This window comes from Tardiphaga sp. 839_C3_N1_4 (assembly GCF_051811045.1).
Taxonomy (GTDB): domain Bacteria; phylum Pseudomonadota; class Alphaproteobacteria; order Rhizobiales; family Xanthobacteraceae; genus Tardiphaga.
Map to the genome: position 1 here is coordinate 495471 of NZ_JBPWQD010000001.1, position 55985 is coordinate 551455.

Here is a 55985-nt window from a genome sequence, read left to right on the forward strand (position 1 = left end):
CCCGACGTTCCGCATACGGTGTTTTTTCAGCCTGCTTGCACTTTGCCTTGGCGAACGGTCCGATCACCAAAATGATGGTCCCACGGCGGAGGGACAGGGAGCCTCAAGCGAGTAAGCCGGACGCGTTTTGACTTGGTCGTCCGTCACACTGTCCAGAGAGTCTTTCCATCCCAAGGCCAGCCGTCTCCTTGCCAGTGGCAGTGCTGGCGCAGATCCGTCCTGCCCGAAGACAGACGTCATCCATGAACCGCGTAACGCCGCATCTCCGGCGTCCACCGCATCCCACCCCGCGAACGTGACGATCGCGATCGCCCCTCTCGGTGGGGCAGGACGATGGGGAATATAAACCTTGTAGGGATGATGTCAATGAGATATAGGAAAAAATGTTTGGGTGCTACCCCGCCCCATACTCGTCATTCCGGGGCGCGGGCGCGTCTTCGCGCACGTGAACCCGGAATCCCGACATGTTTTGCGCTGAACATTCCGGGATTCCGGGTTCGCGCTCTGCCGGCTTCGCCGGCGACGCACGCCCCGGAATGACGGGTGTGGATCGGCAAGCGCTAGTCGCGCGCCGGAATGACGAGCGGGACGCGATGCGCTCATCACACGCGTGCTCATCGAAGTGCTGTCGTCGCGGTTCTGCGACCTCGAACTATCGCTCGACAAGATGCGCGCGCGAGACTGCAGGTTCAAACCGATCGGCGAAATACTGCGTTTCGTTGGCCACCCGTCCTTCGCGGAACTCCATGATGCTCACCGCGTAGGATGGTATACCGTCATAGGTCAGGATGAATTCGGTGACCCATAATTCGCCGCTGCCGATAATCCGCCGAACCGTAAAACGTTTCTCGTTTGGCTGGACAAGCCGGCTCATCTGAATGTTGTGCCGACCGCGGATGCGCTCCCCCGATTGAGGGTAATAAAGTATCGCATCCTCATGGTAGATGTCATGTTCGATATTGAAATCGTTCGCGTCCGATGCAGTCCAATGACGCTCCAGGGCGGCCCGTACATCGTCCATCTCAACCTCCTGCGATAGGCCTCAGGTTGGCGGCTTGGCTTGGTGCAGAGGGGAAGGGAGCCGAACCTCTCCACAATTGCAGTCAGTGGCCTTCCCGGAAAACTAGCACGGAAAAAGGCCCCGAAGATTTTCTCGCTCGCTGTATCATCGCAATCGATGGGGCTTCCGAATAATAATCCTCGAAGAATTCTCACGCCGACGGTCTACAGATCGGCCCAGGGACAAGGACACGCCCATGCTCACGCTTCATCATCTCAACGACTCCCGCTCGCAGCGGATCATCTGGCTGCTGGAAGAGCTCGGCGCGCCCTACGATCTGAAGACCTATCAGCGCGATGCGCAGACGCGGCTGGCGCCGCCGGAACTGGAGGGGGTGCATCCGCTCGGCAAGTCGCCTGTGATCGTCGATGGCGATGTGACCATCGCGGAATCCGCAGCGGTCGTCGATTACATCATCCGCCGCTACGGCAAGGGCGCGATGAGGCCGGTTGAGGGCACTCCGGAGTATGAGGCCTATCTCGAATGGCTGCATTACGCCGAAGGCTCGGCGATGCTGCCGCTGATGCTCAATCTCTACGTGTCCCGCCTGAAGGAGGCCGGGGCGCCGCTGCAGCCGCGGATCGACAGCGAGATGGTCCGGCATCTCGGTTATGCCGACCGGGCGCTGAAGGGCCGCGCGTTCTTCGTCGGCGACAACCTGACCGGCGCGGATATCCAGATGAGCTTCGTGGCCGAGGTCGCCGGCAGCTTCGACCGGCTCAAGGCCTATCCCGATCTGGCCGCCTGGATCGGCCGGATGCATGCCCGCCCGGCGTTCCAGCGCAGCGTCGAGAAAGGCGGGGCATACCGGCTGGCGAAATAGGGCCATCTGACCCTGCAAGGCCCGATCAGCTTGTGCAATCGCCGCATTTGCCGCTACTGCCTAAATATCGCGCCCCGAACCGCAAAACCTTGGCCCCGCCAGCCAGATATGGTATTCGGGGCACCGTTTCCTGATCGCCACTCGTGACCGTCCGCACGCCGAAAGAAGGCCGCGGCGGTGGAGATATTGCCCTATGACCACTTCGGCCAAAACCGGCTCCGCGCCCGACTCGTTCTTCTCCGCCACGCTTGCCCAGGCCGATCCCGAGATTGCCGAGGCGATCAAGGGTGAACTCGGTCGCCAGCGTCACGAGATCGAGCTGATCGCGTCGGAAAACATCGTCAGCCGCGCCGTGATGGAAGCGCAGGGCTCGGTGATGACCAACAAATATGCCGAGGGCTATCCGGGCGCGCGCTATTATGGCGGCTGCGAATTCGTCGATATCGCCGAGAACCTCGCAATCGAGCGCGCCAAGAAGCTGTTCGGCGCCCAATTCGCCAATGTGCAGCCGAATTCCGGCAGCCAGATGAATCAGGCTGTGTTCCTGGCGCTGCTGCAGCCGGGCGATACCTTCATGGGTCTCGACCTCGCGGCCGGCGGCCATCTCACCCACGGCTCGCCTGTCAACATGTCCGGCAAGTGGTTCAAGCCGGTGCACTACACCGTGCGCAAGGACGATCAGATCCTCGATATGGATGCGATCGCCAAGCAGGCCGAAGTGGTGAAGCCGAAGCTGATCATCGCCGGCGGCTCGGCCTATTCGCGCTCGTGGGACTTCAAGCGCTTCCGCGAGATCGCCGACAGCGTCGGCGCCTATCTGCTCGTCGACATGGCGCATTTCGCCGGCCTCGTCGCCGGTGGCGTTCATGCCTCTCCGGTGCCGTATGCCCATGTCACCACGACGACCACGCACAAATCGCTGCGCGGTCCGCGCGGCGGGTTGATCCTCACCAATGACGAGGCGCTGCACAAGAAGCTGAACTCGGCGATCTTCCCGGGTCTGCAGGGCGGTCCCTTGATGCATGTCATCGCGGCGAAGGCCGTGGCCTTCAAGGAAGCGCTGCAGCCGGACTTCAAGGTTTATGCGAAGAACGTCGTCGAGAACGCCAAGGCGCTGGCCGAAACGCTGCGCGCGCAGGGCTACGACATTGTCTCGGGCGGCACCGATAACCATTTGATGCTCGTTGACCTCCGGCCGAAGGGTCTGAAGGGCAACGTCTCGGAGAAGGCGCTGGTTCGCGCCGGCATCACCTGCAACAAGAACGGCGTGCCGTTCGATCCGGAAAAGCCGTGGATCACGTCGGGCATCCGTCTCGGCACGCCTGCGGCGACCACGCGCGGTTTCGGCATTGCCGAATTCAAGGCAACCGGCGAGATGATCGCCGAAGTGCTGAGTGCTGTGGCGCAGTCCGGCGACGGCAGTGCGCCGCTGGTCGAAGCGGCCGTGAAGGAGAAGGTCAAGGCGCTGACGGATCGTTTCCCGATCTATCAGTAAAGCCTGCTACCAAGTGGAGGCCTGCGCGGTCAGAAGGTCGCGCAGGAACGAGTGTCTGGAAGGTTGTTGGGAATGCGCTGTCCGAACTGCAATAGCCTCGATACGCAGGTGAAGGACTCGCGTCCCGCGGAAGATTCCGCCGTGATCCGCAGGCGGCGCGTCTGCGTCGCCTGTAACTTTCGCTTCACCACCTTCGAGCGCGTGCAACTGCGCGAACTCACGGTGATCAAGCGCAACGGCCGCCGCGTGCCGTTCGATCGCGACAAGCTGGTGCGCTCGCTGTCGATCAGTCTGCGCAAGCGCCCGGTCGATCCGGAGCGGGTGGAGACCATGGTCTCGGCCATCGTGCGCGAGCTGGAAAGCGGCGGCGAGGCGGAGATTTCGTCGGAGACCATCGGCGAGATCGTGATGGAGCATCTGCGCGGGCTCGATGACGTCGCCTATGTGCGCTTCGCCTCGGTCTATCGCAATTTTCGCGAGGCCAAGGATTTCGAGGCGGTGCTGGGCGAATTGCATGCCGATGACGACGGCCGGCCGGTGGTCATTCGAAAATGATCTTCCGTATCCTGGAAGATCAATACGCTCAAAAATCTGCTGACGCGAAAGCCACCGACCTGCGCTTCATGCAGCTTGCGCTGACGCTTGGCCGGCGCGGGCAGGGCCAGACCTGGCCCAATCCCGCGGTCGGCGCGGTCATCGTGAAAGACGGTGTGATCATCGGCCGTGGCTGGACCCAGCCCGGCGGACGTCCTCACGCCGAGCCTGTCGCGCTGGCGCAGGCGGGCGAGGCCGCACGCGGCGCCACGCTCTATGTGACGCTGGAGCCGTGCTCGCATTTCGGCAAGTCGCCGCCTTGTGCCGATGCGATCGTCGCTGCGGGCGTTGCGCGCGTCGTTGCCGCAATTGAAGATCCCAATCCGGACGTGGCGGGCCAAGGCCATGCGCGGCTGCGCGCCGCCGGCATCAGGGTCGATGTCGGGCTCTGCGCCGAACAAGCCGCGCGCGATCACGCCGGGCATTTCCGCCGCGTGCGCGACAAGCGTCCACATGTTGTGTTGAAGCTCGCGGTGTCGCCTGACGACAAGATCGCGGCAGCCGGTCACAAGCCTGTCGCCGTCACCGGCGAGATGGTGCGGTCGCGCGTGCATCTGCTGCGCGCGCAATGCGACGCTGTGCTGGTCGGCATGGGCACCGTGCTGGCGGATGATCCCGAACTGACCTGTCGTCTGCCCGGCATGATGAAGCGCTCGCCGATCCGCGTGGTGCTCGACCGTGCGCTGCGCATGTCCGGTAACAGCAAGCTCGTGCATTCGGCGCGCACAACGCCGCTTTGGCTGATGACATCGAGCCTCTCTGAAGCTCCGGCTGCGATGGCGCTCGGCGCAGCCGGCGCGCAGGTGCTGCGTGTGCCGACGACCACAGCACCTCCGCCGGGGCTGGATTTGCCGGCCGTGCTGCATAGCTTGTCGGAGAAGGGCATTACGAAGCTGCTGGTCGAAGGCGGGGCGAAAGTCGCGTCGTCCTTCGTGGCTGCGGCGCTGGTCGACGAGGTCTGGCTGTTTCGCGGGCCCAAGGAGATCGGCGAGGGTGGCATCGCCGCGCTGGACGCATTGCCGCTATCGGCGATCACCGGGTCGCCGGATTTCGTGCAGCATGCTAGCGAGACGATCGAGCGCGACACTCTGACGATTTACGAGCGGGCCACTGTCTAGCTCCGCCCCTCATGGTGAGGAGGCGCGCAGCGCCGTCTCGAACCATGAGATGGCCGGGGCTCGAGCCTGCGGCCATCCTTCGAGACGCGGCCAAGAGGCCGCTCCTCAGAATGAGGTTGGGGTGTGTTGAGATATAGAAAGAGATGAACATGTTCACCGGTATTGTCACCGACATCGGCGAGATCGAGAGCCTTACGCAAGTGGCGCAAGGCCAGCTGCACCGGCTGCGCATTCTCTGCGACTACGACCAGACCACCATCGCCGACGGCGCCTCGATCGCCTGCAACGGCGTGTGCCTCACGGTGGTCGGCTCTGGCGTGGCGAATGGCAAAACCTGGTTCGACGTCGACGCCGCAGCGGAGACGCTGGGCATGACCACGGCAAAGCACTGGAAGCTCGGCACAAGGCTCAATCTCGAGCGCGCGCTGAAGATCGGCGACGAACTCGGCGGCCATATCGTTGCCGGCCATGCCGACGGCATCGCCACCATCGTGTCGCGTGAGAACCTGCCGGACATGGCGCGGATCACCTTCCGCACCACCCGCGAACTGGCGCGTTTCATCGCCACCAAGGGCTCCATCACGCTGGATGGCGTGTCGCTGACGGTGAATACCGTCGATGACGTCCAGTTCGCCGTGCTGATCATTCCGCACACGCTGAGCGTCACCACGCTGGGCAAGGCGTGGGAAGCAGGCGCCGAGGTCAATATCGAGGTCGACCTGATGGCCCGCTATGCGGCGCGGCTGAGCGAGATGACCTAACGCAGTCCCCTCGGTCGTCATGGCCGGGTTTATCCCGGCCATCCACGTCTTCCTTGCGGCCAAGACGTGGATACCCGGCATGCGCCGGGCATGACGGCGCTAAATTGCCAAGTATTGCCCTTGGCTTCACTGCCCGCGACGACTACAAACACGCGTTGTTGACAATCTTCATTCTTGGAGATGTTCAACGTTTTTAACAGGTTGAGATATGGCAGACGCGCGACGCGCTCATTTGCAGGACCAGACCGACATCACGGGCGCGCGCGTCCTGATCGTCGAGGCGCGGTTCTATGACGACATTCAGGATGCGCTGCTGGAAGGCGCGATCGTTGAGCTGAAGGCAGCCGGCGTCAGTTACGACGTGTTGACGGTGCCGGGCGCGCTGGAAATTCCTTCGACCATCGCGATTGCCGTCGATGCTGCCGCGAAAAGCGGCAAGCCTTATGAAGCGGCAATCGCGCTCGGCTGCGTGGTACGTGGCGAGACGTTCCATTTCGAGATCGTCTCGATGGAGTCGTCGCGCGGGCTGATGGATCTGTCCGTCGATCTGCGGCTGCCTCTCGGCAATGGGATCATCACGGTGGATACCGACGAGCAGGCCTGGGCGCGCGCGCGCGCCGGCGAATTGAACAAGGGTGGGGACGCGGCCCGCGCCGCGCTGTCCGTGCTGCGCATCATGCGCCGTCTGGCGAAGGCCTGAGTGATGGCTGACAAGAAAGCCGACTTCAAGAAGCCCGTGCCGAAAGGCGATCGCAAGGCCAACCGTCGTGGCGCTGCGCGTCTCGCCGCCGTGCAGGCGCTGTACCAGATGGATGTGGGCGGCTCCGGCATCAACGACGTCTTCGCCGAGTTCGAGAGCTTCTGGCTCGGCAGCGAGATCGAGGGCGACCAGTATCTCCCCGCGGAGGAGGCGTTCTTCCGCGACATCGTGTCCGGCGTGGTGCGCGATCAGAACAAGCTCGATCCGCTGATCGACGACGCGCTCTCCAGGGGCTGGCCGCTGCAGCGGATCGAGGCGATCCTGCGCGCGGTGATGCGCGCCGGCGCCTATGAGCTGGAACATCGCAAGGACATTCCCGGCCGCGTCGTGGTGTCGGAATATGTCGATGTCGCGCATGCCTTCGTCGAAGGCGACGAGACCGGCATGGTCAATGCCGTGCTCGACCAGATCGCCCGGCAATTTCGCGCGGAAGAGTTTTCGCGCGCAGGACACTGACCATGTCAGCCGGGTCCAACGCATCCGGCGAAGACACCCTGATCGCGCGCTACTTCAAGCCGCTTGCGCGTGATCCCGGCGCGTTCGGCCTGACCGACGACGCCGCGGTGCTCAAGGCCGACGGCGAGGATATCGTCGTCAACACCGACGCCATTGTCGAGGGCGTGCACTTTCTCCCCGACGATCCCCCGGACACCATCGCGCGCAAGGCGCTGCGAGTGAACCTCTCCGACCTCGCCGCCAAGGGCGCGGTGCCTGCCGGCTTTGTGCTGACGCTGGCGCTGCGGACACATGACGAGGCGTGGCTGGCGGAGTTCGCGCGCGGTCTCGGCGAAGACATCGCAACATTCGGCTGCGCATTGCTCGGCGGCGATACGGTCTCGACGCCGGGGCCGCTGATGGTCTCAGTCACCGCCTTCGGACGCGTTCCGGTGGGCAAGATGGTCCGCCGCCACGGCGCGGCAGTGGGGGACCGCGTGGTCGTGAGTGGCACGATCGGCGATGCCGCGCTTGGCCTTGCGGCGCTGAAAGGCGGCGCGGTCGCGGCGGCGCTGGCCAGTGACAGTAACGCGCATGACGCGCTCGTGGCACGCTATCGCGTGCCGCAGCCACGCAACGCGCTCGCATTGGCGGTGCGCGATTTCGCGACGGCGTCGATCGATGTCTCCGACGGATTGGCTGGCGATCTCGCCAAGCTCTGTGCCGTTTCGGGTGTGTCCGCCGTCATCGATGCATCGGCTATTCCGCTGTCGGATCCGGCGGCAGCACTGCTGGATCGCGGTGTGATCGGTCTCGAAGCGGTCGTTGCCGGCGGCGACGACTACGAAGTCCTCTGCACCATTCCAGACAATCGCACGACCGGTTTCGTGCAGGCCGCGCACCAGGCGGGCGTGCGGGTCGCGGTCATCGGGACGATTGTTGCAGGTGCGTCATCGCCGTGCTTCGTCGACCAGGCGGGCAGGGACATCGTGTTGAAGCGCCTGTCCTACAGCCACTTCTGACTAGCCTCACCGTTCCCGCAAGCGCGGACCTAACCTCTCCCCGCATCTTGCGCGGGAAGAGGTCGCGGCGGGTGAGGGGCGGGGCACGCGGTTTGACCAAGTAATGCTGTTGCTGGTTCGGAACGATCCGAAGCTGCCGACCAAGGGAGGGGCCATTGCCATGTCCCTCACCCGAACCCGCGCTTTGCGCGGCTTTCGACCTCTCCCCGCGCAAGATGGGGGGGAGGTTAAGAGCCCCTCCAAAAATCCTGCATTAGCCCATTGGCAGCGTTGCACGCCGATACCGATTTTGCCATGCTCATCAAACGAGAGGCCGTCCTCACGTGCTGGGCAGGCCTCCTTTTTATGCGCCAAATAACAAGGCGCCGGGCAGGAAGGACTGAGGCAGATTCCATGACAGCATTGTGGGTGATCGTGCTCTGCGGGGCACTGTCGATCGTTTACGCGATCTGGGCGACGAGTTCTGTGTTGAAGGCCGATGCGGGTAACGCACGGATGCAGGAAATTGCAGAGGCCGTGCGAGAGGGCGCACAGGCCTATCTGAAGCGACAATATCTCACCATCGGCATTGTCGGCGTCGTGATCTTCGCGCTGCTGGCTTACTTTCTCGGCATGCTCGTTGCCTTCGGCTTCCTGATCGGTGCCGTGTTGTCGGGCGCAGCCGGCTTCATCGGCATGAACGTCTCGGTGCGCGCCAATGTCCGCACCGCGCAGGCGGCGACAATCTCGCTGGCCGGCGGCCTCGAACTCGCCTTCAAGGCGGGTGCCATTACCGGCATGCTGGTGGCGGGTCTGGCGCTGCTCGGCGTCACCATCTACTTCGCTTATCTCACGCACTTTCTCGGTCTCGCTGCCAACAGCCGCACCGTGATCGATGCGCTTGTGGCGCTCGGCTTCGGCGCGTCGCTGATCTCGATCTTCGCGCGTCTCGGCGGCGGCATCTTCACCAAGGGCGCTGACGTCGGTGGCGATCTCGTCGGCAAGGTCGAAGCCGGGATTCCCGAAGACGATCCACGCAACCCGGCAACGATCGCCGACAATGTGGGTGACAATGTCGGCGACTGCGCCGGCATGGCCGCCGACCTGTTCGAGACTTATGCGGTGACCGCGGTCGCCACCATGGTTCTGGCCGCGATCTTCTTCGCGAGCTCGCCATTGCTGGTCAACATGATGACGCTGCCGCTCGCCATTGGCGGCATCTGCATCCTGACTTCGATTGCCGGCACGTTCTTCGTCAAGCTCGGTGCCAGCCAATCGATCATGGGCGCGCTGTACAAGGGCCTGATCGCCACCGGTGTGTTGTCACTGTTCGGCGTTGCCGCCGTGATCTACTGGCTGATCGGTTTCGGTCCGCTGGCAGGCGTGAAGTATACGGGTCTGGCGCTGTTCGAATGCGGCGTCGCCGGCCTCGTTGTCACGGCGCTGATCATCGTGATCACCGAATACTACACTGGCACCGACTATCGTCCGGTGAAGTCCATCGCGCAGTCGTCGGTTACTGGTCACGGCACCAATGTGATCCAGGGGCTGGCGATCTCGATGGAGTCGACGGCCGGGCCGGCAATCGTCATCATCGCCGGCATTCTCGTCACCTACAGCTTGGCGGGCCTGTTCGGTATCGCGATCGCCACCACGACGATGCTGGCGCTGGCCGGCATGATCGTGGCGCTCGACGCCTTCGGTCCAGTCACCGACAATGCCGGCGGCATTGCCGAAATGGCCGGTCTGCCGAAGGAGGTCCGCAAGGCCACCGACGCGCTCGACGCGGTCGGCAACACCACCAAGGCGGTGACCAAGGGTTATGCCATCGGCTCGGCTGGCCTCGGCGCACTGGTGCTGTTCGCGGCTTACAATGAAGACCTCAAATTCTTCATCGCCAATGCCGCGAAGTATCCGTACTTCAAGGATGTGCTGCCGGACTTCTCGCTGACCAATCCGTATGTGGTGGTCGGCCTGCTGTTCGGCGGTCTGCTGCCTTACCTGTTCGGTGCGATGGGCATGACGGCCGTGGGCCGCGCGGCCAGCGCCATCGTCGAGGAAGTGCGTCGTCAGTTCCGTGAGAAGCCGGGCATTATGCAGGGCACCGACAAGCCGGATTACGGCCGCGCGGTGGATCTGCTGACCAAGGCAGCGATCAAGGAAATGATCATCCCGTCGCTGCTCCCGGTGCTGTCACCGATCGTGGTGTACTTCATCATCTACGCCATTGCCGGCGGTGGTGCGGTCGGCAAGTCGGCGGCGTTCTCGGCGGTCGGCGCCATGCTGCTCGGCGTGATCGTCACGGGTCTCTTTGTGGCGATCTCGATGACCTCGGGCGGCGGCGCCTGGGACAATGCCAAGAAGTATATTGAGGACGGCCATTTCGGCGGCAAGGGCTCCGACGCCCATAAGGCTGCCGTCACCGGCGACACCGTCGGCGATCCCTACAAGGACACGGCAGGCCCCGCGGTGAACCCGATGATCAAGATCACCAATATCGTGGCGCTCTTGTTGTTGGCGATCCTCGCGCACTAGACGGCCGCGATGCCGAATGCGAAAATCCCGCGGTGCAAGCCGCGGGATTTTTCTTTCTACGTTTGATCAGGTAGGACCACATGCAGCCGTTGCCCCATGGTCGGGTTCGTTTTCGTCATAGTCTCGTAGCCATCGGAATGTTTGTGGCCTGCAGCGCATCGGCTTTGGCCGCCGAGCAATGCCCGGTCTCCGAGGCCGCCATCAGCAAAGCCGGCGGTCTCCACCAGGCGATCATCGCCGCGATGAAAACCGAATTCAGCTGCGAAGGCGCATACCGGATTCTGGAGCTCTGTGCGCTCGGTTCGTCCGGGGATAATGCGCTGTCCACCATCGTGCTGTCGAAATGCGAACCGCGCTTTCTCCCCAAGGCGGTCGCCGCCACCAAGGCCGCCTATGAGAAGGCGCGCGCGAAATGCGACAAGATCGCGGAGAAGAACGAGGGCTCGATGTATCAGAGCCAGGCTGCGGTCTGCATCGCGCGCTCCGGGCGGGATTTCGCGCGAAAATACGGGACGAAGAGCTAGGGGTGCTGTCGGTCACGGCGCGTCAGCATAGACGACACAAAGAAGCCCCGCGATGTGATCGCGGGGCTTTCTGTTGAGACGGTCTGGCTTACGCCGCCTTGCTCTGCTTGCCGTCCTGGATGGCGCGCCAGATGCGCTCCGAGGTCAGCGGCATGTCGATATGCGTGACGCCGTAATCGCTAAGCGCATCGACCACCGCATTGACGATGGTGCAGAGCGAGCCCGCGCAGCCGGCTTCGCCGCAGCCTTTGGTGCCCAGCGGGTTGGTGGTTGCAGGCGAGGGATGATCGCCGACCAGCATCAGCGGAATGTCGCCGGCGCGGGGCATGGCGTAATCCATGAAGGAGCCGGTGATCGGCTGGCCCGACGCGTCGTAGCTGACTTTCTCCATCAGCGCCTGGCCGATGCCCTGGGCCACGCCGCCATGCAACTGGCCGGCGACGATCATCGGATTGACGATGGTGCCGAAGTCATTGACCGCCGCGTAATTGACGATGGTCAGAACGCCGGTGTCGGGATCGATCTCGACTTCGGCGACATGACAGCCGTTCGGGAAGGTCGATGGCACGTCCGATGAGGTGTGGTCGACGTCGAGCGAGGAGGGCACGCCGTCCGGCATCTTGCCCTCGCGCACACGCTGCGACAGTTCCATGATGTCGATGGAACGGTCGGTGCCGGCAATGGTGAAACGGCCGGCCTTGAATTCGATGTCGGCTTCGGACGCTTCCAACAGATGCGCGGCGGCAGCCTTGCCTTTGGCGATGACGAGATCCGAGGCTTCGACGATGGCCTGGCCCGATGCGGTGATCGAGCGTGAGCCACCGGTGCCGTTGCCCATGCGGACGAGATCGCTGTCGTTCTGTTCGAGCCGGATGGCGTCGAACGGCACGCCGAGCTGCGCCGACAGCACCTGCGCGAATGGCGTGGCATGGCCCTGGCCGTAATCCAGTGTGCCGGTGGTCAGCGTCACGGTGCCGTCATCGCCGAAGGTCAGTTTGCCGAGTTCGCCTGACGGCGGCGCGGTGACTTCGAGATAGGAACCCACCGCAATGCCGCGCAGCTTGCCATTCTTGCGGCTGTCCTTCTTGCGCTTGGCGAAGCCAGCGTGATCGGAAATTGCCAGCGCCTTCTCGAACACGCCCTGGAAATCGCCGCTGTCATAGGTGACGCCGGAGGCGGCCGCGAAGGGCAATTGCGATGGCTTGATGAAGTTGCGCTTGCGCAGCGTGAAGCGGTCGATGCCCATCTCGTCGGCGGCGCGGTCGATCAGCCGCTCCATGAAGTAGTTGGCCTCGGGGCGCCCGGCACCGCGATAGGCGCCCATCAGCGTGGTGTTGGTGAGCACGCATTTGATGTCTACCGACAGCAGCGGCGTCTTGTAGACGCTGGCGAGGTTCTTGCCTGTGTTGAGCGACAGCGGGCTCGGCGATACGCCGGTGATATAGGCGCCGAGATTGCCATAGCCTTTCAGGCGCACGGCGAGAAACTTGCCGTCCTTGTCGAGGGCGAGTTCGGCATGGATATCCTGCGCACGGCCGTGGCTGTCGGACAGGAAGCTGGAGGAGCGCTCGTCGAGCCACTTCACCGGCTTGCCCAGTTCCTTCGCGGCATGCAGCAGACAGATATATTCAGGATAGCTGATGTTCTTCATGCCGAACGATCCGCCGACATTGCCGGTGAGGATGCGGACCTTGTCGGGCGCGACGTTGAGCTGCTTGGCGAGTGTGTTGCGATTGCCGGCGACGCCCTGGGTCGGCACCTGGATCACGTAGCGGCCGCCGGATTTTTCGTAAGTCGCGAGCGCGCAGCGTGGTTCCATCGAAACCACCGCGACGCGCGTGTTTTCAATATCGAGCTTGGTGACATGCGCTGCCGACGCAAAGGCGGCCTCGACGGCAGCGGTGTCGCCATAGTGATAGTCGAGCGCGACATTGTTCGGGATGTGATCGTAGAGAACAGGCGCGCCGGGCTTGGTTGCGGCCTCGCAATCGGTGACGGCGGGCAGGGCGTCGATGTCGAGGACGACGGCTTCGGCGGCGTCGCGCGCCTGCGCGACTGTTTCAGCCACCACGAAGGCGACGGGGTCGCCGACATAGCGCACCTTGTCGGTCATCAGCGCATGGCGATTGGTCTGGAATAGCGGGGTGCCGTCCTGGCTCTTGAGCGGCAGGCCGCAGGTGAAGGGGCCATAATTGGCGGCTTCGAGATCCTGGCCGGTCCAGACGCCGCGGACACCCGGCATCGCCTTGGCAGCCTCGGTATCGATGCCGCGGATCACGCCATGGGCATGGGGACTGCGGACGATCCAGGCATAGAGCTGGCCGGGCAGGTTGAGGTCGTCGGTATATTTGCCTTTGCCGCGGACGAGGGTGTCGTCCTCCTTGCGGCGGACAGGCTGGCCGACCCCGTATTTCTGCATGGCGATGGCGTTATCGACGGGCGAGCCGGTAAAATCTTGCATGATGAATCCATCAAATGTGGATGATTCCAGGATTTGGCGCGGGGGCGCGCCCCTGTAGATCCCTGAGATAAGGCAGCGTGACCTGTACGACAACGGACGATTGGGCATGGGGGTGCGCCAAGGTTGCGCTGATCCTGTGCCCTGCTAAACTTTCCGTGAAAGATATTTCCACGTCGGCCGGAACGGTCGCGGAAAGACAGATTGAATGGATGATGACACGCGGCTTCGCGGCGGCCACGGGCCGGGCGAGGGTGTGCAGGGATTGGTTGCGGCATTGGCCGACGGCGGGCGCGAAGCCGCATGCGCCAACACCTATGCCGCGCTCGATCTCGGAACCAATAATTGCCGTCTCCTGATCGCCTGTCCCACGGGCGACAGCTTTCGCGTGGTCGATTCGTTTTCGCGGATCATCCGGCTGGGCGAGGGCGTCTCGACCTCCGGCCTCATCAGCGACGCGGCGATTGCCCGGGCGATTTCGGCGCTCAGCATTTGCCGCGACAAGATCCGCGCGCGGGACGCACAGCGGCTGCGGCTGATCGCGACCGAAGCCTGCCGGGCGGCCTCGAATTCGGACGCGTTTCTCGACCAGGTAGCGCGCGAGACCGGCATTACGCTGGAGATCATCGATCGCGAGACTGAAGCGGCCCTGGCTGTGATCGGCTGCTCGCCGCTGATCGATCCGCAGGGCCGCGGCGCCATCCTGTTCGATATCGGCGGCGGCTCATCGGAACTGGTGCGTATCGAACGCGATCCCCATGATCCCTCGGGCAAACCGCTGATCAAGGCGTGGATGTCTATTCCGCTCGGTGTGGTGACGCTGGCCGAGAAATTCGGCGGCAAGCACGTGACCCGGGACAGCTACACGCAGATGATTGCGGAGGTCGCCAGACACGTGGCGCCGTTCGCCGCCGAACATGCCGGCGATCTCGACGGCATGCACATGCTGGGTACCTCGGGCACCGTGACCACGCTGGCCGGCGTCTATCAGGGGCTGGCGCGCTACGACCGCCGCCGCATCGACGGCATCTGGCTCAGCAATGCCGAGCTCGACGAGACCATCGCCAGGCTGCTCGACATGACCTATGCGGAACGCGCGGCCAATCAGTGCATCGGCCCGGATCGTGCCGATCTGGTGCTGTGCGGCTGCGCCATTCTGGACGCCATCCGCAACGCGTTCCCGCTGCCGCGGCTGCGCGTGGCCGATCGGGGGCTGCGCGAGGGCATGCTGGTGGAAATGATGCGCGAGGACGGCGCGATCCGGGTTTCCTGAGCCCGATTTCCCCGATTCAGAGCGAATATTCGGGTTTCCTGCCATGCCGTGCTAAGGGAAACGCGAATAGCTGAAAGCAAGCACGAGACCATGGCCAAAGACACCACCGGACGCCTGCGGATCCAGGTCAAGAGCGCCGGCAGAATGAAGCTGTCGTCGAAGCTCTGGCTCGACCGCCAGCTCAATGACCCCTATGTGCAGCAGGCCAAGAAGGACGGCCTGCGGTCGCGCGCGGCCTACAAGATCATCGAAATCGACGACAAGTACCGCTTCCTGAAGCCCGGCCTGTCGGTGGTCGATCTCGGCGCTGCGCCTGGCGGCTGGAGCCAGATCGCGGCGCGGCGCGTCGGCTCGGCCGAGGGCAAGGGGCAGGTGGTGGCCATCGATCTGCTGGAAATGCCGGAGATCGTCGGCGTGACCTTCGCCCAGATGGACTTTCTCGACAATGATGCGCCCGACAGATTGAAGGCGATGATGGGCGGTCTCGCCGACGTGGTGATGTCCGACATGGCCGCCAACACCACCGGCCATCGCAAGACCGATCAGCTCCGCATCGTCGGCCTCGTCGAGGATGCGGCAGCCTTCGCCGCCGACGTGCTCAAGCCCGGCGGCACCTTCGTCGCCAAGGTGTTCCAGAGCGGCGCCGACGCCACGCTGATGACGCAGCTGAAGCGCGACTTCGCGACGGTGAAACATGTGAAGCCGGCTGCGAGCCGCAAGGACTCCTCGGAACGCTACGTGCTGGCGATGGGTTTTCGCGGCGTGGCAGGCGATCACCGGCTCGGTGAGCACGACAACTAGGTCGTGAGCGCATACGCGACTCTAAGTCCGATTTGTTAGAGCGCTCGATCTCACTTGTGTGATGGCAACACCGGAGATGGCGAGCAGCGCCCCGACAATCAACGTTGGAGTGATATGCTCGTCAAGGAACAGCACGCTTGAAATCAGGGCAAAGACCGGAAGAAGCAAACCGAATGGCGCCACGCGGCCCATGGTGCAGCGAGTGATGAGCCAGAACCAAAGGCTAAATCCAACAATTCCTCCGATGAAAATGGTGTAGGCGAGCGCGAGCCAACCACGTTCATCCGCCGTGACGAGGGACGTCAATTGTCCATCTTCAAGGACAGACGACATCAGCATCACCTGTGGCACCGTGAAGAGAGAGGACCACCCCGTCAACATCAAGGGGTCAAAGGGTCCGTGCCGCTTCGTTAAGACGTTGGCGACCGCGAAGGCGAGTGCGGCCCCGACCACCAGCAGAATCGGAATAGCGTTTGCAGACAGACCAGGCCCCGCTGCAAGCACGACCACGCCGAGAAATGCCAGCAACACCCCACTAGACGTTACGAGAGACGGTCTCTCCGCGAGCAGCGGCCAAGCCAACAGGATGGTGAAGGGCGTGGCGAGTTGATATGCGACGGCCGAAATACTTCCGGAGCCGAGCCCGAGGCCGACATAGAAGAGGCCGAAGTTCAGCCCACCAAGAAAGACCGAGATCGCGGCGACAGGGCTGAGCTCCTGACGTGCAGGCCTTTTGACGAACGGAACGAGCAGCAATGCCATAGCCAGAAAGCGCAGGCCAAGAAAGAAGAGCGGCGGAAATTCCACAATGCCCACCTTAATGACCACGAACTGATAACCCCAAAGCAAGGGCACCATCACCGCGCAGACAATCTGGATGAGCGACATGACACTTTCCATTCAAGACTGTTCGGTCCAGATATAGGTGCGTTCAAAAGCAGCGCCTTGACGCGTTACCTGCTGAAGCGTTCGAGAAGAGCGTCAACGGTGGCTTGCGATGTGCTTCGTGTCGGACGCGTTTTACCTACGACACGCAGCCCCTCGACGAAGCAAACGAGCAGTCGCGCCGCGCTTGCAGGCTCGACACCATGAGCCAACTCGCCTGCGGCCTTCGCGCGCGACAGCGCATTCGCTACTTTGGCCTCCATAGCTTTGAAAAAGCTGCCGATGCGGCGATCGACTTCCGGGTCGCGGCCACCCAACTCCATGGCTGTCGCGACCAGCAGGCATCCGCGGCGACCATTGGCGCCACTCGTCCGATCGACGTAACCGGCAAGGTAGGCCCGCAGGCCAGCGACTGGCGCGCCACGCGGGTCGAGTTCGATGTCGATCCGTAGCAGGGCGTCGGCAATGTAGCGATCGAGCGCGCGCAGGAAGAGTCCGCGCTTGTCACCGAAGGCGGCGTAGAGACTGCCACGCGAGAGGTTCGTCGCTTGAAGAAGGTCCGGAAGCGCCGTGGCATGATAGCCGCGCGACCAGAACACGTTCATGGCGCGCTCGATGGCGGCTTCCGTGTCGAAGCCTCGGGGGCGGCCGCGCGGCAACCGCACAGGGGAATGATGTTCCATTAGTGATATATGGACCGATTGGTCTTTAATTGCAAATGACAGCTTAAGGTGATGGGCGCGGGGAGTTTATGACAGGGCGCGCCTTGGGCGATCTGTCGGCTCTCGTCATCTTACGGTCGGATGATTTACTTCGCGCTCTCGCATTTCGGCGACAGCATCGGCACATTCGGCCATGACCAGTTTCGCCAGGATCCATCACGCTCGACGCAGGCCGGCGGTGTTTTAGCGGCAGCCGGATCGGTCTGCTCTTTGGCATCCTGCGCGGTCACCTGCTCAACGGGCGCGGGCTTCGGCGGAAATCGCCTGTTCACATAATCGAACGACATGACGCCGGCGATGATCGTGAGGACGATCGTGGCGAGACCTATGGCCCATTGCGAGCGCGTCACAACTCACCCCAGCTTCTGATCCCTTGCATCTGCGGTGCCTTCGCTGGCCGCCTTGACCGCGGCTTTTGCCTCGCCCTTGCGGCTGGCGATATCGATCACCTTGCGGCCGGAGATTTCGTGGCCGGCGTCGTCCGGCATCTGCCAGAAGAACCAGGCCGAGGCTGCCGAGATCACGGACACCACGAGGAAGGCCGGTGCAAAGTCGGCCGCGGACAATTCGGTCATGCCGCGCATCAGCATGGTGGATTCCACAGAGAATGCACCGATCGCGACGCCGGCGGAGATCGACAGCTGCTGGTTGACGCTGACCAGCGTGGTGGCGCGGCTCATCTGCGCCGTCTCCACCTCGGCATAGGCAACCGTGTTGATCGCGGTGAATTCGAGCGAGCGGAAGAAGCCGCCGACCACCAGGATAATCAGGATCAGCATCAGCGGCGTGGTCACCGTGAACAGCGCACAGGCGGCGAGGAATACCGAACTCACCACGGCGTTGACGGTCATCACATTGCGGAAGCCGAAGGCGCGAATGATGCGCGCTGCAAGCGTCTTCATGCCCATCGCGCCCACCGCCGAGCCGAAGGTCACCATGCCCGACTGGAACGGCGACAGGCCGAAGCCGACCTGCATCAACAGCGGCAGCAGGAAAGGCAACGCGCCGATGCCGAGCCTGAACAGGAAGCCGCCGATGATTGCGGCGCGCAAGGTCACCAGCCGCATCAGCGAGAAGTCCAGTACCGGGGACGCGGTGCGCCGGGCGTGGATCACGTAGAGGGTCATCGACATCGTGCCGATGCCGACCAGTGCGGCGACGATCGGCCATGGCAGCAGATTGAGGCCGGCGACCGAGAGGCCGAAGGCGATGCCGGCGAGGCCGACGCCGGCCAGCACCAGGCCCAGCAGATCGAAGCGCTCCGGATCCTCCGAGCGGATGGGATCGATGAAGCGCAGCGCCAGATAGATGCCGAGGCAGCCGATCGGGATATTGATCAGGAAGATCCAGTGCCACGAGAAGTAGGTGGTGATGAAACCGCCCAGCGGCGGGCCGATCACCGGGCCGATCAGCGCCGGCACCGTCATCCACGCCATGGCACTGACCAGCGCGCTCTTGTCGATGGAGCGCAGCAGCACGAGGCGTCCGACCGGCGTCATCATGGCGCCGCCGAGACCCTGGATGATACGGGCGATGACGAAATGCGTGACCGATTGCGACAGCGCGCAGCCGATCGAGCCGATCATGAACACGCCGATGGCGATGGAGAACACGGCGCGTGCGCCGAAGCGGTCGGCGGTCCAGCCGGAGGCCGGAATGAATACCGCGAGCGAGAGCAAATAGGAGGTAATCGCCAGCTTCAGCGTGAGCGGACTGGTGCCGATATCGGCGGCGATGGCCGGCAGCGAGGTCGCGATCACCGTGGAGTCCATGTTTTCCATGAACAAAGCGGAGGCGACGATGAGCGGGATCAGGCGTTCTTTATTCATGAAATTATTGATGATTCTTACGAGTGCCCAAGCTGCGGGCGCTTTAACATCCTGCCGGGGCGTGGGCTATTGCGAGAGGCCGAATACCTCCTAAATCATCCGTGACTGCGCCCGCCCGGCTGAAGGCCGAAAACGCCTAAAATCCCTGTGCATGGCAGCCAAACGCTTTGATTTCGCGCAGCAGCATGCTATCGACCACCGCCAATCCTACTTATGGGTTCAGATTCGACGACGGTGTCCTGCGCCGCCGTCGAATTGGTGCATCCAGAGGTTTCTACCGCGATCCCGAGGTCGCCGCATGGAGTTGGCAATGGCAGTCGTTCAGAAGATCCGCGAAGCTTACACGTTCGATGACGTTCTGCTGAAGCCCGGCCTGTCGGACATCCTGCCTTCCGACGCCGATATCCGCTCCCTCGCCACCCGTGCCATTCCGCTCAATATTCCGATCATCGCCTCGGCGATGGATACCGTCACCGAGGCCCGCATGGCGATTGCCATGGCGCAGGCCGGCGGCCTCGGCGTGATCCACCGCAACTTCGATCCGGAGGGCCAGGCTGCCCAGGTGCGCCAGGTCAAGAAGTACGAATCCGGCATGGTGGTAAATCCGCTCACCATCGGTCCCGACGCCAAGCTGGCCGAAGCGCTGGCGCTGATGAGCGAGCACGGCTTCTCCGGCATTCCCGTCGTCACCGGTGCGAGCAAGGACGTCCCCGGCAAGCTGGTCGGCATTCTCACCAATCGCGATGTGCGCTTCGCCAGCAATCCGAACCAGAAAATTTCCGAACTGATGACGCACGAGAATCTCGTGACCGTGCGCGAAGGCGTCAGCCAGGATGAAGCCAAGCGCATGCTGCACAAGCATCGCATCGAGAAGCTGCTGGTCGTCGATGACCAGTATCGCTGTGTCGGCCTGATCACCGTGAAGGACATGGACAAGGCCGTCGCGCATCCCCTGGCCAGCAAGGACGCGCAGGGACGTCTGCGCGTCGCCGCTGCGACCACCGTGGGCGAGGGTGGTTTCGAGCGCACCGAACGTCTGATTGATGCGGGCGTCGATGTCGTTGTTGTCGACACCGCGCATGGTCATTCCATGCGCGTGCTGGAAGCCGTGACGCGCATCAAGAAGATTTCGAACTCCGTGCAGGTGATCGCCGGCAACATCGCCACCACCGAAGGTGCGCAGGCGCTGATTGATGCGGGTGCGGATGCGATCAAGGTCGGCATCGGCCCAGGCTCGATCTGCACCACACGCATCGTCGCCGGCGTCGGCGTGCCGCAGCTCACCGCGATCATGGATGCGGTGGAAGCCGCGAAGAAGCACAACATTCCGATCATCGCCGACGGCGGCATCAAATTCTCGGGCGATCTCGCCAAGGCGCTCGCTGCCGGCGCCGACATCGCCATGGTCGGCTCGCTGCTCGCGGGCACCGACGAAACCCCCGGCGAAGTGTTCCTGTGGCAGGGCCGTTCCTACAAGGCCTATCGCGGCATGGGTTCGGTGGGCGCCATGGCCCGCGGCTCGGCGGATCGCTACTTCCAGCAGGACATCAAGGACACGCTCAAACTCGTGCCGGAAGGCATCGAGGGCCAGGTGCCCTATAAGGGCCCGGTGGCCAATGTGATGCATCAGCTCGCCGGCGGCCTGCGCGCCGCCATGGGCTATGTCGGGGCCAAGACGCTGACCGAATTCCACGACAAGGCAGAATTCGTCCGCATCACCAGTGCCGGACTGCGCGAAAGTCACGTGCATGACGTGACGATTACCCGCGAAAGCCCGAACTATCCGGGCGGCGCTTAACTATATGCGTGATCTCAGGCACTTTCGCAGTGCCGCATAGGCATCGCTGCCTAAATTGAGCCCCACAGATCGGCGAAAACGCGCTATTGTTCGCGCGTCACGTGCGCTGTCGGCTATGGATGTCCCGATATGGATTTCCAGGGCCGGACGAACCCGGCCGCGGAGCTTGGCTCCGTGTCGCGTTGTGATGCTCATTTTCGACAATGACCTTGTCACGCGTCGAAGTAACACCCGCAGAAAAGAACGTTGGATACTATGGCCATTGAATGGACGGACGAACGCATTGCGGCTCTCGACACCGCGCAACTGAAAAACCTGCGTGAGAACGCCACACGCCGCGAGGTCACGGCGCTGGTTGAGCTTTGCACTACCGAGCTCGCCAAGCGTAATGCCGACAAGCCGCGCAGGATCGGCCAGCCGCGCAGCGAGGCCAAGCAGTTCGAGCATGACATGTCGGCGGAACTCGCAACCGTCGGCAAGGCGATGGCCGAGAAATACGATCTCTCCGAAGCGACCGCCAAGGCGAAGTCCGAAGGCGTGAAGGGCTTCAAGGCGCACAAGCTGCTCGGCTCCGATGGCCATGCCAAGCTCGGCGGCATGCAGCGCGATGGCTCGGTCGCAGTGGATCGCTACATCTCCTATCGCCGCGGCACCGATATCGCGTCGCTCAGCGTGTTTCTGCTGAAGGATCAGCCGATCGAGGCACATGAGTTTCAGGTGATCGCGCCGCTCACGATGCTCGACGGTGGCAAGCCAGTGGCTGAAATCCGCCCGACGGCAACGGCGGCGCAGAAGCAGTCGGCCGATGGCGGTCTGTCGTTCAAGGATCTCGACAGCGCAGCTGCAGCATTCGACAAAGTGCTGGCGAAGATCACTGCCTGATATTTGCCGGTTTACGTTTTGAATGCGGCGCGCGATCATCGCGCGCCGCATTTTTTTGCGATCAAGAAAGAGAAACGGAGAAGTCCCATGTCAGCAGCCAAACGCGTCGTTCTCGCATCGCGCCCGCACGGTGAGCCCAGCCCATCGAATTTCCGTGTCGAGGATTATGCGGTGCCGACGCCGGGTGATGGCGAGGTGCTGCTGCGCACGATCTGGCTGTCGCTCGATCCCTATATGCGTGGGCGCATGAGTGACGGCCCGTCCTATGCCGCGCCGGTGCCGGTGGATGGCGTGATGGAAGGCGGCACGGTGTGCGAGGTGATCGCCTCGAACAATCCGGGTTTTGCCAAGGGCGATATCGTGCTGGCCCATGCCGGCTGGCAGACCCATGCGATCTCCGACGGCAAGGGCCTGCGCAAACTCGATCCGAAACTCGCGCCGATCTCGACCGCGGTCGGTATTCTCGGCATGCCGGGCATGACCGCCTATACCGGCCTGCTTGCCATTGGAAATCCGCAGGCCGGCGAAACTGTGGTTGTGGCCGCAGCCTCCGGCGCGGTCGGCTCTGCTGTCGGGCAGATCGCGAAGATCAAGGGCGCGCGTGCCATCGGCATCGCCGGCGGCGCCGACAAGTGTCGCTATGTGAAGGAAGAGCTCGGCTTCGACGAATGCCTCGATCATCGCGATCCGGATTTTCCGGCGAAGCTGAAGGCCGCGTGCCCGGGCGGCATCGATGTGTATTTCGAGAATGTCGGCGGCGCGGTGTTCGAGGCGGTGTTTCCGCTGCTGAACTTCTTCGCGCGCATTCCGGTCTGCGGGCTCATCGCGCAGTACAACGATACGACGTCGGAGGCGCCGAAATGGGCGGCCGCGATGATGCGCAATGTGCTGACCAAGCGCCTCAACTTCCGCGGATTCATCGTGCGCGATTTCGCGTCGATGCATGGCGACTTCCTGCGCGACATGTCGCAATGGGTGCGCGAGGGCAAGGTGAAGTATAAAGAGCACGTCACCGAAGGTCTCGATAACGCGCCAACGGCGTTTATGGGGCTGCTGAAGGGGGCGAACTTCGGCAAGCAGCTGGTGCGTGTCGGGGCGGACAAGGCCTGATTGGTTACATACTTCGCCGTCATCCCCGGGCTTGTCCCGGGGATCCACGTCTTACTTCTCGCGCAAAAGACGTGGATGGCCGGGACAAGCCCGGCCATGACGACTGAGAGATTAGAGTGCGCGTATACGACGCGCGGTCGTCATCACTGCGGGCGGGGTGTGCCGTCCGCATTGATGACGGTGAACAGATCGATGTCGGTCTGGCCCGGCGCGCGGCGGTGACGCACTTCAAAGCGGTCGGGCTGGAAACTGTATTCGACGAGCCCGACTTCCTTGACGCCAATTGTCTCCTGCTTGTCCTCCGCGCGAATGACGAAACTGCTGGAGGGCGCCCAGATGTGTCTGACGCCGCGCCATGTGGTTTCGCGCCGCTGGTGGACATGACCGCAGGCGACGAGCCGCAGATCGACAGGGTCAAGCAGATCGATGAGACGGCGGCGCGCCGGCATCGGGACATAGCGGATCGACGTCGCGGCCAGTTCCGGATCGTCCGGGGCATTCAGAAATAGGGGTTTGTGGATGAACAGCGCCAGCGGTCGTCCGTTCAGACCCGCCAGTTGCGAGGCGAGCCAGTCGAACTGCTCCTCTTCGCAGGCGAGCCCGCTATTCATGATCAACGAATTCAGGCCGATGAAGCACCAGCCGGCTGCATTGAAACGCCAGTGGTCGTGTCCAAAGACCGACACGAATGCCTGCCGGTTCTGCTCGGAGACTAGTTGGGCTGGGGGCGGGGCGACCAGAGTCGGGTTGTCGCCGATGTCGTGATTGCCCGGCAGATAGCGGCAGGCAACGGAAAGGGCGTCATGCTGTGACTTGGCAAAGGCGAGGTCATCGGGATGGCCCGGGCCATCGAAGGCAAGGTCGCCGCTATTGATGACGAGGTCGGGCTTTGCCGCGTCGATGAACGCGCAGACGCGCTGGAAATTTGCGACGAATTGCGGGAAGCCTGCGCCGAGATGCGTATCGGTGATCTGGATCAAGCGGAATTCGGACATGGCGGGAACTCCTCTAGTGGGAGTGTAGCCGTTCCGGATGTCAGCCAGATGGCTTGTGCGACCGAAAGGTTAGATCACGCGATATCTGATGGCATAGCCGTCGTTGGTGCGGGCCGTCTTGCCCGCGCGGGCTGAGGCGCTCACCTGATCGACCAGATGCCACGGGCTGAATTCAGTCGAGTGGCTCGGGCTTGCGGCCAAGCGCAGTTTGAATATCAGCGGTGCTTCGCCCGGCACGTTCACGATCATCACACGCTGCGCGGTGCGAAATTTCAGCGGCACCGTACCCCTGAGAATGCTCTCGCCCTTGTTCGTGAAAGTCGGGCCTTCGCTGATGGCAGCGAGGGCTTGGTTGCGGTCGGTATGCAATTCGATCTGCGTGGCTTCCGCGATGATCTTCGCCGCGACCGCGTCGGGCAGGCGGATTTCGAATTCGACAGCGGGCCTGGTCGGATTGATGCCGAGATAGCCCAGTGCCGTATGGCGCATGTCGGTGGCGGCGAAGGCGAGGAGGCCCAGCACGGCCAGCGCCGCGACGCCGTGGTGGACCACGTCATGGACCGAGCGATACCGGGCCCGGAAATAGAGATTCAGCAGGATGGCCACCGCGAGCGCCGCGGCGGCGCCGGCCAGGGTGGACATCATGAGGCCGGCCCAGCTGTCCGGGTCGCCGGGCGTCAGCATCGCAAAGAGGGCATCGAGATAGGCCATGGCAGGGCTCACGGGTTCGGCGTGCCTCCGGGCGGCGCCTGCAAATGGGTGTCGAGGGCCGCCCAGCCGGTTCAATGACCCCGCTATGGAACCTGCATGGAACTCATATGGAACTCTTGGGCCGGTTAATCGTCATGTTCCAAGGGGCGAGTCTGTAGCGCGAGCGGGGTGCCGCGCGGCTCTGAATTCCCCGGGCTGAGGAAATTTCAATGTCGATTCAATGGGTTTTGTTGCCGGTCTTCGTGCTGGTGGCGATTACGCTGGGCATGTTCTTCTGGACCGGCCGGCGCGGCGGCCTGCTGAGCCGCAACGACGCCGGCGATCTGCCGAATACCGCTCCGCAGCTCGATCTGCTGTTCTATGCGCTGATCGCCATCGGCCTGCCGCTGCGCAAGATCGATCTGGTGCTGGTCTGCCTGTCCTGGATCTTCGTCATCGCCCGCTTCGTGGGCGCCGGATTCATTGCCAATAGCCGGGGATCGCAGGCCTGGCTTGCCAGCGCGCTTGTGTTGTTGGCGATGTGGTTCTACTTCGCGCTACGGATGCTTCTCCTGATCTGATCGGGAGCGGCGTCGCGCCTCTCTCCGTCGAAAGATTGCCATGACTCCCGCCGCCCGCCTCTCCGCCGCGATCGAAGTGATCGAGGCCATCGACACCCAGCGTGTCCCCGCCGCCAAGGCGCTGAAGGAGTGGGGCACCGCGCACCGCTTCGCCGGCTCCGGCGATAGGGCCGGGATTTCCGGGCTGGTCTGGGATGTGCTGCGGCGGCGCGCCTCGAGCGCCTGGATCATGGACAACGACACCTCGCGGGCGCGGCTGCTCGGCATGCTCAAGGCCGAGCGCAGGATGGATGTCGATACGATTGCCGCGCTCTGCGATGGCAGCGGTTTCGCGCCGGAGCCGCTGTCTGACGCGGAGCGCTCGGCGCTGGCGTCGCGCACAGTGGCGGATGCACCGGCGCATATCGCCGGCGATTATCCGGAATGGCTCGATAGCCAGCTTGCCGATGTGTTCGGCGACGATCGTGTGGCGGAAGCCACCGCCATGGCCAGCCGTGCGCCGCTGGACCTGCGCGTCAACACGCTGAAGGCCAAGCGCGAGAAGGTGCTGGGCTCGCTGCGCCATCTCGGGGCCACCGAGACGCCGTGGTCGCCGCTGGGGCTCCGGATCGAGCTCGGTGCCGATGCGCGCAATCCCGGCATCCATGCCGAGGAGGATTTCATCAAGGGCGGCATCGAAGTGCAGGACGAGGGCTCGCAGCTCGCGGCGCTGCTGTCTGGCGCCAAGCCCGGCGAGCAGGTGATCGATCTCTGCGCGGGCGCCGGCGGCAAGACGCTGGCGCTGGCGGCGATGATGCAGGGCAAGGGCCGGCTGATCGCCACCGACGCCGACAAGCGCCAGCTGGCGCCGATCCACGAGCGTCTGTCGCGTGCCGGTATCCACAACGCCGATATCCGCACCCCGAAGGGCCCGGATGATACGCTCAGCGACATCCACAACTCGGCGGACCTCGTGCTGATCGACGCGCCCTGCACCGGCACCGGCACCTGGCGTCGCAATCCCGACGCCAAATGGCGGATGCGGCCGGGCGCCCTCGAGGTCCGGATCAAGGACCAGGCCGAGGTCCTCGACCGCGCGGTGGCGCTGGTGAAGCCGGGTGGCCGGATCGCCTATGTGACCTGTTCGGTGCTGCCGCAGGAAAACCGTGACCAGATCCGCGCCTTTACCGCCCGCCAGCCGGCGTTTTCGGTGGTCCCGCCGGCGCAGGTGATGTCGGTATTGTGGGACAAGGCCGAGGATTTCGCTGCGGCGACGTATCAGAGCCCGGAAGGCCTGCTGATGACCCCGCGGCGGACCGGAACGGACGGGTTTTTCGTCAGTGTTCTCAAGCGCCAGGGCTAACCCCACACTCAGCTGTCATGCCCGGGCTTGTCCCGCGTATCCACGCCTTGGCGCCCCCCGCAGAAAGACGTGGATGGCCGGGACAAGCCCGGCCATGACGGGGCTCATGTGCACGCTGCGGGGGTTGCGACCCCGCCGTGAGTCGCGTAATTCCTCGCTATGACAGCCCCCAGCAAAACCCAAGATACCGCCTCATCTTCGCCCGCCGATCCGTCACCCCATGTGGCTTCGGCGCATGACAAGATTCTGATCGTCGATTTCGGCTCTCAGGTGACGCAGCTGATCGCGCGGCGCGTCCGCGAGGAGGGCGTCTATTCCGAAATCGTGCCGTTCAACAAGGCGGAGGCCGCCTTCGCCGAGATGAAGCCGAAAGCCGTGATCCTGTCCGGCGGCCCGGCCTCGGTGCTCGACGACAACGCGCCGTCCGCGCCGCTGTCGATCCTCACCGCGGGCGTTCCGGTGCTGGGCATCTGCTACGGCGAGCAGACCATGGCGCAGCAGCTCGGCGGCACCGTCGAGGCCGGGCATCACCGCGAATTCGGCCGCGCCGCCATCGAGATCATCGATGACTGCGCGCTGTTCGAAGGCGTCTGGGAGAAGGGCGGCAAATACGACGTCTGGATGAGCCATGGCGACCGCGTCACCAAGATGCCCGAGGGTTTTCGCGCCGTGGCGAAAGCGCCTGGCTCGCCGATCTCGATCATCGCCGATGACGTCCGCAAGTTCTATGCGATGCAGTTCCACCCCGAAGTGGCGCACACGCCCGACGGCGCAAAGCTGATCCGCAACTTCGTGCGCAACATCGCCGGCTTCACCGGCGACTGGACCATGCGCGCCTTCCGCGAGGAAGCGATCGAGAAGATCCGCGCCCAGGTCGGCAAGGGCAAGGTGATCTGCGGCCTGTCAGGTGGCGTCGATAGCGCTGTGGCGGCCGTGCTGATCCATGAAGCGATCGGCGACCAGCTCACTTGCGTGTTCGTCGATCACGGCATGCTGCGCAAGGACGAGGCCAAGACCGTCGTCGACCTGTTCCGGCACCACTACAATATCCCGCTGGTGCATGTGGATGCATCGAAGACGTTCCTCGGCGAGCTCGAAGGCGTCACCGATCCCGAAGTGAAGCGCAAGACCATCGGCCGTCTGTTCATCGACGTGTTCGACGCCGAGGCAAAGAAGATCGGCGGCGCGGATTTCCTCGCCCAGGGCACGCTGTATCCCGACGTGATCGAGAGCGTGTCCTTCACCGGCGGCCCCTCGGTGACCATCAAGTCGCATCACAATGTCGGCGGCCTTCCGGCGCGCATGAACATGAAGCTGGTCGAGCCGCTGCGCGAGCTGTTCAAGGACGAAGTCCGCGATCTCGGCCGCGAGCTCGGCCTGCCGGACATCTTCGTCGGCCGTCATCCGTTCCCCGGCCCGGGTCTTGCGATCCGCTGCCCCGGCGAGATCACGCGTGAAAAGCTCGATATCCTGCGCGAGGCGGACGCCGTCTATATCGACCAGATCCGCAAGGCCGATCTCTACGACACCATCTGGCAGGCCTTCGCCGTGCTGCTGCCGGTGAAGACCGTCGGCGTGATGGGCGACGGCCGCACCTATGAATACGTTGTCGGCCTGCGCGCCGTGACCTCGACCGACGGCATGACCGCGGACTTCTATGCGTTCGACATGAAGTTCCTCGGCGAGACCGCGACGCGCATCATCAACGAGGTCAAGGGCGTCAACCGCGTGGTGTATGACATCACAAGCAAGCCGCCGGGGACAATTGAGTGGGAGTGAGTTTGCCTATTCGGAGCTATTCAAAACGGTAGGATGGCTAGCCTTAACGTGCTGAATTCGAAAATAGTTTCGACATCTCTGCTCCCGTCGGAGGAAAAAGACTAGTATAGCGCTGTGGGGCCTTGCGCATCTTACTAAGATTGAAATTTTAAAGTACCTCTTGGCAAGTCGCTCGTTGGTAATCGGCGCTACCAGCGCTCTGACTTCGATGGTGGCGTTGCCTCATCGCTAGTGGAAAAGGCATCGGAATTCAGTTCGGCAGCATGATATCAATGGCTTATGGCAAGATTAGCTGATTTCCCCCCTTTGGTCCGCAATGCGCTGGCTGAACGAGCCGGACACCGATGCTCCTTTCCGAACTGTGCAGCGCCAACAATCGGTCCCAGTGCGGAGTCAGATACCAGTGCAGCGAAGAGCGGGATGGCATGTCACATCTACGCGGCTTCGGACGGTCCTGCCGCTCGTCGAGTTGAAACTGAAAAAAGTATCGAGGAGTTGCGTTCAATCGAGAATGGCATTTGGATGTGCTATCGACACGGAAAGATCATCGACACTGATGAGTTTACTTTTGGCCCCCAGACTTTAATGGGCTGGCGGCGGCTCGCCGAGCGTCGTGCAAAGCTTCGCCACGAACTGGGGCGCGAACTTACGAACAACGATTTGTTAGGTGAAGCGCTAGTCGAAATTGCCATAGAGCTCCGGGTGCCAGAAATCACGCGTGATATTGACGAGGCGTTCCAAATGAGTGCCCTTCGTGAGATATGGGGCATACAGACAGCATTAGTGGCGCGCGATTTTGTAGTAGAGTTGGGACGTAACGCTCTGACACATGGTGGCGCAACTAGCTTTCGTCTGACAGTGAGCGCGCATAGCCTAATTCTATCTGATGACGGTCGCCCCTTTTCGCATACAGACTTGCTTGCCGCTGAGAGTGCCCGAGGTGGAAATACATCGCTTAAGCAAATGAAGCGCCATGCTCCTGATCTAGTAGCTTCCTATAGTCGTCAGGGATCTGAGAATGTGACCATCCTTGCCTCCACAAGCTCGCTCGACGAAATGTTGTCGACCAACCAGTGCACGACTGATTTTTTTGGAGCACCATCGTCAATTATGGCCGCCATGAAATTCGTAGAAGGGCATTCCGAATGCGGTACGATTTTTCTTAGGCCCACATTCGGGGCCTTAGGCTACAGCGATCTGGAAAATCTCGCGTCAGCTATTAAATTGTATGAGTTACAAGACCGAGATATTGCCCTGATTCTCGGACTTCATTCGAATGCGATATATGAATTCATCGCGGAGAAATTGCCCTTCGTTCGCGTCATCAAAAGCCAGTATTTGGGAACAATTTAAGTCGCGTCTCTTGCGCACCAAATTGTTGCAATACGCTATCGTCTTCAACTCAGGCTGACGATTCGCATTAGCGCTCCTTGCCATTGCTCTTCGTACGGCGTCCACAAGCTGTCAGGCCCGCCCCAAACTTCGCTACGTTGTGACCATCAAATATTCGGTCGCGCGCTGCTCGAAGACGTCAGCGCGCAACCCGTTCTCAATGTCGATCAAGCGGTCGTCGATCGATCACTGCTCCTTCTTGAACAAATCCTGGAAGATGAGCGGGCCCCAGGTGCGGCCGCGCGCGTGCACCAGCGCGCCACCCTCGTTGAGCTTTCCCAGCTTGACGGGTGCGAAGCCGAGTTGTTTGGCCAAATCCGCCACGGGAGCGATCGCATCCTCGTCGTCACCAGACAGAAAGACGACCCGGTGGCCGCCCTCGACGACCGGATCGGTCGCCAGGGTGGCTGCGCCCAGGTGATTGAAGCCTTTTACGAACCTGGCGCCGGTGAACGCCTTCGCGACGACCGCGGAGCCCGGGAGACCGTCCGGCTCTTCGGGGCCCGGAAACAGATTCATCGCGTCGATGACCGTCTTGCCTTTCCAGCTCGGTAGGACCTTCGCAACCTCGCGATGCTCGCCGAACGGGACCGCAAGGATGATCGTGTCGGCCTCGAGTGCATCCCCCAGCGGCCTGGCGACGATCGTGGGTCCAATCGCCCTGGCCTGCGGCGTCAACGCCTCGGGCGGCCGGCGGCTCGCGACGGTGACGTCGATGTTTTTGCGGGCGAAAGCGTGGGCGAGGGCCTGGCCTATCTTGCCGAAGCCTACAATTGCGTAGCTCATAATCTTCTCCGATTTGTTTTGATATTGATTCACGGCCTTCGAGGACGCTGGGTTATTCGGTCCGCTGTGGCGACCGCGTAGAGGTCCCTGCCGCGAACGAGGTACGATTTCAGATCGCCGAGAAGCCGCCGTCGACCGACAACTCCAGCCCATTCACGAAGCTTGAATCGTCTGAAGCGAGAAACAGCGCGACCGCGGCAATTTCTTCAGGACGACCCATCGTTCCCCGCGGGATCAGGGATTCGAACATCTGCTTCGCTTCTTCAGTGAGAACCTGGTCCTGCATCGGTGTGGCGATCGGCCCGGGGTGCAGCACGTTCACTCGGATATTCCTGCTCTTGAGTTCGTTGAGCCATCCGCGTGCGAATGCGTGCAGCGTCGCCTTGCTCGCCGCATACACGCTATAACCGGGAAAACCTTTGAGCGACGCCACTGACCCGGTCATGAAGATCGATCCGCCATCGTTGAACAGCGGCAACGCCTTCTGAACAGTAAAGAGCGTGCCGCGCGCGTTCAGGCCGAAGGTCGCATCGAAATGCTGCTCGGTAATTTCGCCCAGTGGCACGGATTCGCCCGTGCCGGCGCTCGCGTACAGGATATCGATCCTGCCCTTTTCCCGCTTGACCGTATCGAACAGACGGTCGAGGTCGTCGAGATTGGCCGCGTCGCCGGGCACGCCGGTCACGTTCCGACCGATCAGCTTGATGGCCTCATCGAGCGCCTCCTGCCTCCGGCCCGTGATGAACACATAGGCGCCTTCTTCGACGAACCGCTTGGCGCTCGCCAGCGCCATGCCGCTCGATCCGCCCGTGATGACTGCAACCTTGCCGTCAAGCTTTCCCATAACTTCTCCTGTGTGGTGTCGGGACTGTCCCCGAGAACCTCGAGATGGGTCTGCCGGCGTCAGGCGTTGAGTGCGGAAGCGCGCACATCGGTGGTGCGAAATCGATCCGGCTGGGCGGCTGACGCCAGCCGCGACGATCGGTGTCCGCCGGCGGGAATTGGACCGCGCGCGTCGCCATAGGCTATGGTGACAGCCCGTATTGTTGCAGTATGTTTGGACACGGGCTTGGAAGGCGCGCCGTGCGGTGCGAGATTGCACCATGATCGACTGGGATGACGTTCGCTACTTTCTTGCCGTCGCGCGCGGAGGCTCGGTGCGGGCTGCCGCCGAGCGCCTCGGTGTGAACCACGCGACCGTGCTGCGACGCATCGCCCAGCTCGAGGAACGCCTCGGGGTTCAGATGTTCGAAAAACTGCCTTCGGGCTACCGCCTGACGGCTGCGGGTGAGGAGGTCCTCGAATTCGCGGACCAGATGGAAGCGTCGTCGCATCAGCTGGAGACGCGCGTCTTCGGCCGCGACCAGAGCGTGCGCGGGCGTCTGCGGGTGACGCTGGCGCCGCCCCTCGCGACACATCTGCTGATGCCGGACTTCGCCGATTTCGCGCGTCTGCATCCGGACATCGAGATGGACATTCTGTCGTTCGGCGAGCTGGCAAATCTGACCAACCGCGAGGCCGACGTCGCGATCCGCGTCGTCTACGACCGCAAAACCCTGCCGCTCAATCTTCACGGCGTGAAGGGACCGGAGCTGTTCGGCGGCGTCTACATGTCCCGCGATCGACTGGCCGCATGGCGTGCGGGCGCGCCTGATCCGATCCGGTGGATCGTCATCAGCATTCATGGAATTCCGGATTGGGCGACTGAGGGTGACGTTCGCGCCACGGGGGTTCCGTTCAGGACCACGGACGCCGGGGCTCAGATCGTTGCCGTACGGCAAGGGCTCGGGATCACGACACTGCCGTGCTTCGTTGGCGATGCCGACCCCCTGCTGGTGAGGGTGCCGGGCACCGACCTGCACATGTACGGAACGGTTTGGCTTCTTACACAGGGGGAGACACGCAAGACGAAGCGCGTGCGGCTCTTCACCGAGTTCGTATCCGGCAGGCTCGCCGCGTATGCGCCGCTTCTCGCGGGGCTGTCCATATCGCGCGACTGACGCGCGGCAGGGGGCCGACCACCAATTTGTTGACGGTGGCGGGTCAGACCGACGTTTCGGACGGGTCTTCGGAGAGTCTCTTTGCGACAGGTCGAGTGAGAACCAGCATTTCCGCCCGGCAAGCATGCCTGCCGTCATGTTTTGACCGTTGAACGCTGAATTTAAAGGGCTATTTTTACCGCAATGCAGTATCTTGTCAGTCGGCCGCGATTGACGTACTCGAAGCCGAATTCGCCTTTAGACCGGTTTTAACAATAACGGTTGGTGGCGCTGCGTTTCCAGCGTCAACCACCTCATGACGTTGGGATGACGATGAGCCTCTATTCAGATTACCTCGCTGAGATCGAAAGCCGGAAAGCTCAGAACCTCGCTCCCAAACCGATCGACGACGGCGCGCTCACCGGCGAAATCATCGCCCTGATCAAGGACAATGGCAGCGAATACCGCGCCGATGCCCTGAAATTCTTCATCTACAACACGCTGCCGGGCACCACGAGCGCCGCGGGCGTGAAGGCGGCCTTCCTCAAGGAGATTATCCTCGGTGAGGCGATCGTCCCGGAAATCACGCCGACCTTCGCGCTGGAACTGCTGTCGCACATGAAGGGCGGCCCCTCGATCGGCGTGCTGCTCGACGTGACGCTCGGCAGTGCTGCCACGCTGGCGAAGCAGGCTGGTGAAGTTCTGAAGACCCAGTTCTTCCTCTACGACGCCGACATGTTCCGGCTGCGCGATGCCTTCAAGGCGGGCAATGCGGTCGCCAAGGGCGTGCTCGAGAGCTATGCCAGGGCCGAGTTCTTCACCAAGCTCCCAGACGTCACGGACGAGATCAAGGTCGTGACGTACGTCGCCGCCGAAGGCGATATCTCGACCGACCTGCTGTCGCCCGGCAACCAGGCGCATTCGCGTTCGGACCGCGAGCTGCACGGCCAGTGCATGATGACGCGGCAGGCGCAGCAAGAAATCGTGGCGCTGCAGAAGCAGCACCCGGACAAGCGCGTGATGATGATCGCCGAGAAGGGCACGATGGGCGTGGGTTCGTCGCGCATGTCTGGTGTGAACAACGTGGCGCTGTGGACCGGCAAGCCGGCCAGCCCCTATGTGCCCTTCGTCAACTTCGCGCCGATCGTCGCCGGCACCAACGGCATCTCGCCGATCTTCGCGACCACCGTCGACGTCACCGGCGGCATCGGCGTCAACCTCAAGAACTGGGTCAAGAAGCTCGACGCGGACGGCAAGCCGATCCTCAACAACGACGGCAACCCGGTGCTCGAGCAGAAATTTGCGGTCGACACTGGCACCGTCCTGACGCTCGATGCCAAGGGCAAGAAGCTGCGCGACGAAAACGGCAAGGAACTGGTCGACGTCGCTGCCGCTTTCACGCCGCAGAAGATGGAGTTCATGAAGGCCGGCAGCTCTTATGCCATCGTCTTCGGCAAGAAACTGCAGACCTTTGCAGCCGAAACGCTGGGCGTCGAGCCGACCCCGGTTTTCGCGCCGAACAAGGAGATTTCGGTCGAAGGCCAGGGCCTGACCGCGGTCGAGAAAATCTTCAACCGCAACGCCGTGGGCGTGCTCGGCGGCAAGGTGCTGCACGCGGGCTCGGACGTGCGGGTCAAGGTCAACATCGTCGGCTCGCAGGACACCACCGGCCTGATGACCGCGCAGGAGCTGGAGGCGATGGCGGCCACCGTCATCTCCCCGATCGTCGACGGCGCCTACCAGTCGGGCTGCCACACGGCATCGGTGTGGGACAAGAAGGCGCAGGTCAACATTCCGAAGCTCATGTCCTTCATGAACAATTTCGGCGTCATCACCGCGCGCGACCCCAAGGGCAGCTATCATGCGATGACCGACGTCATCCACAAGGTGCTGAACGACATCACCGTGGATGACTGGGCGATCATCATCGGCGGCGACAGCCACACCCGCATGTCCAAGGGCGTGGCCTTCGGTGCCGATAGCGGCACCGTGGCGCTCGCGCTGGCGACCGGCGAGGCGACGATGCCGATCCCGCAATCGGTCAAGGTGACGTTCAAGGGCGCGATGCAGCCGCATATGGACTTCCGCGACGTGGTCCATGCGACCCAGGCGCAGATGCTCAAGCAATGCGGCGACAACGTTTTCCAGGGCCGGATCATCGAGGTCCATCTCGGCACGCTGCTCGCCGACCAGGCCTTCACCTTCACTGATTGGACGGCCGAGATGAAGGCCAAGGCGTCGATCTGCATCTCGCAGGACGACACGCTGATCGAGTCGCTGGAGATCGCCAAGTCGCGCATCCAGATCATGATCGACAAGGGCATGGACAATGCCGCGGGCACGCTGAAGGGCCTGATCGCCAAGGCCGATGCGCGCATCGCCGAGATCCGTTCGGGCGAGAAGCCCGCGCTGACGCCGGACGCCAATGCGAAATACTTCGCCGAAGTCGTCGTCGATCTCGACATCATCGACGAGCCGATGATCGCCGATCCCGACGTCAATAATGCCGATGTGTCGCGCCGCTACACCCACGACACGATCCGTCCGATTTCTTATTACGGCGGCACCAAGAAGGTGGATCTCGGATTCGTGGGCTCGTGCATGGTGCATAAGGGCGACATGAAGATCGTCGCCCAGATGCTCAAGAACATCGAGAAGACCGAAGGCAAGGTCGCGTTCAACGCGCCACTGGTCGTCGCCGCGCCGACCTACAACATCATCGACGAGCTGAAGGCCGAGGGCGACTGGGAAATCCTGCAGAAGTATTCCGGCTTCGAATTCGACGACGTGAAGCCGAAGACCGCGAACCGCACCGCCTACGAGAACATTCTCTATCTCGAGCGTCCGGGCTGCAACCTCTGCATGGGCAACCAGGAAAAAGCGGAGAAGGGCGACACCGTTCTGGCGACCTCAACCCGTCTGTTCCAGGGCCGCGTCGTGGAAGACACCGCCGAGAAGAAGGGTGAATCGTTGCTGGCCTCGACCCCGGTCGTGGTGCTGTCGGCGATCCTCGGCCGCACGCCGAGCGCCGAGGAATACAAGGCCGCCGTCGAAGGCATCGACCTGACCAAGTTCGCTCCGCCCAAGATCGGTGCGATGGGCGCCTCCGTCCATTACTAGGGCGGAGGACGAGGGCTGTTCAAAGACCGGCGTTGGCAGGTGGACACCTGCCACGCCGCGGGGCTGGTACGCGAGCGGGCATCAATCGCGTGGTGTATGACATTACGAGCAAGCCGCCCGGGACGATCGAGTGGGAGTGACGGGGCAAGTGGCTGTTCCGAAAATGGCGTCTCTGACATAACTCCGCAGCAATCTGCATTCCGCTAACATTCTGGCCTGAGAGGGTCCCGATGCGCGCCTGCTTTATCCGTCTGCTGTCTGTTCTTGGTCTCCTTGCTTCAGCCTCCCTTGCCATGGCGCAGAGCATGCCTGCCGACGCGCCGAATGGTCGCGATCATGCCGTACTCAGCCGTTATGCCGGATCGTGGCTCGTCGCCCAGGATGTGAAGAACTTCGATCAGGTCGGCATTCCCTCCGGAGACGCTGATGTCGTCAAGCTCGAGGGGCGGGTGACGCGGCTGTTCTATCTCGCGCCTGCCGGCAAGTCGGTGCTCGAAGTGCAGCGCAACTATGAGCAGGCGCTTGAGCGCGCCGGTGCATCGAAGCTCGATGCGTGTGCCGACGACTGCGGTCGACGGAATTTCAAACCGCTGCGGGACCTGCCTGCCAATCCGCAACTGGCCAAGGTGTCGCTGGAAGGCTGGACCCCGATCACGCTGTTGCAGCAATGGCAGGAGATTGGCAGCGAGCGCTATTGGTACGGAACGTTGAATGCATCCGGTACCACACTGCATGTGGCGGTCCTCTCAGCGAAGCCAGGCACCATCGCGCTTGCCAGCAAGTACGTTGCCACGGTCGTGGAGATCGTCGAACCGAAGGCGATGGATAGCGGCAAGGTGACTGTGGATGCGGCAGCGCTCGCAAAGGGCCTGCAGGCGGAGGGTAGGGTGGCCCTCTACGGGCTGTTCTTCGACACCGGTAAGGCGGCCATCAAGCCCGAATCCAAACCGCAACTCGACGAAATGGCGCGCGTGCTGCAAGCCAATGCCGGCGCGAACGTGTTCATCGTCGGCCACACCGACAATCAGGGGTCGCTGGATGCGAACCTCGCGCTGTCGAAGGCGCGCGCGCAGGCGGTGATCGATGACCTGACTCGCAGCTACAAGATCGATGGCAAGCGCTTATCCGCATCCGGCGTGGCGAACTACGCACCGCTTGCCAGCAACGCCAGCGAAAATGGCCGCGCCCGCAACCGCCGCGTCGAGATGGTGTTGCAATAGGTCTACGAAACCGCCGGCCGGAGGTGTTCGGTGGGCGGTACCGTTCGCTGGACCCGCCTAGAGATTCTCCGCCCCGGCGTGATCACAGGTGAAAATGCGACATGTTGCGGCTGTGTCTCTTTCCCCATCAGGCGTCCAGGAAGGTTAGGCAATGGGCGACGAACGTCTCGGGGTACTGGAACAACGCACCGTGCCCCGAGTCCGGGTACAGGATCAGCTGCGCGTTCTTCATTGCCTTGAACATATTGTACGCATTGATGCTGGGAAACATCGTGTCGTCGCTGCCGTGCACGATAAGCGCAGGCTGCGCTATGGCGCGGAGCGTCGCCTCGCCCTCGTCTTTACGCGCGCACCAGCCGATGATCGCCTTGGCCTGAGGCTTGCTAACATCGTCGCCGCTGTCCGGATCGCGATCTTGCCTGCGCGCCGTTGCGCGAGCGACGAAGGCGCGTCCGGCGCGCTGGCTCGCTTCCGAGGGCGTGAAGAATAGCGGCAGTCGCACATCCGGCGCGCCGCGCGAAAAGGCTTCCTCCACCACGGCCAATAGATGTTCCTCGCCACCGCGCGGCGCGGCGCCGGCGATGATGACCTTGCGGATCAGGCTGGGTTGCCGCACGGCGAGCACCTGGGCGAGCATGCCGCCAAGCGAGAAACCGAGCAGATCCACCTGCTCAAGGCCGAGCCTGCTGATGAATGTCTCGGCGTCCGACGCCATCTGTTCCACCGTGTCGGGCGTCGCGCCGGTCGAGGTGCCGACGCCGAGATTGTTAAAGACGATGACCGGCCGCGTTGCCGCCAGAGCGTTCACCACCGCCGGGTCCCAGGAATCGATGGTCCCGGTGAAGTGCTGCAACAGAACGAGCGTCATTCCGGTAGTAGGGCCAAGACGCCTGAACGCGAAGCGTGTATCACCGATGTCGAGGTATTCGGTTTTTGTCGTTTCGAGTGACATGATAGATCCTTTGTGAGGTGCGAAGTCTGGCGGCGAAGTTGCTTCGGGAATGTCGGCCGCGGTGGCGGGGCTACTATTGCGTCAGTTCAAGCCGTCCCGGTGCGACAGGCCGAACAGCGATGTATGTTGTCGATTGGCTCGACATGGCAGCTCCGTCAAAATCCGCGAGAGAGCTACCAGCCAGCTCCCGGAGCCGACAGGACGTAGATGCCATCATTCAGGCCATGGAGATGGCGGAGCATTGCCGACCTACCTATTTAAGGTCGCGAGTAGCTGCCGCGGAGAAAGCATGAAGATTGGTCTGGTTCTTTGCCCGAGTTTTCAACCCATCTGCTTTGGGGCGGTCGCAGCGTTCGATGTGGCCAACAAGCAAGCTGGGAAGAAGCTGTACGACATGCGTATCCTCTCGGAGGAGGGAGGGCTGGTCGCCTCGTCGTCTGGTATGCAGGTTATGACGGACGCGTTCGGCGACGAGTCGTACGACACCTTGATCGTTGCTGCGGGCCTCGAGATTCCGACGTCGTCGCCCGGGCTGGTTCGGCTTCTTCGGGCGGCTGCCCGCGACGCAAGACGCGTCGCGGGCATCTGCCTGGGCTCGTTTGTTCTGGGAGATGCCGGACTGCTCAACGGCCGACGCGCCACGACGCATTGGCGCTATGCACGGGCGTTGCAGGACCGGTTTCCAAGCTGCCGTGTCGACATGGACAAGATCTTTCTCGCGGATGGTCCGATCTGGACGTCTGCCGGCATGACGGCGGGAACAGACCTCGTCGTCGGCATCATCGAGCGCGACCACGGCTCCGACGTCGCCCGTTCGGTCGCGAAGGGCATGGTCATGTACCATCGACGTTCCGGCGGGCAGTCCCAGCACTCGACCTTGCTCGATTTGAGCGCGAATGAGGATAGAGTCCAGCGCGCGCTGAACTACGCGCGCCAGAACCTCGCTGAAAGCCTGACGATTGACGATCTGGCGCGTGCCGCAAGCCTCAGTCCCCGGCAGTTCACCCGATTGTTCCGGTCGGAAACCGGCACGACGCCGGCGAAGGCGGTCGAAGCGCTACGGGTCGAAGCCGCGAAGTTGATGCTGGAGCAGAGCCGACAGCCAATCGAGGTGATCGCTCGCGAGGTGGGGTTCGCGAACAGGGAGCGGATGCGCCTGGCGTTTGCCCGTGTGCATGGCGAGGTTCCCAGAGCCATTCGGAACGAGGCCGGGCCGCTCGCCACGCTGTAGCGGCGATGTCTAGCTGAGCCGGATGTTGGAGAGATCGATCGAGACAACAAGCGGCTCAGTGCTGAAGCTGCCATCCGGCTGACGGGCATAGATCCGCCGCTTCGTCGGGAATTTAATGCCCGACACCTCTTGGTAATCCGCGATGAAGTGCGCGCCGGGCGTGTCCCCAGCGATCTCGACGTTATAGTCGTGGCGCTTCAGCAGCCCATCGCCGTCGAAGTAAAGCGTCTGTACGGCGCTGTGCGTGGCGATTTCCGTGGGGAAACGGACAGCAAGACGGCGCCAGTCCCCGCTATCGGTCTGCCAAGGCTCCAATTCCTCCGTCTCGACGCCGGGCCAGGCGAGCAGAAACGGCATGGTTAGATAGGTCCACATGGCGCAGCCGGCGAAGTAGGCGAGCTGCAATTCTGTCCATGGGGTTTGCAGCGTATGACCAGAGAAGCTTGCGCGCGGTTGAACGAGTTCTTCGAGTACGCTGCCGTCACCGGCTTCCAGGACCACGCGATCGGGCGCGAAGCGCGAGCGCCGACTACCAGCGCCGAACGGGGCATGCGACGCCCATTCCTTCTTGAGACCCACGGTGACGGTGGTGCGCTCGAGGGTTTGTGGATGTCCTTTCAAAGCCCATAAGACGCCTCCCTGTACCAGGTCGGCGGAGACCTGCTCGAACTGCCGCCAGCGCTTGAGGCCTCCATGAGCTTCGATGGCAAGTTCTTTAAGTCGTGTCATGATGTTGCTCCCAGCGGGACCGCGCGAAATGGCGAGGCTTCTTTCGCTGGAGGCTATGCGGTCGGTTGCGCCCGCTGAACGTCGTAGATGCCTTGATTCCGGCCACGGCCTTCAGGTTGACGAGGCCCTGCGATTTCTGGCGGTCGAGGTTACTTTGTAAGGCTCTCGGGGAAATGGAGTGGGAGAAATAGAGGGAAACTCTGAAGGCAGTGCGCGTCCGCTAGCGAGTGAGGGGCCAATCTCACCGTCCACTGCGACCCGCAAGAAAAATACCCGCATGTGTCGGGAAGCCCGCCCGTCATGCGTCCTTGGGAGACGAAGAGCTGAGAGAGACGATGTGGAAGACTATCGTCGTGACCCATGTCACGCTCGATAGCGTCATGCATTTGCCGGGAGTCTGCCTATGAACCCCACCATTACCGCCTTTGAACGGTCGCCCGATCGCGGCAGGGGATTGGCCCGGGACATGCGCGTTCGCTGGGCGCTCGAAGAAGTGGATCAACTCTACGACGTTCGACTTCTTTCGTTCAGTGAGATGAAGGAAGCTCCGCATCGGGCGCGTCATCCTTTCGGGCAGATTCCGACCTACGAGGAGGGCGACCTTGTCCTGTTCGAGTCAGGAGCGATCGTGTTCCATATCGCAGAGGGCCGTGCAGGCTTGCTGCCAGATGACGCGAACGCCCGGGCGCGGGCAGTCACGTGGATGTTTGCCGCACTCAATACGGTCGAGCCGCCGATCGTCGATCTCCTCATCGTCACGCTCCTCGAACGCGACAAGACCTGGTATGAGCAGCGTCTGGCGATGGTCAAAGACCGCATCCGCGGGCGGCTGGGCGAACTTTCCAAGCACCTTGGCGATGCCGACTGGCTCGACGGTGCGTTCAGTGCCGGTGACCTGCTGATGGTGTCGGTGCTGCTCAGGTTGGGGGCGTCGGGCCTACTGGATGAATATCCCAACCTCTCCGCCTATGTCGCCCGCGGCGAAGCCCGGCCTGCCTACAAGCGTGCTTTCGCCGCTCAATTGGCGGTTTTCACCGCTGCGTCGGGCAGCTGATAGGAACCCCTCAGGGCAGCGTTCGAAGACCGCAACAGCGGCGCGGGGCCGGTTTATCGAATTTACTTCTCGCGGCGCTATAAATTCTTGAACATTCGTTCCTGAATTGCTATCTTGCCGTTTATGGCGAGACCACGGGAATTCGACACGGACGCCGCGCTCGACGGCGCGATCAATGTCTTTAGCGGGCATGGATATGAGGGCAGTTCGGCCCAGATGCTCGTCGATGCAATGGGGATCGGGCGACAGAGCCTTTACGCTGCCTTCGGCGACAAGTGGCAGCTTTATTGCGCGGCGGTGCGTCGCTATGGAATGGGCGAATGTGCTGCACATATCGACGCGCTCAGAAGCGGACCGCGCGCGATCGATGGCATCGGCGCGATGCTGCGCCGTGTCGTGAAAACAGCCGATCGGCCGTGTCTTGGCGTTGGCTCCATCTATGAATTCGGCGTGTCCGAACCTGACCTCCAGAAGATCAATGGAGTGCTGGCGAAAAGCTTGCGAGCTGCCATCGCAGCGCGTGTTCGCGATGCGCAGCGTGAAGGCGATGTCGCCGGCGGCCTCGACCCTGAAGCGACCTCGGAATTTCTGATCGCGAATATCGCCGGCATCCGCGTCGCCGGACGAGGCGGCGCCGCGCGCGCGGCTTTGGCCGGTCTGGCCGACATGGCCATGAGGGGACTGCGATAGTCCCTTTTTTTGGAAAATTTAGGAATGATCGTTCAATAAAGGAGCAAGTGATGAGAGCTGTTGTGATGATCGGAACGGGCGGTCGCGAGGTGCTGGAATATGTCGAACGTCCGGACCCTCTAGCTGGACCGGGCGAGGCATTGGTCGAGGTTGTCTTTGCGGGGGTGAACTTCATGGACATCGGCGTGCGTCAGGGCATGGCATGGACCGAGATGCCCAATCCCAAGATTTTGGGGGTCGAGGGTGTGGGGCGTGTGCTGGCAGTCGGGGATGGTGTCGAAGACATCAGGCCCGGCCAGCGGGTCGCCTGGGTTTATGCGCCCGGAAGTTATGCGGAGCGGATCGCGATCCCTGTCACGTCGTTGGTGCCGGTTCCTGACGCGATCGATGATCGCACCGCTGCGTCGGTGATGATGCAGGGTCTCACTGCCAGCCATTTCGCCACGGACTTCTATCCGGTGCAGCACGGGGACATCGCTTTCGTCCATGCAGCGGCGGGCGGCGTGGGACTGCTGCTGACCCAGATCATCAAATTGCGGGGCGGCCATGTCATCGGACGTGTATCGTCGCAGGAGAAGGTCGCTGCAGCCAGGGAAGCTGGCGCCGACCATGTGATCATCGATACCGAAGGCCGGTTCGCCGAGGAGACACTACGCCTGACCGATGGCCAAGGCGTGTACGTCGTCTATGACGGCTCCGGGCCGACGACCTTCCAGGGCTCGCTCGATGTGCTGCGTCGGTCGGGCACGTTCTGCTGGTATGGCCCAGTGCTTGGTGGGCCTGGACCGCTCGACATCATGAGCCTGCCGAAGAGCATCAAGATCGGCTATGCGACCTTCTTCGATCACGTCCACACGCCCGAACTGCTGCGCGCGCGTTCGGAGCGGCTGTTCAACTGGATCGCGACGGGAGAGCTCAAACTCCACATCGGCGGAGAATATCGTTTGGAGGACGCAGCAAAGGCCCACGCCGATATGGAAAACCGCAAGACAACCGGCAAGCTGCTGTTGGTCCCATGAAGCCCGAGTATCGGGTTTGTGGCTCGGCTGAAGTGTTCGGGGCACATGCGTCAATCTGGGCTGACTGCCTTGAGTGAACTTGCGACATGCAGTTGCCGAATGCAGCCCGGCTGTTGTGTTTGATGTGTCCCGCCGCCTCGCATGTTACGACCAACTTACTTGCCGCCTTACCGGAGCCCCTTCATGTCTGACGCGCCTACACCGAACCACGTCCCCACCGCCGCCGAGACCGATCCCGAGACGCTCGGCTGGATGAAGGGCTTTCCGCCTGCGAAGGACAAGACCATCCAATTTCACGACGGCTCGTTCCGCAACTTTCCCGAGCTGCGCTGGGCCTGGAGCAATGTCCGCCAGCTGGTGCCGACGGTGAATGTCTGGCGCGGCGCGGGCGGCGCATCCACGCTGCCGCGCGCAGAGCGCGATATCGGCGGCATCGCGTCGACCACCATGGATGGCCGGCCGATGACCTTCGCGCGGATGTTCGACGAGACCTATGCCGATGGCATCGCGGTGCTGCACAAGGGCAAGCTGATTTACGAGCGCTATGCCGGCGCGCTGAAGCCGCACAAGCCGCATATCGCCATGTCGGTGACCAAGTCGTTCACCGGCACGCTCGCCGGCATTCTGGTGGCCGAAGGCAAGATAGATCCGCAGGCACCGGTCACCGACTATGTGCCGGAGTTGAAGGCTACTGCCTTCGGCGACGCTCGCGTGCATGAAGTCATGGATATGACCACGGGGCTGAAATACACCGAGGTCTATACCGACAAGAATTCCGATGTGTGGGGGCTGCGGCGCGCCAATGGCATGGCGCCGATCCCTCCGAACTATGAAGGCGCGAGCGACATCTTCGCCTTTCTCTGTACGCAACAGAAACAGGGCGAGCACGGCAAGGCCTTCGCCTACAAGACCGTCAACACCGACACGCTCGCCTGGATCATCCGCCGCGCCAGCGGCATGACGCTGTCCGATCTTCTGTCGGAACGCATCTGGGCGCCGATGGGGGCGGAGGAGGACGCGCATTATCACGTCGACCGCATCGGCACCGAGAGCGGCGGCGGTGGGTTGTCGACGACGCTGCGCGATCTCGCGCGCTTCGGCGAGGTGATGCGCAATCACGGCCGCTTCAACGGCCGCCAGATCGTGCCTAGCGCAGTGGTCGAGGATATCGAGCGCGGCGCCGATCCCGCAAAATTCAAGCCGGCGGGCTACACCACGCTGCCGGGCGCGTCGTATCGCAACCAGTGGTGGGTGACCCACAATGAACACGGCGCCTATATGGCGCGCGGCGTCTACGGGCAGGGGCTCTATATCGATCCGAAGGCCGAGATGGTGATCGCGCGCTATGCGTCGCATCCGGTCGCCGGCAATGCCGCCAACGATCCGGTGACGCTGCCGGCCTATATGGCGCTGGCGAAGGAACTGATGGCGGGCTGAGAGCCAAGATCTGCGGAACCCGGGGAACCCGAACGGGAACCTAAGGCCACGCCGCGCGTATGCTTGGCGGCCGACATCTTCCGTCGGCGCCAGGCGGACCCCTCCAGAATGATCAAGCCCTCGTCCCTCGCTTCGTGGCTGCGCTGCTGGTGTGCGGCGTTATTGTTGTCATGCACTATCGTTGCAACGGTGCCGCTGCATGCGCAGGAGCGTGCTTCTGGTGCTCGGACTGGCCGCAGCAATCCGGCTGTCGCCACCGACGGCGCGACGCTGATTCATGGCAATTACTGCGGTGCCGGCAACCGGCCGGGCAAACCGCCCATCGATGCCCTCGATCTCGCCTGCATGAACCATGACGCCTGCACGCCGGCGAGCGGCATTCCTAACTGCGACTGCAACGCCAGGCTTCGCGACGAAGCGGCCGCAGTGGCAGGGGACCCCCGACAAGCGCCGGAGCTCCAGAGTCTGGCGGCATTGACCTCTGCGGCTGCGGCCGTGATGATCTGTAAGCCGATGATCGATGCCGCAGTCCCTCCGGTGGTTGCTCCTGTCCCTGTGGCTCGGGACGCTCCTGCAGCAGGCGCACCGGTGGCAATCACGCCGGCTCCCGTTGCTGGAGCACCTGTGTCGATTGTCCCCGATAGTGTCGCGCCCGTGGCTGCCGCTCCCGTAACAGACGTATCTGAAACCCCGCTGCCTGTCGCGCCAGTCACTGACGCTCCCGCGCCTGCTGTACCCGTGCCCAGGTCGACCGCGTTGCCCTGAGCAGACAGAGCCCTGATCGGCTCTTGCGCGCCGCGATCTTTCCGGGGCAATCATGAGTGCGAGTTTAGGTGCGCCCACAGCGCAGCCCATGGCAGAGGGAAGCGCGCATGAAATCATTTGTCGCACGAGGCATGACGCTTGCATTCCTGCTGGGGCCTTCGGCGCTCGGCTCCGCAGCGGCGGCCGCTGATCCCATCCGCGTCGGCGCCGTGTTGCCGTTCTCCGGTGGCGTCGAACCTTATGGCCAGCAGGCAAAACTCGGACTCGATCTGGCGGTGAAGGAGATCAACGCGTCGGGCGGCATTCTCGGCAGGCCGCTCGAGATCATCTATGTCGATGACAAGACCCGGCCGGCCTCCGCCGAGAGCGCGATGCGGTCGGTGATCGACAGCGGCGTCGTTGCGGTTGTCGGCCCTGTCACCTCGGCCAACTTCAATGCGATCAGGCCGCTCGCCGAGAGCACGAAGACGCCGCTGCTCTACGCCACCAATTTCGAAGGCGGCACATGCAGCCGCTACATCTTTTCGTTCAGCACGGTGCCGAACCAGGATCTCGGCCAGTTGCTGCCCTATATGAACGAGGCCGTCGGCAATACCTATTTCTTGCTCGGCGCCGATCGGGTCTGGCCGCACCAGATGTTCGATATCGCCAGGCCGCTGATCGCAAAGCTCGGCGGCACCATCGTCGGCACGCAATACACGCTGGGGACGGAGACGGATTTTACGCCGCTGATCAAGCAGGTGGCGGCGGCAAAACCGAAAGTGCTGCTGTTTGCGCTGAAGGGCGACGGCATGGATTTCATCCGGCAGGCTGACGATCAGGGCCTGTTCAAGGACACCACGGTCGCGTTCCTGGGATTGTCCGAGATCGATCTCGGCATTTTCAAGGGCAAGGGTCAGAACATGATCACCGTGGTGCCGTCGCTGGCGACCAGCGATGCGCCGGAGATGAAGGCTTTCGTGGCCAAAGTGCATGCTACAGCTGGAAACGACGTGCTGGTGTCGAACTACGTCATGACTCACTACAACACGTTGATCGCGCTCAAGGCTGCGATCGAGAAAGCAGGGAAGGTCGACAAGGAGGCCATCGTTGATGCGCTCGGTGAGCTTACCATCCCGTCGCCGACAGGTCCTGTCATTATTGATGCGAACCACTATGCAACGATGAGCATGTTTATTGCCAAAACGCAGGGGCAGGAGCTCGTCCCCGTCCGCGGGCTGGGCGCGATCGCGCCGCAGCCAGGCTGCACGATGCCCGGTCGCTGATCGCAACTGGCGGGATGGCAGGGCGCTGGCGCGCGCTGCAGGAGATTGCTTAAGTTCGCCGCAATGCAATTGGGAATAAGTGGAGACGACAACAGATGGCAAAGGTGCGCTGTATTACCGAGATGGGCATGGGCGTTGACGTCCACGGCCGCGACGCCACCAAGGCTGCCAAGCGCGCGGTGTCGGATGCTATTCGCCATTCCAGCGTTGGCTTCTTCCGGATGGTCGGCAAGACGCCGCATGACATGTTTGTCGATGTGACCGTCGCGGTGCCGAATCCGGACGACGTCGACACGGCGGCGGTCGCGAAGGAATTGCCTTACGGCACCGTGACCGTGACCGCAGTCAAAGGCGGCCTCGACATTCCGGCCGAGAGCGGCGGCGACGGCATTCTCATTGCAAATGCGGCGGTGCTGGTGAGCCTCGACGACGGCAAGTAGATCGGCCGCCTCGGACGACGCCCGCGCTTTCCGCGATCCCGAAAACTCCCTCCCATCCATTTCACGCTTGACCAACCCATAACTCATTGGTTATTGATCTAATCGATAACTGACGGGTTATGGATGGCGATGCCGAACACCTTCGATGTGCTCTTCAAGACGCTCGCCGATCCGACCCGGCGCGCGATCTTCGAACGGCTCTGCCGTGAGGGGGAGCAGACCGTCGCAGCGCTGACCGCGCAAGCCGGCGTCTCGCAGCCGGCGGTCTCCAAGCATCTCGGCGTGCTGAAGCAGGCGGGGCTGGTGCTCGATCGCCACAGCGGCCGTCAGACACATTATCGCTCGCAACCGGCGGCCCTGGCACCGCTCCTCGACTGGACCAGCCAGATGGCCGGGTTCTGGGAGAGCCGGTTCGACGATCTCGAACAACTACTGAAGAGGATGGACAATTGACCAATACTGCAGCCGAAACACGTTCTGTCGTCGTCGAGCGGGAATTTGGCCATGCGCCGGAAAAGCTCTGGCGCGCGCTGACCCAGCCGCATTTGATCGCCGAGTGGCTGATGAAAAACGATTTCCAGCCCGTCCTCGGGCATCGTTTTGATCTGAGCGCAAACTGGGGCGTGGTCGCTTGCCGGGTCACGGAAGTCGAGCCGAACCAAAAGCTCGCTTACACGTGGGAGGCCCTGGGTCTCGAGAGTGTCGTAATCTGGACACTTACGCCTTCGAACAACGGGACACTGCTGCGCATGGAGCAGATCGGCTTCCGACCGGATCAGGAGCAGGCCTATCAGGGCGCCAAGTTCGGATGGCCGCGCTTCCTGGCGTCGATGGAGCAGCTTCTGGCGCGACTGGACTGAATTCGGCCCACACAGAATCTCACGCAACTTCCGCATCGCACTGAGGGTCACTCAACATGAGCCTATGGATCAGATACGCACACCGCTGGCTGTCGCTGGCTTTTACTGTGACGGTCATCGCCAATTTCGCTGTCCGCGGATTTGGCGAGCCGCCAGCCTGGGTGACCTTCTCGCCGTTGCCACCGCTGTTTCTGTTGATGTTCAGCGGTCTCTATATGTTCGTGCTGCCCTATGCCGCAAAGTGGCGTAGAGCAACGCAGGGCAGTGGACGGATGAACGCGTGAATTGGAATGCGCATGGATATTTTTGATCGTCTCAAATCAGCTGCGGCCGATGACTGGTCCAGCTATGTCGATCATAGTTTCGTCCGCCAGCTCGGTGCCGGCACGCTGCGGGAGCCCGCGTTTCGCACCTATCTGGTGCAAGACTATCTGTTCCTGATCCAATTCGCGCGCGCCTACGCGCTGGCGACGTACAAGAGCCGCACGCTTGACGACATGAAGGCGGCCCAAGGCGGACTTGCGTCCATCCTCGGCGAGATGGAGCTTCACGTAAAACTGTGCAGCCGCTGGGGACTGTCGCCCGCCGATATCGAGGCCGCGCCCGAGCTTCAGGCGACGGTGGCCTATACGCGCTTCGTGCTGGATTGCGGCGCCGCTGGCGATCTGCTCGACCTGCATGTGGCGCTGGCGCCCTGCGTGATCGGTTATGCCGAGATCGGCAAGAAGCTTGCGCCTGACGGTGCCGATGCGCTCGGCGATCATCCGTATCGCGAATGGATCGGCGAATACGCCGGTGACGCCTATCAGGATATCGCGATGAAAGCACGCCGCCATCTCGACGATCTCGCCGCGCGTGCGATGACCGAGCGGCGCTTTACGGAGCTCGCAAAATTGTTCGGTCAGGCGTCGCGGCTGGAAGCTGACTTCTGGCAGATGGGGCTGGAGGCGCGCTAACGCGGCGCGCCGAGCAGGACAGAGCATGGCACCCGTCAAGGTCGATCCCGCCAATGTGCGCGAGTTCAAGAACGCCGACGCATTCTACAAATGGCTCGGCAAGAACCACGACAAGGCCGACGAGGTCTGGATCAGGATTCACAAACTGAAATCCGGCCTCGCATCGATCACGCCGAAGGAGGCGATCGATGTCGTGCTGTGCTGGGGCTGGATCGACGGCATCCGCAAGGGACTGGACGAGACGAGCTTCCTGCAACGCTATTCGCCGCGCGGCAAAAAGAGCGTGTGGAGCAAGATCAATGTCGACAATGTTGCGCGCCTCGTCGCAGAGGAGCGCATGACCGAACGCGGCCTCGTCCATGTCGAGGCTGCGAAAAGTGATGGCCGCTGGGATCGCGCCTATGGCAGCGGCAAGGACATGGCGATCCCCGCCGATCTGCAGGCCGCAATCGACGCCGAGCCGAAAGCCAAAGCGATGCTGGCCAAGCTCAGCGCCCAGAACCGCTTCTCGCTGGCATTTCGGGTGCACAACATGAAGACCGAAGCGGGCCGCAAGAAGCGGATTGCGGCCTTTGTCGAGATGCTCAAGAAAGGCGAGACGATCTATCCGCAAACCAGAAAGTGAAGTGGCGTCACTCGTTGCTTTTCACTTCCGCCTCGGCCGCCTGATCGCGCGTACCTTGCCGCTGGCTCCGCCGCCGGCGAAGAACTGATCGGCACCATCTGACTCGAGGCCGGAGACGCCACTGCCTGCCGGCAGTGCGAGCTTCTCCAGCGCTTCGCCGGTTTGCGGATCGATGCGCCTGATGTCGCTCTCGTCGTTTTCCCAGGTGCCGTGCCAGAGTTCGCCATCGACCCAGGTCACGCCGGTGACGAAGCGGTTGCTCTCGATGGTGCGCAGGATCTTTCCAGTGTCGGGATCGATCTGATGGATTTTGCGCTCGCGATACTGGCCGACCCACAGCGTGCCTTCGGCCCACGCCATGCCGGAGTCGCCGCCATTGCCGGGCGCGGGAATGGTGGCGAGCACGCGGCCGGTTTGCGGATCGATCTTCTGGATACGGTCCTCGGCGATCTGAAACAGATGCTTGCCGTCGAAGGCCGTGCCGGCGTGGGCAGCGACGTCGATGGCACGTACCGTCTTGCCGCTTGCGGGATCGAGTGCGTGGAGTTTGTTTCCGGATGCGAACCAGACTTGCGTGCCGTCATAGGTGACGCCATGCACGCCGTCGACACCCTCGAAGGGGCCATATTCGCGAATGATTTCGGCTGCTGAGTTGGTCATGTAACTCTCCCTGATGATGTGACGATGACCCTAGTGATCCGGCAGCGGCGGCGGGAGTAACAACATCGTCGCGAGTCCCGGCAGGGATGGCGACGTCCAGCGGCGTGCGCGACCGCGACCGAGCGGCTGCACCTTGTTCTCCACCGCCAGTTCGTCGAGTGCCCGCTGAACGCTGCGCTGGCTCGTGCCGAGCGCCAGCGCCAATGCCGAACTCGACCAGGCTTCTCCATCGGCGAGAAGCGCGAGCACTGCGGCGTGTTCTTCCTCGACCGGCCGCGCCAGCACGACGACGTCGCGGGCGCGGCGTAGTACCAGCGCAAAACCGGGTTTGGTCGCATTCACCTCGGCCAGCGGCGCAAGCAGTTTGCGCAGCCGTCCCATCTCGACGCGGAGCCGCGCGCGATGGGAGTCATCGGCATGTCTGGCGCGAAATGCGCGCGCCAGCAGCGTTTCGCGGGAAACATCCGCAGGCCATGCTTCGCCAAGTGCGCGGGCGAGGGCGAACAGAACGGGCCGGGTCGCCAGCGACAGCTCTGTCTTCTGGCAGCGGATGACATGCCGGCACGCATCGATGACGATGGCTTTCGAATTCTGCAACGCCTCGACATCGTCGAGCAGCAACACGCGTTCGCCGCCGCGTGCGATCAGACGCGCAGCGGGAGCATCGAGAAGTCGGGATGCCGTGTCCACTTCGGCCGTTAGCGCCGGAATGCGGGCAAGCCTGGCGGCACGCTGCGCGTCGGCAATGGCGGCGCGTGACTTTTTCGCCTGCAGGCGGCGCATCGCGATGCCGGCGACGACCAGCGCGTGCGCCGTACGCAAGGCGGGCGGCAGAGGCGCAGGATCGAGGGCGCCGAGCTTGCGTTCGGCTTCGTCGAGACGTCCGATCAGGAGAAGGCGCCTGACGTCGAGATAGCCGCCATAGGCCGCATTCACATGGTCGCCGTGGGCGTCGAGCGTGAGCCGCGCGGCGTCGAGCGCCTTGCTGGGCCAGTTCAGATCGCGCGAGACAAGCGCAATCTCCGCCTCGGCGACGATGCACCGCGCACGCGCCACCGGTTCCTTCGCACCGAAGGCGCGCGCGGCCCGTTTTACGAGCTCCTTCGCGCGTGCGAAATCGCCGAGCTGCGCCATTGCGATGCCGCGCAACGCGAGCGCCGGCGGGTCATCGCGCAATGCAACACGCTTCAACGCACCCAGCGGATCACCCGCCGCGAGCGCATGACCTGCGGCGGTGATCAGGGAGTCCATTCAAATCCCGCCACACTTGTCACTCCCACCCGTCCATTGCCGGATCCTAATCTACCTCACGACGATCAACCGGCAAGTCGTGCCGGCAACGCATGACGATGGACGAAAATGGAGAAGACGATGACGGCACCGATGAAAACACCACCGATTGTGTCACCGCAGGCATGGGAGTCCGCGCGAACGGACATGCTCGTGAAGGAGAAGGCTGTGATGCGTGCGCGCGATGCGCTGGCGGCCGAGCGCCGGCGAATGCCGTGGATGGAAGTGGATAAGGCCTATGCGTTCGAAGGGCCCGATGGCCAAGCCAGCTTGCTCGACCTGTTCGACGGCCGCCGTCAGTTGATCGTCTATCGCGCCTTCTTCGAGCCAGGCGTGTTCGGCTGGCCCGATCACGCCTGCCGCGGCTGTTCGCTTGGCGCTGATCAGGTCGCCCACCTCGCGCATCTGAATGCCCGCGATACCACCCTCGTATACGCCTCGCGGGCACCGCAGGCGGACATCGCGCGCCTGAAGGCGCGGATGGGCTGGACGATGCCCTGGGTCACCATCACGGACAGTTTCGACGCCGACTTCGGGGTCGACGAGTGGCACGGCCATAACGTGTTCTTCCGCGACGGTGATCGCGTGTTCCGCACCTATTTCATCAACAGCCGCGGCGACGAGGCGATGGGGACCACCTGGAGCTATCTCGACGCGACGCCGCTCGGCCGCCAGGAGGTCTGGGAGGATTCGCCCGAAGGCTACCCGCAGACTCCAACCTACAAATGGTGGAACTGGCACGACAACTATGTCGCCGGCGCCGCACCCGACAAGAAATGGGTCGAAGTCTCTGCCGCCGGAGAGGCGACGTTCCGGAAGACCGATGATTAGCGCCATCGACGACGTCGATCGTACGAAGGCCTATCGCTGGAAAATGGCTAGCCTTGCGCCGGCCGCCGACTGGCTAAGCCTTGCGGCCGCACCGGCCTTCGCACTGATGGCGCTGCTGACGGGTGTGCTCGATAGCAGTTCGCCGGACCTGCTCTGTTCAACGTCGCGTTCATCGCCGTGGAGTGGAATGGCGGTGATGTATGCCTTCATGAGTTTGTTCCATACCGTGCCCTGGCTCAGGCTGATATCCGGCCGATGCCGCCAATCGCAGCGGCGGACGTGACGGTTGTCGCGCGTTTCAGGCGCGCGACAACTTCTCGAACCGCTTGATCAGCCGCTCGCGCTTGAGGCGCGAGAGGCGCTGGATCCAGAACATGCCGTTGAGCTGGTCGATCTCGTGCTGGTGGCACACCGCGCGAAGGCCGTCTGACTCTTCGATCTGCGTATTGCCGTTGAGATCCTGATAGGCGAGTCGGATACGAGTATGACGTTGGATATCGTCATTCACACCGGGCATCGAGACACTGCCTTCCTGATGCATGATCATCTCGGGCGAGGCCCATGTGATCTCCGGATTCACATAGGTCCTGGCGCTATCGCCGAGATCGAGCACGACGACGCGCAGGGAAAGGCCGATATGCGGCGCGGTGATGCCGATGCCGGGGGCGGCATGCATAGTATCGCGCAGATCGTCAGAGAGCGCGCGCAGCGCATCGTCGAACACCGTGACAGGTGCTGCCGGCTGCGCGAGACGCGGATCAGGATAGCGGACGATCGGGCGGATCGTCATTCGGGCAGCCCCGCGGCTTTCAGGGCGACGGCGTAGGTTTGCGCCATCGATTCCACGGGGACGGGGATGCGCGCAAAGAAAGCGGAGACTGTCAGCTCCGGCTCGATGGTCAGCAACTCCTCGACCACCTGTGCGGCGCGTTCATGCTCGCCGGTTTTGACGAGCGCCACGGCGAGCGCGCGGAGTGCGACGGCGAAGCGGCGGTTCTGCAGCAGCGCCTTGTCCGCCCAGCTGATCGCTTCGGCATAGTTCTCGTCGATGATCGCGGCGATGGCCAGCGCACCGGAGACGAACCAGCCGCGCGGATCGAGCGGGTTCAGCCGGCGCGCTTGGTCGAGCAGAGCGCGTCCGGCCTGCTGCTGCCCGCGCATGGTCTCGATCCATCCGGCCAGTGCAAGTGCAGTGGCGGAGTTTGGATTGATCGCGAGCGAGCGGCGGAACAATTCGATGGCAGCGTCCTTTGCCGTCTGCGGCTCGGCGAGATTCCACATCGCAAAGGCGGCCATCCAGAGAATCTGCGGATCGTTCGGCATCCGCTCGATGGCGCGCTGTGCGAGTGCCAGGCCTTCGCCGCGATGGGTATCGTCCGGGGTGATCCAGCCCTGGAAGTGTCGCTGCGCGTGGCAATAGGCGGCGGCCGCCATCGCCGGGGCGTAGGTCGGATCGAGCGCCAGTGCCTGATGCAGGCAACCCAGCGCCGCACTCATGCTCGCCGGCGTGAAGTCGTGTTCGAATCCATAGGCGCGCAGCAGCAAGTCATAGGCATCGGGCTTGTTCGGACGGCTGTGCCTGCGCCGTTCGATTTCGGCGATGCGCAGCGTCGGCTCGATGGCAGCCACGGCGCGTTCGGTGATGCGGTCCTGCAGGTCGAACACGTCGCTGCGATCACCATCGAAACGGTCGGCCCACAGATGTGCGCCGGAGCGCGCGTCGATCAGTTGCGCGATGATACGCAGCCGTTCGCCGACACGGCGGACGCTGCCTTCCAGAACATAATTGACGCCAAGCGTGCGGCCGACCTCACGGATATCAACCGGTTTGTTCTTGTAGGTGAATGACGAATTGCGCGCGATCACAAACAGGCCGCTGCAACGCGACAGGTCGGTGATGATTTCCTCAGCGATGCCGTCGCCGAAATAGTCCTGCTCGGGGTCGGCGCTCATATTGGTGAAGGGCAGGACCGCAATCGACAGCCCTTCGGGATCGGCAGATTTGGACAGGAGTGCAGTTGCTGGCGCCGTCACAGCGAGCGGAGAGGGGCTGTCGGTTTGTTCGAAGACCTCGCCAACGAAGCGAAATCCCTTCCGCGGCAAGGTGCGGATCAGCCGCTGCTGCTCGCCATTGTCGCCGATGGCCGTGCGGGCCGCGTTGACCCGGCTGCTGAGCGTCGCCTCGGACACGATGCGGCCATGCCAGACCTCGGCTAGCAGATCGTCACGGCTGACGACCTTGTCCCGGGCGCGGATCAGGAATTCCAGCACGTCGAACACCTGCGGTTCCACCGCCACCGTGTCCGTGCCCCGCCGCAGCTCCCGCCGGTCAGTGTCGAGGACGAATTCGTCGAACTGAAACAGCAAGATAGGGGGTCCAATACCTGTTGTCGCGCTGAGGCCTTTTGCGCAGGAGCGTCCCCTAGCACACCCCGTCTCAACGATAAATCATGGCCTTCTCAAGAGAAAATCGGAGAAATCTTCAAGCGAGGATGCCGGTACCGCGGCATGGTCCGCACATCGACGGCCTCAACCGTCATTGCCCGGAGGATTTGCACCATGACGAATGACAATCCCAACAGCCCCCACCTCAACCGCCGCCGCCTGCTGGGCGCGGCGATTATGGGCCTGGCAGCGGCGCCGTTTGCTGGCATTGGCCCGGCGGCGGCGCAGGCCGCGAAGGCCGGCAAGCAGCTCCCGGCCGTCAAGCGCGGCACGCACGCGTCGTTCAAGCCGCTGAAGCAGATCAATGCCGGCGACCTCAGCGTCGCCTATGCCGAGGATGGCCCGGCCAACGGCCCTGTTGTGCTGCTGCTGCACGGCTGGCCCTATGACATCTACAGCTATGTGGATGTCGCGCCGCTGCTGGCCTCGGCCGGCTACCGCGTCATCATCCCGTATCTGCGCGGCTATGGCGGGACGCGTTTCCTGTCCGATGCGACGGTGCGCAACGGCCAGCCAGCGGCGCTGGCCACCGACATCATCAATTTCATGGACGCGTTGAAGATCGAGAAGGCCGTGGTCGGTGGTTACGACTGGGGCGGCCGCACGGCCGACATCCTGGCCGCGATCTGGCCTGAGCGCGTCAAGGCGCTGGTCGCCGTCAGCGGCTATCTGATCGGCAGCCAGGAGGGCAATCGCATGCCGCTGCCGCCGAAGGCTGAATTGGAATGGTGGTACCAGTTCTACTTCACCACGGAGCGCGGCCGGCTGGGCTATGACAAGTACCGGCACGACTTCGCCAAGCTGATCTGGAAGCTGGCTTCGCCCAAGTGGAATTTCGACGACGCCACCTATGACCGCTCGGCCAAGGCGTTCGAGAATCCCGATCACGTCGCCATTACCATCCATAATTATCGCTGGCGGCTCGAACTCGCCCAAGGCGAGGCGAAGTATGACGAGCTGGAGAAGCGGCTGGCGCAGGGGCCGGTGATCGCGGTGCCGACCATCACCATGGAAGGCGACGCCAATGGCGCGCCGCATCCCGATCCCAAGGCCTATGCGAAGAAGTTCACCGGCAAGTACGAGCATCGCACGGTGAATGGCGGCATCGGTCACAACCTGCCGCAGGAAGCGCCGCGCGAATTCGCCCAGGCCATCATCGACGCCGACGCGATGGCACGCTGAGGGAGATCTGCGATGCGATGGATTCTCGCAGCGAGTCTCGCGGCAGGCGTGGTGTCATCCGCGGTGGCGGCGGCCTTCGCCGCCAGCACGGCCAATCCCGCCAACCTGTCGCCGATCTACGGCGTCGGCCTTCCCGACGGCTACCGCAAATGGGAGCTGATCGCGCCGGCGCAGGAGGCTGAGCCTCTGAACGAGCTGCGCGCCGTGGTCGGTAACGACATCGCCATCAAAGCCTATCGGGATGGCAAGCTGCCGTTTCCCGATGGCACGGTGCTGGTGAAGCTGGCCTGGAAGCACACCCAGTCGCCGGAATTCGAATCCGCCTCGATCCCTGGCGCCGCGACCACGGTGCAGGTGATGGTGAAGGATTCGAAGAAATACGCCGCATCAGGGGGCTGGGGCTTCGGCCGCTTCATTAACGGCAAGCCGGTCGATCAAGCCCAGCACGAAACCTGCTTTGCGTGTCACGAGGCACGCGTGAAGGAGCGGGATTACGTGTTCACGAAGTGGGCGCCGTGAGCGCCCATATCAGGACGCGCCGACCTCGCTCATGAAGGCGGTGAGGAACGCCTCGGTCCGCGCGTGGCGTTCCTGCGCCATGCGTCGGCCGGTGGCGGTGTTGAAGCCCTCCGCGAGCGTCAGCAGTTTGGCCGGCAGATGATCGATCGCAAAATTGCGATCGTCGAATGGGCGATGGCGTGCTGCCGGGTCTTCCGGATCGTACAGGAAGGACTGCATCCGCCCGGCGGTGTAGAAGCAGCGCGCGATGCCGATGGCGCCCATGGCGTCCAGCCGGTCTGCGTCCT

55 protein-coding genes and 1 pseudogene (1 of these 56 only partly in view) are annotated in these 55985 nt (G+C 62.9%); 39 read left to right on the forward strand and 17 right to left on the reverse strand.

Annotated elements, in window-relative coordinates; all coding sequences use genetic code 11:
* Window positions 1-652: 652 nt before the first annotated feature.
* Complete coding sequence (locus AB8A38_RS02665; RefSeq protein ID WP_439084880.1) at window positions 653-1021, reverse strand: nuclear transport factor 2 family protein; 369 nt, start codon at window positions 1019-1021, stop codon at window positions 653-655.
* Between the two features lie 235 nt (window positions 1022-1256).
* On the opposite strand from AB8A38_RS02665, the gene AB8A38_RS02670 reads away from it, so the two are divergent.
* The 10 genes from AB8A38_RS02670 to AB8A38_RS02715 all read left to right on the forward strand — a co-directional run bounded on the left by AB8A38_RS02670 (window position 1257) and on the right by AB8A38_RS02715 (window position 11106).
* Window positions 1257-1883, forward strand: coding sequence for a glutathione S-transferase family protein (locus AB8A38_RS02670; protein ID WP_439084881.1), 627 nt, complete (start codon window positions 1257-1259; stop codon window positions 1881-1883).
* 193 nt (window positions 1884-2076) lie between these two features.
* Complete coding sequence (glyA, locus tag AB8A38_RS02675; protein WP_439084882.1) at window positions 2077-3378, forward strand: serine hydroxymethyltransferase; 1302 nt, start codon at window positions 2077-2079, stop codon at window positions 3376-3378.
* Between the two features lie 72 nt (window positions 3379-3450).
* Window positions 3451-3933: a transcriptional regulator NrdR gene (gene nrdR, locus AB8A38_RS02680; RefSeq protein WP_315842579.1), complete on the forward strand. Its 483-nt coding sequence runs from the start codon at window positions 3451-3453 to the stop codon at window positions 3931-3933.
* Window positions 3930-5090 (forward strand): bifunctional diaminohydroxyphosphoribosylaminopyrimidine deaminase/5-amino-6-(5-phosphoribosylamino)uracil reductase RibD, encoded by a 1161-nt coding sequence (gene ribD, locus AB8A38_RS02685; RefSeq protein WP_439084883.1) that lies wholly within the window; start codon window positions 3930-3932, stop codon window positions 5088-5090. Before nrdR ends, ribD begins: the two co-directional genes overlap by 4 nt.
* A 149-nt stretch (window positions 5091-5239) precedes the next feature.
* Window positions 5240-5851 (forward strand): riboflavin synthase, encoded by a 612-nt coding sequence (locus tag AB8A38_RS02690; RefSeq protein ID WP_439084884.1) that lies wholly within the window; start codon window positions 5240-5242, stop codon window positions 5849-5851.
* A 208-nt stretch (window positions 5852-6059) separates the two neighbouring features.
* Window positions 6060-6551: a 6,7-dimethyl-8-ribityllumazine synthase gene (gene ribH, locus AB8A38_RS02695; RefSeq protein ID WP_439084885.1), complete on the forward strand. Its 492-nt coding sequence runs from the start codon at window positions 6060-6062 to the stop codon at window positions 6549-6551.
* A 3-nt stretch (window positions 6552-6554) separates the two neighbouring features.
* The gene (gene nusB / locus AB8A38_RS02700) at window positions 6555-7067 is read left to right on the forward strand and encodes a transcription antitermination factor NusB (RefSeq protein WP_433993622.1); all 513 of its coding nucleotides are present in this window, start codon (window positions 6555-6557) and stop codon (window positions 7065-7067) included.
* A 2-nt stretch (window positions 7068-7069) separates the two neighbouring features.
* Window positions 7070-8068, forward strand: a complete 999-nt coding sequence (gene thiL / locus AB8A38_RS02705; protein ID WP_439084886.1) for a thiamine-phosphate kinase — start codon at window positions 7070-7072, stop codon at window positions 8066-8068.
* Window positions 8069-8461: 393 nt separating this feature from the next.
* Window positions 8462-10582 (forward strand): sodium-translocating pyrophosphatase, encoded by a 2121-nt coding sequence (locus AB8A38_RS02710; RefSeq protein WP_231080398.1) that lies wholly within the window; start codon window positions 8462-8464, stop codon window positions 10580-10582.
* Window positions 10583-10719: 137 nt separating this feature from the next.
* Window positions 10720-11106 carry a hypothetical protein gene (locus AB8A38_RS02715; RefSeq protein ID WP_439084887.1) on the forward strand — a complete coding sequence of 129 codons (387 nt, stop codon included), beginning with the start codon at window positions 10720-10722 and terminating at the stop codon, window positions 11104-11106.
* Window positions 11107-11194: 88 nt separating this feature from the next.
* On the opposite strand, the gene AB8A38_RS02720 is transcribed toward AB8A38_RS02715, so the two are convergent.
* Window positions 11195-13567 (reverse strand): xanthine dehydrogenase family protein molybdopterin-binding subunit, encoded by a 2373-nt coding sequence (locus AB8A38_RS02720; RefSeq protein WP_439084888.1) that lies wholly within the window; start codon window positions 13565-13567, stop codon window positions 11195-11197.
* A 205-nt stretch (window positions 13568-13772) separates the two neighbouring features.
* Between AB8A38_RS02720 and AB8A38_RS02725 the strand changes: the two genes are divergently transcribed.
* Window positions 13773-14837: a Ppx/GppA phosphatase family protein gene (locus tag AB8A38_RS02725; RefSeq protein WP_439084889.1), complete on the forward strand. Its 1065-nt coding sequence runs from the start codon at window positions 13773-13775 to the stop codon at window positions 14835-14837.
* Window positions 14838-14927: 90 nt separating this feature from the next.
* On the forward strand, window positions 14928-15638 hold the full coding sequence (locus AB8A38_RS02730) for an RlmE family RNA methyltransferase (protein ID WP_068730972.1): 711 nt from the start codon (window positions 14928-14930) through the stop codon (window positions 15636-15638).
* Window positions 15639-15659: 21 nt separating this feature from the next.
* Here AB8A38_RS02730 and AB8A38_RS02735 read toward each other — a convergent pair whose 3' ends face one another.
* From AB8A38_RS02735 to AB8A38_RS02750, 4 genes are all read right to left on the reverse strand, one after another.
* The gene (locus AB8A38_RS02735) at window positions 15660-16526 is read right to left on the reverse strand and encodes a DMT family transporter (RefSeq protein ID WP_439084890.1); all 867 of its coding nucleotides are present in this window, start codon (window positions 16524-16526) and stop codon (window positions 15660-15662) included.
* A gap of 65 nt (window positions 16527-16591) precedes the next feature.
* A complete protein-coding gene (locus AB8A38_RS02740) occupies window positions 16592-17128 on the reverse strand; it encodes a TetR/AcrR family transcriptional regulator (protein WP_439084891.1) in 537 nt (178 codons plus the stop codon).
* A 203-nt stretch (window positions 17129-17331) separates the two neighbouring features.
* Window positions 17332-17595: a hypothetical protein gene (locus AB8A38_RS02745; protein WP_439084892.1), complete on the reverse strand. Its 264-nt coding sequence runs from the start codon at window positions 17593-17595 to the stop codon at window positions 17332-17334.
* A gap of 3 nt (window positions 17596-17598) precedes the next feature.
* Window positions 17599-19074 carry an MFS transporter gene (locus AB8A38_RS02750; protein WP_439084893.1) on the reverse strand — a complete coding sequence of 492 codons (1476 nt, stop codon included), beginning with the start codon at window positions 19072-19074 and terminating at the stop codon, window positions 17599-17601.
* A gap of 310 nt (window positions 19075-19384) precedes the next feature.
* Between AB8A38_RS02750 and guaB the strand changes: the two genes are divergently transcribed.
* The 3 genes from guaB to AB8A38_RS02765 all read left to right on the forward strand — a co-directional run bounded on the left by guaB (window position 19385) and on the right by AB8A38_RS02765 (window position 22864).
* The gene (gene guaB / locus AB8A38_RS02755; RefSeq protein ID WP_439084894.1) at window positions 19385-20872 is read left to right on the forward strand and encodes an IMP dehydrogenase; all 1488 of its coding nucleotides are present in this window, start codon (window positions 19385-19387) and stop codon (window positions 20870-20872) included.
* A 255-nt stretch (window positions 20873-21127) separates the two neighbouring features.
* Window positions 21128-21754 (forward strand): hypothetical protein, encoded by a 627-nt coding sequence (locus AB8A38_RS02760; protein ID WP_089263866.1) that lies wholly within the window; start codon window positions 21128-21130, stop codon window positions 21752-21754.
* Between the two features lie 87 nt (window positions 21755-21841).
* Complete coding sequence (locus AB8A38_RS02765) at window positions 21842-22864, forward strand: NADP-dependent oxidoreductase (RefSeq protein ID WP_439084895.1); 1023 nt, start codon at window positions 21842-21844, stop codon at window positions 22862-22864.
* A 143-nt stretch (window positions 22865-23007) separates the two neighbouring features.
* On the opposite strand, the gene AB8A38_RS02770 is transcribed toward AB8A38_RS02765, so the two are convergent.
* Both AB8A38_RS02770 and AB8A38_RS02775 read right to left on the reverse strand, forming a co-directional pair.
* A complete protein-coding gene (locus tag AB8A38_RS02770) occupies window positions 23008-23859 on the reverse strand; it encodes a metallophosphoesterase family protein (RefSeq protein ID WP_439084896.1) in 852 nt (283 codons plus the stop codon).
* A gap of 69 nt (window positions 23860-23928) precedes the next feature.
* Window positions 23929-24570, reverse strand: coding sequence for an acriflavin resistance protein (locus AB8A38_RS02775; RefSeq protein ID WP_439084897.1), 642 nt, complete (start codon window positions 24568-24570; stop codon window positions 23929-23931).
* A 209-nt stretch (window positions 24571-24779) separates the two neighbouring features.
* Between AB8A38_RS02775 and AB8A38_RS02780 the strand changes: the two genes are divergently transcribed.
* From AB8A38_RS02780 to AB8A38_RS02795, 4 genes are all read left to right on the forward strand, one after another.
* Complete coding sequence (locus tag AB8A38_RS02780; RefSeq protein ID WP_175366215.1) at window positions 24780-25130, forward strand: hypothetical protein; 351 nt, start codon at window positions 24780-24782, stop codon at window positions 25128-25130.
* 40 nt (window positions 25131-25170) lie between these two features.
* Window positions 25171-26472, forward strand: coding sequence for an RsmB/NOP family class I SAM-dependent RNA methyltransferase (locus AB8A38_RS02785; RefSeq protein ID WP_439084898.1), 1302 nt, complete (start codon window positions 25171-25173; stop codon window positions 26470-26472).
* A 159-nt stretch (window positions 26473-26631) separates the two neighbouring features.
* Complete coding sequence (gene guaA, locus AB8A38_RS02790; RefSeq protein ID WP_439084899.1) at window positions 26632-28251, forward strand: glutamine-hydrolyzing GMP synthase; 1620 nt, start codon at window positions 26632-26634, stop codon at window positions 28249-28251.
* 420 nt (window positions 28252-28671) lie between these two features.
* Window positions 28672-29604, forward strand: coding sequence for a hypothetical protein (locus AB8A38_RS02795; protein WP_439084900.1), 933 nt, complete (start codon window positions 28672-28674; stop codon window positions 29602-29604).
* Window positions 29605-29829: 225 nt separating this feature from the next.
* Here AB8A38_RS02795 and AB8A38_RS02800 read toward each other — a convergent pair whose 3' ends face one another.
* Window positions 29830-30429 carry an NADPH-dependent F420 reductase gene (locus AB8A38_RS02800; RefSeq protein WP_439084901.1) on the reverse strand — a complete coding sequence of 200 codons (600 nt, stop codon included), beginning with the start codon at window positions 30427-30429 and terminating at the stop codon, window positions 29830-29832.
* Window positions 30430-30538: 109 nt separating this feature from the next.
* Window positions 30539-31273: an SDR family NAD(P)-dependent oxidoreductase gene (locus tag AB8A38_RS02805; protein WP_439084902.1), complete on the reverse strand. Its 735-nt coding sequence runs from the start codon at window positions 31271-31273 to the stop codon at window positions 30539-30541.
* Window positions 31274-31532: 259 nt separating this feature from the next.
* Between AB8A38_RS02805 and AB8A38_RS02810 the strand changes: the two genes are divergently transcribed.
* From AB8A38_RS02810 to AB8A38_RS02825, 4 genes and pseudogenes are all read left to right on the forward strand, one after another.
* On the forward strand, window positions 31533-32429 hold the full coding sequence (locus AB8A38_RS02810) for a LysR family transcriptional regulator (RefSeq protein WP_439084903.1): 897 nt from the start codon (window positions 31533-31535) through the stop codon (window positions 32427-32429).
* A 312-nt stretch (window positions 32430-32741) separates the two neighbouring features.
* Window positions 32742-35528 (forward strand): bifunctional aconitate hydratase 2/2-methylisocitrate dehydratase, encoded by a 2787-nt coding sequence (locus AB8A38_RS02815; protein ID WP_439084904.1) that lies wholly within the window; start codon window positions 32742-32744, stop codon window positions 35526-35528.
* Window positions 35529-35605: 77 nt separating this feature from the next.
* Window positions 35606-35668, forward strand: a pseudogene (locus AB8A38_RS02820) (GMP synthase); the annotation flags it as partial.
* Window positions 35669-35833: 165 nt separating this feature from the next.
* A complete protein-coding gene (locus tag AB8A38_RS02825) occupies window positions 35834-36748 on the forward strand; it encodes an OmpA family protein (protein WP_439084905.1) in 915 nt (304 codons plus the stop codon).
* Window positions 36749-36875: 127 nt separating this feature from the next.
* Here the strand turns inward: AB8A38_RS02825 and AB8A38_RS02830 are convergent, their stop codons facing one another.
* On the reverse strand, window positions 36876-37700 hold the full coding sequence (locus AB8A38_RS02830; RefSeq protein WP_439084906.1) for an alpha/beta fold hydrolase: 825 nt from the start codon (window positions 37698-37700) through the stop codon (window positions 36876-36878).
* Between the two features lie 289 nt (window positions 37701-37989).
* Here AB8A38_RS02830 and AB8A38_RS02835 point away from each other — a divergent pair, with 289 nt between their 5' ends.
* Window positions 37990-38931 (forward strand): GlxA family transcriptional regulator, encoded by a 942-nt coding sequence (locus AB8A38_RS02835; protein ID WP_315842553.1) that lies wholly within the window; start codon window positions 37990-37992, stop codon window positions 38929-38931.
* 9 nt (window positions 38932-38940) lie between these two features.
* Here AB8A38_RS02835 and AB8A38_RS02840 read toward each other — a convergent pair whose 3' ends face one another.
* The gene (locus AB8A38_RS02840; RefSeq protein WP_439084907.1) at window positions 38941-39660 is read right to left on the reverse strand and encodes a hypothetical protein; all 720 of its coding nucleotides are present in this window, start codon (window positions 39658-39660) and stop codon (window positions 38941-38943) included.
* Window positions 39661-40063: 403 nt separating this feature from the next.
* Between AB8A38_RS02840 and AB8A38_RS02845 the strand changes: the two genes are divergently transcribed.
* The 11 genes from AB8A38_RS02845 (at window position 40064) to AB8A38_RS02895 (ending at window position 48771) form a co-directional block, all read left to right on the forward strand.
* On the forward strand, window positions 40064-40714 hold the full coding sequence (locus tag AB8A38_RS02845; protein ID WP_439084908.1) for a glutathione S-transferase family protein: 651 nt from the start codon (window positions 40064-40066) through the stop codon (window positions 40712-40714).
* 123 nt (window positions 40715-40837) lie between these two features.
* The gene (locus AB8A38_RS02850) at window positions 40838-41404 is read left to right on the forward strand and encodes a TetR/AcrR family transcriptional regulator (protein WP_439084909.1); all 567 of its coding nucleotides are present in this window, start codon (window positions 40838-40840) and stop codon (window positions 41402-41404) included.
* A gap of 50 nt (window positions 41405-41454) precedes the next feature.
* Window positions 41455-42423, forward strand: a complete 969-nt coding sequence (locus AB8A38_RS02855; protein WP_439084910.1) for a quinone oxidoreductase family protein — start codon at window positions 41455-41457, stop codon at window positions 42421-42423.
* Between the two features lie 183 nt (window positions 42424-42606).
* Entirely contained in the window at window positions 42607-43860 is a 1254-nt protein-coding gene (locus AB8A38_RS02860) for a serine hydrolase domain-containing protein (protein ID WP_439084911.1), read from the forward strand.
* 872 nt (window positions 43861-44732) lie between these two features.
* Window positions 44733-45890, forward strand: a complete 1158-nt coding sequence (locus AB8A38_RS02865; RefSeq protein ID WP_439084912.1) for a substrate-binding protein — start codon at window positions 44733-44735, stop codon at window positions 45888-45890.
* A 95-nt stretch (window positions 45891-45985) separates the two neighbouring features.
* Window positions 45986-46330, forward strand: a complete 345-nt coding sequence (locus AB8A38_RS02870) for a Lin0512 family protein (protein WP_439084913.1) — start codon at window positions 45986-45988, stop codon at window positions 46328-46330.
* Between the two features lie 129 nt (window positions 46331-46459).
* The gene (locus tag AB8A38_RS02875; RefSeq protein ID WP_439088451.1) at window positions 46460-46783 is read left to right on the forward strand and encodes an ArsR/SmtB family transcription factor; all 324 of its coding nucleotides are present in this window, start codon (window positions 46460-46462) and stop codon (window positions 46781-46783) included.
* Window positions 46780-47190 (forward strand): SRPBCC family protein, encoded by a 411-nt coding sequence (locus AB8A38_RS02880; RefSeq protein ID WP_439084914.1) that lies wholly within the window; start codon window positions 46780-46782, stop codon window positions 47188-47190. The genes AB8A38_RS02875 and AB8A38_RS02880 overlap by 4 nt, the downstream gene beginning before the upstream one ends.
* 56 nt (window positions 47191-47246) lie before the next feature.
* Complete coding sequence (locus AB8A38_RS02885) at window positions 47247-47474, forward strand: hypothetical protein (RefSeq protein WP_439083330.1); 228 nt, start codon at window positions 47247-47249, stop codon at window positions 47472-47474.
* Between the two features lie 12 nt (window positions 47475-47486).
* Window positions 47487-48146, forward strand: a complete 660-nt coding sequence (locus AB8A38_RS02890) for a TenA family protein (protein ID WP_439084915.1) — start codon at window positions 47487-47489, stop codon at window positions 48144-48146.
* A gap of 25 nt (window positions 48147-48171) precedes the next feature.
* Window positions 48172-48771: a YdeI/OmpD-associated family protein gene (locus tag AB8A38_RS02895; protein WP_439084916.1), complete on the forward strand. Its 600-nt coding sequence runs from the start codon at window positions 48172-48174 to the stop codon at window positions 48769-48771.
* 21 nt (window positions 48772-48792) lie between these two features.
* Here AB8A38_RS02895 and AB8A38_RS02900 read toward each other — a convergent pair whose 3' ends face one another.
* Complete coding sequence (locus AB8A38_RS02900) at window positions 48793-49431, reverse strand: Vgb family protein (protein WP_439084917.1); 639 nt, start codon at window positions 49429-49431, stop codon at window positions 48793-48795.
* Between the two features lie 30 nt (window positions 49432-49461).
* Window positions 49462-50682, reverse strand: coding sequence for a helix-turn-helix domain-containing protein (locus AB8A38_RS02905; protein ID WP_439084918.1), 1221 nt, complete (start codon window positions 50680-50682; stop codon window positions 49462-49464).
* A gap of 120 nt (window positions 50683-50802) precedes the next feature.
* Here AB8A38_RS02905 and AB8A38_RS02910 point away from each other — a divergent pair, with 120 nt between their 5' ends.
* Complete coding sequence (locus AB8A38_RS02910; protein ID WP_439084919.1) at window positions 50803-51552, forward strand: DUF899 domain-containing protein; 750 nt, start codon at window positions 50803-50805, stop codon at window positions 51550-51552.
* Window positions 51545-51835: a hypothetical protein gene (locus AB8A38_RS02915; RefSeq protein WP_439084920.1), complete on the forward strand. Its 291-nt coding sequence runs from the start codon at window positions 51545-51547 to the stop codon at window positions 51833-51835. Before AB8A38_RS02910 ends, AB8A38_RS02915 begins: the two co-directional genes overlap by 8 nt.
* Before the next feature lie 15 nt (window positions 51836-51850).
* Here the strand turns inward: AB8A38_RS02915 and AB8A38_RS02920 are convergent, their stop codons facing one another.
* Both AB8A38_RS02920 and AB8A38_RS02925 read right to left on the reverse strand, forming a co-directional pair.
* Window positions 51851-52342, reverse strand: a complete 492-nt coding sequence (locus tag AB8A38_RS02920) for a peptide deformylase (RefSeq protein ID WP_439084921.1) — start codon at window positions 52340-52342, stop codon at window positions 51851-51853.
* Complete coding sequence (locus tag AB8A38_RS02925) at window positions 52339-53919, reverse strand: winged helix-turn-helix domain-containing protein (RefSeq protein ID WP_439084922.1); 1581 nt, start codon at window positions 53917-53919, stop codon at window positions 52339-52341. Before AB8A38_RS02925 ends, AB8A38_RS02920 begins: the two co-directional genes overlap by 4 nt.
* 192 nt (window positions 53920-54111) lie before the next feature.
* On the opposite strand from AB8A38_RS02925, the gene AB8A38_RS02930 reads away from it, so the two are divergent.
* Entirely contained in the window at window positions 54112-55179 is a 1068-nt protein-coding gene (locus AB8A38_RS02930; protein ID WP_439084923.1) for an alpha/beta fold hydrolase, read from the forward strand.
* A gap of 12 nt (window positions 55180-55191) precedes the next feature.
* Window positions 55192-55698, forward strand: coding sequence for a cytochrome P460 family protein (locus tag AB8A38_RS02935; protein WP_439084924.1), 507 nt, complete (start codon window positions 55192-55194; stop codon window positions 55696-55698).
* Window positions 55699-55707: 9 nt separating this feature from the next.
* Here AB8A38_RS02935 and AB8A38_RS02940 read toward each other — a convergent pair whose 3' ends face one another.
* On the reverse strand, window positions 55708-55985 hold the end of the coding sequence (locus AB8A38_RS02940) for an HD domain-containing protein (RefSeq protein ID WP_439084925.1). It continues 385 nt past the right edge of the window; only the last 278 of its 663 coding nucleotides appear in the window; its start codon lies off the right edge, out of view; it ends in the stop codon at window positions 55708-55710.

Bases quoted from the DNA above. Each gene is read 5' to 3' on its own strand.
- AB8A38_RS02665 (WP_439084880.1), bottom strand. From the start codon at position 1,021: ATGGACGATGTACGGGCCGCCCTGGAGCGTCATTGGACTGCATCGGAC.
- AB8A38_RS02670 (WP_439084881.1), top strand. From the start codon at position 1,257: ATGCTCACGCTTCATCATCTCAACGACTCCCGCTCGCAGCGGATCATC.
- glyA (WP_439084882.1), top strand. From the start codon at position 2,077: ATGACCACTTCGGCCAAAACCGGCTCCGCGCCCGACTCGTTCTTCTCC.
- nrdR (WP_315842579.1), top strand. From the start codon at position 3,451: ATGCGCTGTCCGAACTGCAATAGCCTCGATACGCAGGTGAAGGACTCG.
- ribD (WP_439084883.1), top strand. From the start codon at position 3,930: ATGATCTTCCGTATCCTGGAAGATCAATACGCTCAAAAATCTGCTGAC.
- AB8A38_RS02690 (WP_439084884.1), top strand. From the start codon at position 5,240: ATGTTCACCGGTATTGTCACCGACATCGGCGAGATCGAGAGCCTTACG.
- ribH (WP_439084885.1), top strand. From the start codon at position 6,060: ATGGCAGACGCGCGACGCGCTCATTTGCAGGACCAGACCGACATCACG.
- nusB (WP_433993622.1), top strand. From the start codon at position 6,555: ATGGCTGACAAGAAAGCCGACTTCAAGAAGCCCGTGCCGAAAGGCGAT.
- thiL (WP_439084886.1), top strand. From the start codon at position 7,070: ATGTCAGCCGGGTCCAACGCATCCGGCGAAGACACCCTGATCGCGCGC.
- AB8A38_RS02710 (WP_231080398.1), top strand. From the start codon at position 8,462: ATGACAGCATTGTGGGTGATCGTGCTCTGCGGGGCACTGTCGATCGTT.
- AB8A38_RS02715 (WP_439084887.1), top strand. From the start codon at position 10,720: ATGTTTGTGGCCTGCAGCGCATCGGCTTTGGCCGCCGAGCAATGCCCG.
- AB8A38_RS02720 (WP_439084888.1), bottom strand. From the start codon at position 13,567: ATGCAAGATTTTACCGGCTCGCCCGTCGATAACGCCATCGCCATGCAG.
- AB8A38_RS02725 (WP_439084889.1), top strand. From the start codon at position 13,773: ATGGATGATGACACGCGGCTTCGCGGCGGCCACGGGCCGGGCGAGGGT.
- AB8A38_RS02730 (WP_068730972.1), top strand. From the start codon at position 14,928: ATGGCCAAAGACACCACCGGACGCCTGCGGATCCAGGTCAAGAGCGCC.
- AB8A38_RS02735 (WP_439084890.1), bottom strand. From the start codon at position 16,526: ATGTCGCTCATCCAGATTGTCTGCGCGGTGATGGTGCCCTTGCTTTGG.
- AB8A38_RS02740 (WP_439084891.1), bottom strand. From the start codon at position 17,128: ATGAACGTGTTCTGGTCGCGCGGCTATCATGCCACGGCGCTTCCGGAC.
- AB8A38_RS02750 (WP_439084893.1), bottom strand. From the start codon at position 19,074: ATGAATAAAGAACGCCTGATCCCGCTCATCGTCGCCTCCGCTTTGTTC.
- guaB (WP_439084894.1), top strand. From the start codon at position 19,385: ATGGCAGTCGTTCAGAAGATCCGCGAAGCTTACACGTTCGATGACGTT.
- AB8A38_RS02760 (WP_089263866.1), top strand. From the start codon at position 21,128: ATGGCCATTGAATGGACGGACGAACGCATTGCGGCTCTCGACACCGCG.
- AB8A38_RS02765 (WP_439084895.1), top strand. From the start codon at position 21,842: ATGTCAGCAGCCAAACGCGTCGTTCTCGCATCGCGCCCGCACGGTGAG.
- AB8A38_RS02770 (WP_439084896.1), bottom strand. From the start codon at position 23,859: ATGTCCGAATTCCGCTTGATCCAGATCACCGATACGCATCTCGGCGCA.
- AB8A38_RS02775 (WP_439084897.1), bottom strand. From the start codon at position 24,570: ATGGCCTATCTCGATGCCCTCTTTGCGATGCTGACGCCCGGCGACCCG.
- AB8A38_RS02780 (WP_175366215.1), top strand. From the start codon at position 24,780: ATGTCGATTCAATGGGTTTTGTTGCCGGTCTTCGTGCTGGTGGCGATT.
- AB8A38_RS02785 (WP_439084898.1), top strand. From the start codon at position 25,171: ATGACTCCCGCCGCCCGCCTCTCCGCCGCGATCGAAGTGATCGAGGCC.
- guaA (WP_439084899.1), top strand. From the start codon at position 26,632: ATGACAGCCCCCAGCAAAACCCAAGATACCGCCTCATCTTCGCCCGCC.
- AB8A38_RS02795 (WP_439084900.1), top strand. From the start codon at position 28,672: ATGGCATGTCACATCTACGCGGCTTCGGACGGTCCTGCCGCTCGTCGA.
- AB8A38_RS02800 (WP_439084901.1), bottom strand. From the start codon at position 30,429: ATGAGCTACGCAATTGTAGGCTTCGGCAAGATAGGCCAGGCCCTCGCC.
- AB8A38_RS02805 (WP_439084902.1), bottom strand. From the start codon at position 31,273: ATGGGAAAGCTTGACGGCAAGGTTGCAGTCATCACGGGCGGATCGAGC.
- AB8A38_RS02810 (WP_439084903.1), top strand. From the start codon at position 31,533: ATGATCGACTGGGATGACGTTCGCTACTTTCTTGCCGTCGCGCGCGGA.
- AB8A38_RS02815 (WP_439084904.1), top strand. From the start codon at position 32,742: ATGAGCCTCTATTCAGATTACCTCGCTGAGATCGAAAGCCGGAAAGCT.
- AB8A38_RS02825 (WP_439084905.1), top strand. From the start codon at position 35,834: ATGCCTGCCGACGCGCCGAATGGTCGCGATCATGCCGTACTCAGCCGT.
- AB8A38_RS02830 (WP_439084906.1), bottom strand. From the start codon at position 37,700: ATGTCACTCGAAACGACAAAAACCGAATACCTCGACATCGGTGATACA.
- AB8A38_RS02835 (WP_315842553.1), top strand. From the start codon at position 37,990: ATGAAGATTGGTCTGGTTCTTTGCCCGAGTTTTCAACCCATCTGCTTT.
- AB8A38_RS02840 (WP_439084907.1), bottom strand. From the start codon at position 39,660: ATGACACGACTTAAAGAACTTGCCATCGAAGCTCATGGAGGCCTCAAG.
- AB8A38_RS02845 (WP_439084908.1), top strand. From the start codon at position 40,064: ATGAACCCCACCATTACCGCCTTTGAACGGTCGCCCGATCGCGGCAGG.
- AB8A38_RS02850 (WP_439084909.1), top strand. From the start codon at position 40,838: ATGGCGAGACCACGGGAATTCGACACGGACGCCGCGCTCGACGGCGCG.
- AB8A38_RS02855 (WP_439084910.1), top strand. From the start codon at position 41,455: ATGAGAGCTGTTGTGATGATCGGAACGGGCGGTCGCGAGGTGCTGGAA.
- AB8A38_RS02860 (WP_439084911.1), top strand. From the start codon at position 42,607: ATGTCTGACGCGCCTACACCGAACCACGTCCCCACCGCCGCCGAGACC.
- AB8A38_RS02865 (WP_439084912.1), top strand. From the start codon at position 44,733: ATGAAATCATTTGTCGCACGAGGCATGACGCTTGCATTCCTGCTGGGG.
- AB8A38_RS02870 (WP_439084913.1), top strand. From the start codon at position 45,986: ATGGCAAAGGTGCGCTGTATTACCGAGATGGGCATGGGCGTTGACGTC.
- AB8A38_RS02875 (WP_439088451.1), top strand. From the start codon at position 46,460: ATGCCGAACACCTTCGATGTGCTCTTCAAGACGCTCGCCGATCCGACC.
- AB8A38_RS02885 (WP_439083330.1), top strand. From the start codon at position 47,247: ATGAGCCTATGGATCAGATACGCACACCGCTGGCTGTCGCTGGCTTTT.
- AB8A38_RS02890 (WP_439084915.1), top strand. From the start codon at position 47,487: ATGGATATTTTTGATCGTCTCAAATCAGCTGCGGCCGATGACTGGTCC.
- AB8A38_RS02895 (WP_439084916.1), top strand. From the start codon at position 48,172: ATGGCACCCGTCAAGGTCGATCCCGCCAATGTGCGCGAGTTCAAGAAC.
- AB8A38_RS02900 (WP_439084917.1), bottom strand. From the start codon at position 49,431: ATGACCAACTCAGCAGCCGAAATCATTCGCGAATATGGCCCCTTCGAG.
- AB8A38_RS02905 (WP_439084918.1), bottom strand. From the start codon at position 50,682: ATGGACTCCCTGATCACCGCCGCAGGTCATGCGCTCGCGGCGGGTGAT.
- AB8A38_RS02910 (WP_439084919.1), top strand. From the start codon at position 50,803: ATGACGGCACCGATGAAAACACCACCGATTGTGTCACCGCAGGCATGG.
- AB8A38_RS02915 (WP_439084920.1), top strand. From the start codon at position 51,545: ATGATTAGCGCCATCGACGACGTCGATCGTACGAAGGCCTATCGCTGG.
- AB8A38_RS02920 (WP_439084921.1), bottom strand. From the start codon at position 52,342: ATGACGATCCGCCCGATCGTCCGCTATCCTGATCCGCGTCTCGCGCAG.
- AB8A38_RS02930 (WP_439084923.1), top strand. From the start codon at position 54,112: ATGACGAATGACAATCCCAACAGCCCCCACCTCAACCGCCGCCGCCTG.
- AB8A38_RS02935 (WP_439084924.1), top strand. From the start codon at position 55,192: ATGCGATGGATTCTCGCAGCGAGTCTCGCGGCAGGCGTGGTGTCATCC.